General features: G+C 73.8%; 45 protein-coding genes (2 of these 45 only partly in view). 23 read left to right on the plus strand and 22 right to left on the minus strand.

Annotated elements, in window-relative coordinates; all coding sequences use genetic code 11:
• On the plus strand, positions 1–6 hold the end of the coding sequence (locus ACGF15_RS05080; protein ID WP_345613182.1) for a HAMP domain-containing sensor histidine kinase. The gene continues 1,425 nt to the left of window position 1, outside the view; 6 of the gene's 1,431 nt are visible here — the last part of the coding sequence; its start codon lies off the left edge, out of view; the stop codon is at positions 4–6.
• Between the two features lie 70 nt (positions 7–76).
• Here ACGF15_RS05080 and ACGF15_RS05085 read toward each other — a convergent pair whose 3' ends face one another.
• From ACGF15_RS05085 to ACGF15_RS05100, 4 genes are all read right to left on the minus strand, one after another.
• Positions 77–553, minus strand: coding sequence for a MarR family winged helix-turn-helix transcriptional regulator (locus ACGF15_RS05085; protein WP_256522949.1), 477 nt, complete (start codon positions 551–553; stop codon positions 77–79).
• A 124-nt stretch (positions 554–677) separates the two neighbouring features.
• The gene (locus tag ACGF15_RS05090) at positions 678–1,460 is read right to left on the minus strand and encodes an AIM24 family protein (RefSeq protein ID WP_345613185.1); all 783 of its coding nucleotides are present in this window, start codon (positions 1,458–1,460) and stop codon (positions 678–680) included.
• A complete protein-coding gene (locus tag ACGF15_RS05095; protein WP_345613187.1) occupies positions 1,457–2,107 on the minus strand; it encodes an AIM24 family protein in 651 nt (216 codons plus the stop codon). The genes ACGF15_RS05090 and ACGF15_RS05095 overlap by 4 nt, the downstream gene beginning before the upstream one ends.
• On the minus strand, positions 2,107–2,745 hold the full coding sequence (locus tag ACGF15_RS05100) for an AIM24 family protein (RefSeq protein ID WP_392796939.1): 639 nt from the start codon (positions 2,743–2,745) through the stop codon (positions 2,107–2,109). The genes ACGF15_RS05095 and ACGF15_RS05100 overlap by 1 nt, the downstream gene beginning before the upstream one ends.
• A 170-nt stretch (positions 2,746–2,915) precedes the next feature.
• Between ACGF15_RS05100 and ACGF15_RS05105 the strand changes: the two genes are divergently transcribed.
• Positions 2,916–3,263, plus strand: a complete 348-nt coding sequence (locus ACGF15_RS05105; protein WP_392796940.1) for a DUF3817 domain-containing protein — start codon at positions 2,916–2,918, stop codon at positions 3,261–3,263.
• Positions 3,260–3,553 (plus strand): MTH1187 family thiamine-binding protein, encoded by a 294-nt coding sequence (locus ACGF15_RS05110; RefSeq protein ID WP_256522945.1) that lies wholly within the window; start codon positions 3,260–3,262, stop codon positions 3,551–3,553. The genes ACGF15_RS05105 and ACGF15_RS05110 overlap by 4 nt, the downstream gene beginning before the upstream one ends.
• A gap of 222 nt (positions 3,554–3,775) precedes the next feature.
• On the opposite strand, the gene ACGF15_RS05115 is transcribed toward ACGF15_RS05110, so the two are convergent.
• The gene (locus ACGF15_RS05115) at positions 3,776–3,967 is read right to left on the minus strand and encodes a hypothetical protein (RefSeq protein WP_345613193.1); all 192 of its coding nucleotides are present in this window, start codon (positions 3,965–3,967) and stop codon (positions 3,776–3,778) included.
• Between the two features lie 137 nt (positions 3,968–4,104).
• On the opposite strand from ACGF15_RS05115, the gene ACGF15_RS05120 reads away from it, so the two are divergent.
• Positions 4,105–5,211 carry a helix-turn-helix transcriptional regulator gene (locus tag ACGF15_RS05120; RefSeq protein WP_345613195.1) on the plus strand — a complete coding sequence of 369 codons (1,107 nt, stop codon included), beginning with the start codon at positions 4,105–4,107 and terminating at the stop codon, positions 5,209–5,211.
• A gap of 10 nt (positions 5,212–5,221) precedes the next feature.
• On the opposite strand, the gene ACGF15_RS05125 is transcribed toward ACGF15_RS05120, so the two are convergent.
• Entirely contained in the window at positions 5,222–6,208 is a 987-nt protein-coding gene (locus ACGF15_RS05125; protein WP_345613197.1) for a DUF5937 family protein, read from the minus strand.
• Positions 6,209–6,287: 79 nt separating this feature from the next.
• Between ACGF15_RS05125 and ACGF15_RS05130 the strand changes: the two genes are divergently transcribed.
• The 4 genes from ACGF15_RS05130 to ACGF15_RS05145 all read left to right on the plus strand — a co-directional run bounded on the left by ACGF15_RS05130 (position 6,288) and on the right by ACGF15_RS05145 (position 10,297).
• Positions 6,288–7,589 (plus strand): MFS transporter, encoded by a 1,302-nt coding sequence (locus ACGF15_RS05130; protein WP_392796941.1) that lies wholly within the window; start codon positions 6,288–6,290, stop codon positions 7,587–7,589.
• Positions 7,590–7,599: 10 nt separating this feature from the next.
• A complete protein-coding gene (locus tag ACGF15_RS05135; RefSeq protein ID WP_345613201.1) occupies positions 7,600–8,109 on the plus strand; it encodes a MarR family transcriptional regulator in 510 nt (169 codons plus the stop codon).
• Positions 8,110–8,185: 76 nt separating this feature from the next.
• Positions 8,186–8,518, plus strand: a complete 333-nt coding sequence (locus tag ACGF15_RS05140; RefSeq protein WP_345613203.1) for a DUF3817 domain-containing protein — start codon at positions 8,186–8,188, stop codon at positions 8,516–8,518.
• Positions 8,519–8,596: 78 nt separating this feature from the next.
• Positions 8,597–10,297, plus strand: a complete 1,701-nt coding sequence (locus ACGF15_RS05145) for a methylmalonyl-CoA mutase family protein (protein ID WP_345613205.1) — start codon at positions 8,597–8,599, stop codon at positions 10,295–10,297.
• 155 nt (positions 10,298–10,452) lie between these two features.
• On the opposite strand, the gene ACGF15_RS05150 is transcribed toward ACGF15_RS05145, so the two are convergent.
• Positions 10,453–11,115, minus strand: coding sequence for a TetR/AcrR family transcriptional regulator (locus ACGF15_RS05150; RefSeq protein ID WP_374211943.1), 663 nt, complete (start codon positions 11,113–11,115; stop codon positions 10,453–10,455).
• 229 nt (positions 11,116–11,344) lie between these two features.
• On the opposite strand from ACGF15_RS05150, the gene ACGF15_RS05155 reads away from it, so the two are divergent.
• The 4 genes from ACGF15_RS05155 to ACGF15_RS05170 all read left to right on the plus strand — a co-directional run bounded on the left by ACGF15_RS05155 (position 11,345) and on the right by ACGF15_RS05170 (position 15,651).
• Entirely contained in the window at positions 11,345–12,310 is a 966-nt protein-coding gene (locus tag ACGF15_RS05155) for a tetratricopeptide repeat protein (protein WP_345613207.1), read from the plus strand.
• A 656-nt stretch (positions 12,311–12,966) separates the two neighbouring features.
• Entirely contained in the window at positions 12,967–13,605 is a 639-nt protein-coding gene (locus ACGF15_RS05160) for a DUF6230 family protein (protein WP_345613209.1), read from the plus strand.
• A gap of 89 nt (positions 13,606–13,694) precedes the next feature.
• Entirely contained in the window at positions 13,695–14,312 is a 618-nt protein-coding gene (locus tag ACGF15_RS05165) for a DUF6114 domain-containing protein (protein ID WP_392796942.1), read from the plus strand.
• A complete protein-coding gene (locus ACGF15_RS05170; RefSeq protein WP_392796943.1) occupies positions 14,302–15,651 on the plus strand; it encodes a hypothetical protein in 1,350 nt (449 codons plus the stop codon). The genes ACGF15_RS05165 and ACGF15_RS05170 overlap by 11 nt, the downstream gene beginning before the upstream one ends.
• 88 nt (positions 15,652–15,739) lie before the next feature.
• Here ACGF15_RS05170 and pyk read toward each other — a convergent pair whose 3' ends face one another.
• From pyk to pta, 3 genes are all read right to left on the minus strand, one after another.
• Positions 15,740–17,167: a pyruvate kinase gene (gene pyk, locus ACGF15_RS05175; protein ID WP_345613215.1), complete on the minus strand. Its 1,428-nt coding sequence runs from the start codon at positions 17,165–17,167 to the stop codon at positions 15,740–15,742.
• A 74-nt stretch (positions 17,168–17,241) separates the two neighbouring features.
• Entirely contained in the window at positions 17,242–18,465 is a 1,224-nt protein-coding gene (locus tag ACGF15_RS05180; RefSeq protein ID WP_345613217.1) for an acetate kinase, read from the minus strand.
• Positions 18,462–20,591, minus strand: coding sequence for a phosphate acetyltransferase (gene pta / locus ACGF15_RS05185; protein WP_345613219.1), 2,130 nt, complete (start codon positions 20,589–20,591; stop codon positions 18,462–18,464). The genes ACGF15_RS05180 and pta overlap by 4 nt, the downstream gene beginning before the upstream one ends.
• A 301-nt stretch (positions 20,592–20,892) precedes the next feature.
• Here pta and ACGF15_RS05190 point away from each other — a divergent pair, with 301 nt between their 5' ends.
• Positions 20,893–21,918, plus strand: coding sequence for an ATP-dependent 6-phosphofructokinase (locus ACGF15_RS05190; protein ID WP_345613221.1), 1,026 nt, complete (start codon positions 20,893–20,895; stop codon positions 21,916–21,918).
• A gap of 82 nt (positions 21,919–22,000) precedes the next feature.
• Here the strand turns inward: ACGF15_RS05190 and ACGF15_RS05195 are convergent, their stop codons facing one another.
• From ACGF15_RS05195 to ACGF15_RS05205, 3 genes are all read right to left on the minus strand, one after another.
• Positions 22,001–22,693, minus strand: a complete 693-nt coding sequence (locus ACGF15_RS05195; protein ID WP_392796944.1) for a helix-turn-helix domain-containing protein — start codon at positions 22,691–22,693, stop codon at positions 22,001–22,003.
• Between the two features lie 181 nt (positions 22,694–22,874).
• Entirely contained in the window at positions 22,875–23,555 is a 681-nt protein-coding gene (locus tag ACGF15_RS05200) for a response regulator (RefSeq protein ID WP_345613225.1), read from the minus strand.
• Complete coding sequence (locus ACGF15_RS05205) at positions 23,552–25,297, minus strand: ATP-binding protein (protein WP_392796945.1); 1,746 nt, start codon at positions 25,295–25,297, stop codon at positions 23,552–23,554. The genes ACGF15_RS05200 and ACGF15_RS05205 overlap by 4 nt, the downstream gene beginning before the upstream one ends.
• 229 nt (positions 25,298–25,526) lie before the next feature.
• Between ACGF15_RS05205 and ACGF15_RS05210 the strand changes: the two genes are divergently transcribed.
• From ACGF15_RS05210 to ACGF15_RS05220, 3 genes are all read left to right on the plus strand, one after another.
• A complete protein-coding gene (locus tag ACGF15_RS05210; RefSeq protein ID WP_180329038.1) occupies positions 25,527–25,721 on the plus strand; it encodes a ribbon-helix-helix protein, CopG family in 195 nt (64 codons plus the stop codon).
• Complete coding sequence (locus ACGF15_RS05215; RefSeq protein WP_392796946.1) at positions 25,718–26,110, plus strand: type II toxin-antitoxin system death-on-curing family toxin; 393 nt, start codon at positions 25,718–25,720, stop codon at positions 26,108–26,110. The genes ACGF15_RS05210 and ACGF15_RS05215 overlap by 4 nt, the downstream gene beginning before the upstream one ends.
• Before the next feature lie 139 nt (positions 26,111–26,249).
• The gene (locus ACGF15_RS05220) at positions 26,250–27,662 is read left to right on the plus strand and encodes a cation:dicarboxylate symporter family transporter (protein WP_345613233.1); all 1,413 of its coding nucleotides are present in this window, start codon (positions 26,250–26,252) and stop codon (positions 27,660–27,662) included.
• A gap of 202 nt (positions 27,663–27,864) precedes the next feature.
• Here the strand turns inward: ACGF15_RS05220 and ACGF15_RS05225 are convergent, their stop codons facing one another.
• The gene (locus ACGF15_RS05225) at positions 27,865–29,304 is read right to left on the minus strand and encodes a WGR domain-containing protein (RefSeq protein WP_392796947.1); all 1,440 of its coding nucleotides are present in this window, start codon (positions 29,302–29,304) and stop codon (positions 27,865–27,867) included.
• Between the two features lie 297 nt (positions 29,305–29,601).
• Here ACGF15_RS05225 and ACGF15_RS05230 point away from each other — a divergent pair, with 297 nt between their 5' ends.
• Positions 29,602–31,884: a HelD family protein gene (locus tag ACGF15_RS05230; protein WP_392797052.1), complete on the plus strand. Its 2,283-nt coding sequence runs from the start codon at positions 29,602–29,604 to the stop codon at positions 31,882–31,884.
• A gap of 53 nt (positions 31,885–31,937) precedes the next feature.
• Here ACGF15_RS05230 and glgB read toward each other — a convergent pair whose 3' ends face one another.
• From glgB to ACGF15_RS05255, 5 genes are all read right to left on the minus strand, one after another.
• On the minus strand, positions 31,938–34,124 hold the full coding sequence (glgB, locus tag ACGF15_RS05235; RefSeq protein ID WP_392797053.1) for a 1,4-alpha-glucan branching enzyme: 2,187 nt from the start codon (positions 34,122–34,124) through the stop codon (positions 31,938–31,940).
• 742 nt (positions 34,125–34,866) lie between these two features.
• Positions 34,867–36,252 (minus strand): maltokinase, encoded by a 1,386-nt coding sequence (locus ACGF15_RS05240; RefSeq protein WP_392796948.1) that lies wholly within the window; start codon positions 36,250–36,252, stop codon positions 34,867–34,869.
• Positions 36,253–36,424: 172 nt separating this feature from the next.
• Positions 36,425–38,245 carry a maltose alpha-D-glucosyltransferase gene (treS, locus tag ACGF15_RS05245; RefSeq protein WP_345616510.1) on the minus strand — a complete coding sequence of 607 codons (1,821 nt, stop codon included), beginning with the start codon at positions 38,243–38,245 and terminating at the stop codon, positions 36,425–36,427.
• On the minus strand, positions 38,242–40,230 hold the full coding sequence (locus tag ACGF15_RS05250) for an alpha-1,4-glucan--maltose-1-phosphate maltosyltransferase (RefSeq protein ID WP_392797054.1): 1,989 nt from the start codon (positions 40,228–40,230) through the stop codon (positions 38,242–38,244). Before ACGF15_RS05250 ends, treS begins: the two co-directional genes overlap by 4 nt.
• Before the next feature lie 348 nt (positions 40,231–40,578).
• Positions 40,579–41,526, minus strand: coding sequence for an NmrA family NAD(P)-binding protein (locus ACGF15_RS05255; RefSeq protein WP_362606761.1), 948 nt, complete (start codon positions 41,524–41,526; stop codon positions 40,579–40,581).
• Positions 41,527–41,643: 117 nt separating this feature from the next.
• On the opposite strand from ACGF15_RS05255, the gene ACGF15_RS05260 reads away from it, so the two are divergent.
• From ACGF15_RS05260 to glgP, 6 genes are all read left to right on the plus strand, one after another.
• Positions 41,644–42,639, plus strand: a complete 996-nt coding sequence (locus ACGF15_RS05260) for an AraC family transcriptional regulator (protein ID WP_362606758.1) — start codon at positions 41,644–41,646, stop codon at positions 42,637–42,639.
• A 124-nt stretch (positions 42,640–42,763) separates the two neighbouring features.
• Positions 42,764–44,227: a 4-hydroxyphenylacetate 3-hydroxylase family protein gene (locus ACGF15_RS05265; RefSeq protein ID WP_392796949.1), complete on the plus strand. Its 1,464-nt coding sequence runs from the start codon at positions 42,764–42,766 to the stop codon at positions 44,225–44,227.
• Positions 44,224–45,780 carry an MFS transporter gene (locus ACGF15_RS05270; RefSeq protein WP_392796950.1) on the plus strand — a complete coding sequence of 519 codons (1,557 nt, stop codon included), beginning with the start codon at positions 44,224–44,226 and terminating at the stop codon, positions 45,778–45,780. The genes ACGF15_RS05265 and ACGF15_RS05270 overlap by 4 nt, the downstream gene beginning before the upstream one ends.
• Before the next feature lie 79 nt (positions 45,781–45,859).
• On the plus strand, positions 45,860–46,990 hold the full coding sequence (locus ACGF15_RS05275) for a monodechloroaminopyrrolnitrin synthase PrnB family protein (protein WP_345614222.1): 1,131 nt from the start codon (positions 45,860–45,862) through the stop codon (positions 46,988–46,990).
• Between the two features lie 48 nt (positions 46,991–47,038).
• Positions 47,039–48,334 carry an FAD-dependent monooxygenase gene (locus tag ACGF15_RS05280; protein WP_392796951.1) on the plus strand — a complete coding sequence of 432 codons (1,296 nt, stop codon included), beginning with the start codon at positions 47,039–47,041 and terminating at the stop codon, positions 48,332–48,334.
• 187 nt (positions 48,335–48,521) lie between these two features.
• Positions 48,522–51,185: an alpha-glucan family phosphorylase gene (gene glgP, locus ACGF15_RS05285; protein WP_392796952.1), complete on the plus strand. Its 2,664-nt coding sequence runs from the start codon at positions 48,522–48,524 to the stop codon at positions 51,183–51,185.
• A gap of 109 nt (positions 51,186–51,294) precedes the next feature.
• Here glgP and ACGF15_RS05290 read toward each other — a convergent pair whose 3' ends face one another.
• The 3 genes from ACGF15_RS05290 to ACGF15_RS05300 all read right to left on the minus strand — a co-directional run.
• Entirely contained in the window at positions 51,295–53,307 is a 2,013-nt protein-coding gene (locus ACGF15_RS05290; RefSeq protein ID WP_392796953.1) for a M4 family metallopeptidase, read from the minus strand.
• 490 nt (positions 53,308–53,797) lie between these two features.
• A complete protein-coding gene (locus ACGF15_RS05295; RefSeq protein ID WP_392797055.1) occupies positions 53,798–55,621 on the minus strand; it encodes an ABC transporter ATP-binding protein in 1,824 nt (607 codons plus the stop codon).
• Between the two features lie 134 nt (positions 55,622–55,755).
• Positions 55,756–57,671, minus strand: the 3' portion of a protein-coding gene (locus tag ACGF15_RS05300) for an ABC transporter ATP-binding protein (RefSeq protein ID WP_392796954.1). It continues 4 nt past the right edge of the window; only the last 1,916 of its 1,920 coding nucleotides appear in the window; its start codon lies off the right edge, out of view — the gene reads right to left on this strand; its stop codon occupies positions 55,756–55,758.

The following is a 57,671-nucleotide window of genomic DNA, read 5'->3' on the forward strand; positions in this document are numbered from 1 at the left end:
GGCTGAGGGCGGGTCCGGGGCCCCGCCGTGGAGGCGAGGGCGGGCGGCCCGCTGACGGGCGGGCCGCCGACGACCGTCAGAGCCTGCCGCGGCTGCCGCGCAGGTGCTCGGCGACGGGCGTGAGCGCGGCGCGCAGCTCGTCGAGGGAGCCGGGCCCCAGCAGGTCGATGAAGTGCTGCCGCACGGAGGCCACATGGTGCGGTGCGACCTTCTGCATGGTGGCGACGCCGTCGTCGGTGAGGACGGCGTACAGGCCCCGGCGGTCGGACTCGCAGTGCTCGCGGCGGACCAGGCCGGAGTTCTCCATGCGGGTGATCTGGTGCGAGAGCCGGCTCTTGGACTGGAGCGTCGCCGCGGCGAGGTCGCTCATGCGCATCCGGCGGCCCTCGGACTCCGAGAGGTTGACCAGGATCTCGTAGTCGTTGTTGGTCAGGCCGAACGGCTGGAGGTCCTTTTCGAGCTGGTGCATCAACAGCTTGTTGACTTCCAGGTGGGTGCGCCAGGCGCACTGCTCGTCGTCGGTCAGCCAGGGGGTGGCCGTCTCGGTCTCCATAGAGCGATACTATCCTAAGAAGTTGAAAAATGGACGAAGTCCCTGAGTGTGGCGCCCGGCACCCTCTCACCGGCCGCGTCGCCAGGGGTGCAGACGTTCGACGTCACACTCCGCAGACTACCGCTCACAGGCCGAAGCGGCGCTGGAGGTCCCCGAGCTGGCCGGGAAGGCGCGGTACGGACCCCTGCTGACCAGCCCCTCCCGGGACCCCGTGGCCACCCGGAACGCCCGGTTCTCCCCCTATGGCGCCCGTCGGCTGCTCCGCCATCAGCAGCTCCGTCGACTGGAGCAGGACGGTGCCGGCGCCCACGAACTCGAACTGGTGCTCCTCGCCGGAGGTCCCGCCGACACCGGTGAGCGACCGCAGGCCGCCCAGGACGCCGGACAGGTAGCCGTGGTCGTAGTGGTGGCACGGCGACGGGCAGTCCGCCCAGCCCACCAGCGCCTGCGGGTCCACCCGCAGCGGCGGCTCCATGAACACCACCGGGCCGTTGGAGGCCGCGACGAACTTGCCGGTCCCGATCAGGGTCAGGAACCCCGGCACGATCGACTGCTTCAGCGACAGGGAGGGCTGGTAGGCGAGCAGGTTGCCCGCCCGGATCGTCAGGTTGCCCTCGTCCAGGTCGAAGGAGTTCACATCGAAGGCCCGGTCCGCCAGCAGCATCTTCCCGCTGCCCTCGGCCACCACCCAGTCGCCCGCGTGCAGCGGGGAGTGGAAGGAGGTCCGCAGCAGCCGGTCCAGGCGGCCGTGGCCGATCCCGTTGAACTCGATGCTCCCGTAGTAGGCGATCATCTTGCCCTTCTGCAGGAACCAGGGGCTCCCCTTGAGCTCGACGCAGAAGGTGTAGGAGTCCACGTTGTCGTCGCTCGGCAGCGTGGTGGGGTCGTGGACGACGGGCGTGCTCACAGCTTCTCCTCCGATGCCTGGACGTACACGGCACCGCTCCCGCTGAGCTCCAGCTGGAACGCCTCGCCGGAACCGCGCCCCACCATGTCGCGCCAGCCGAGCGCGGTGGAGAGCTTGTTGCGCACGTCCCCGTGATGGGCCACATAGGCCTGCGGGTCGACGTGCACCGGCCTGCCCGGGGTGATCGGCAGCTCGATCACCCCGCCGTGGGCCATCACCGCGACCGCGCCGTGGCCCTTCAGGGTGGTGGTGAACAGCCCCTGCCCGGTGACCTGGCCCCGGACCATGCCCATGACCCCGCCCTGGGCGCCCAGGAACAGGGTCCCCTGGGTGAGGGTCCCGTCGAAGGCCAGCAGGCGGTCCGCCTCCACGCAGAGCGTGTCCCCGCTCAGCTGGATCACCTGGATGTGGTGGCCGCCGTGGCCGAACATCACCGTGCCGCTGCCCTCGACCGTCATCAGCGGCGCGGCCTCGCCCGCCACCCGCCGGCCGATCATCGACATCACGCCGCCCTGGCCGCCCTGGATGTTGGGCGTGAAGGAGACGTCCCCCCGGTAGGCGAGCATCGCGCCGCGCTGGGAGAACAGTTTCTGGCCGGGGCTGATCGCCGCCTCGACCATCTTGGAGTTGACCTCGCGGAACGGCATCAGAGGTCCCCTCCCGCGGTGGTGCGCTCGCTGGGCTGGACGTACACCAGGCCGTCGCCCTCGAAGCGGATCTGGAAGGCCTCGCCGCCGCCCTCGCCGAGGAACGTGCGGAAGGTCACGCCCGACTGGAGGTCCTGGCGCAGGTTCCCCTGGTGCGCGATGTAGGCGCCGGGGTCCACCGACAGCGGGTACTGGGGCGTGACCCGCAGCACCACCGCCGGCCCGTCGGACATGATCGCGGCCTGGCCGGTGCCCTCCACCGTGGTGGTGAACAGGCCGGTGCCCTGGGAGGCGCCGCGCAACCCGGTGAAGGTGGTGCCCGTGCGCAGACCGCCGTCGGTGCACAGCAGGTTGCCCGCCTCCACATGGAGGGTGTCACCGGCCAGCCGCACCAGGTTGATCTCGCTCGCGCGGTCGGCGAAGTAGCAGGTGCCCTGCCCCCTCACCTCCATCACCGTCATCTGCTCGCCGGTGAGCCGCCGGGTGACCATGCCGCGCAGGCCCTCGCCCCCGCCGGTCATCTTCTTGAAGTCCATCCGGCCCTCGTAGGCCACCATCGAGCCGTTCTTCGCCTTGACGCTGTCGCCGCTCATGTCGACGGCCAGCACCTTGCTGCCTTGCAGTCGGAACATTGCCACGGAAGGACGGTAGCGGCAGAGACGGGGCCGGAACAGGGTCCTCAGGGAGGATCCGGACCCTGACAAAGGCTTGGCAAAGTGGACTGCCACAATGGTCCGGGCGCTTGTGCATCGATTCACAAGATCGCGCGGCCCCGCCATGCCCACCCCCGACGTCGAAGGTGCCTCACGTGGACATCAAGACCGCCTCGTCCCTCCACCGCCTCCGCCTGGTCTCGGCCCCCGAGGCCGTCTCCTTCCTCCTGCTCCTGGTCTGCTCGGTCCTCAAGCGCACCACGGAGTTCAACGCGGTCCCGGTCATGGGTGCGATCCACGGCATCCTCTTCGTCCTGTACGTCCTGTTCTGGCTGGACGCCTGGAACCGCACCAAGTGGGACCTGAAGACGGCCGCGCTCTACTTCGCCGCCTCCGTCCTCCCGTTCGGCGGCTTCTACGCCGACCGCAGGCTCAAGCGCGAGGCGGACGCCGCGGTCATCGCCTCCCGCGCCCGCCGCGAGGGCACGGTGAACGCCGCGTGATCGTCGCCTTCTCCGTCACGCCCCTCGGGGTGGGCGAGGACGTCGGCGCCTACGTGGCCGACGCCGTGCGGGTCGTCCGCGCCTCCGGCCTGCCGCACCGCACGGACGCGATGTTCACCTCCGTGGAGGGCGAGTGGGACGAGGTGATGGACGTCGTCCGGCGCGCCGTCGCCGCCGTCGAGGCCCGCGCCCCGCGCGTCTCCCTGGTGCTGAAGGCCGACATCCGCCCGGGTGTCACCGACGGGCTCACCTCCAAGGTGGAGACCGTGGAGCGTCACCTTTCCGGGTGACGTCGCATCCCGGGCCCGCACGGCGGGCCCGGGTCCGGCGCACCCGTCAGGGCCGCCGCCCTCCGCGGCGGCAGCGGGGGCACCGGCAGGGTGGCCAGGTGGCCGTGAGGAGCGGGGGCAGGGTGTCGGCGCCGGTCACCGTGCGCGGGGGGCCGTAGGTCCGGCCGCCGTCGCGGGAGACGCGCAGGGTGAGGAGGGTCCTTCCTTCCGCCGCCCGGGAGTTCACCCGTGCTCCGCCGGGCAGGCGGTGTGGCGGTAGACGGCCGCGGCCGGGCCCGGAGGCCCGGGCGTCGCGGCCCGGTGCACTCGCTCCAGCGACCGGATCGGCCGCAGGCACGCGGAGCACCGCTCACCCTTCGGTGCGTAGGTCGTGTACTCCCACCGGCGTGCGTCGGTGGTGTCTCCGGTCGCCATGTCTCGCCGTCCTCTCTGTCGGTACGGCGATCCTTCCCCTGGCACGATCCGTGGCCCAGTGCGATCCCTAGTGGCAATGCCCGGCGATCGGGCCGAAGGGTCTCCGCCGCACGGCATGGCGGTGGCAGGCTGATCCCATGGAACTCGGGGAGCTGATCAGGGATCTCCGCAGGGCTCGCGGATGGAGCCAGGGGCGGTTGGCGTCAGCGGTCAACGCGGCGTACGGCACGACGCTGACACGGGAGTACGTGAGCAACTGGGAGCGTTCCAGGGTGAGGCCCGGGCCGTTCTACCTCGCCGCACTGTCCGCCACGCTCGACGTTCCCCTAGCCGTCCTGGAGGGTCAAGTGGACCGACGCGCGTTCCTCACCGATGTCGCCGGGGCGGCCATAGCCCCGGTCGTCGCCTCCGACCTCCTCAGCGCGGGTTTCGCCGCCCGGCTGTCCGGGGGGCCCACGGCCGACGCCTGGGAAGCCAAACTGGCCACCTACGGAACCGAGTACATGAGCCTCGGCGCCGCCGACATCCAGCGACGCGTCAGCGCGGAGCTGGTCGCCGTCCAACAGCAGCTCGACAACCCCCGGTTGTGGTCCGTCGCGGCGAGGCTGATGACTCTCTACGCGAAGACATTCCCGGGGTCCGACGGAGCCAGGGCCGTCCACTGGTACCGGATGGCGGCGCAGGCGGCCGACGAGTCCGGCGACGACGACACACGTGTCTGGGTCCGGGGGCGGGCCGCCATCGCACTCGGGTACGAGGGTGCAGCGCTCGGCGTGGCGGACGTGCTGGCCGATCAGGCCATGGCCATCAGCGACCGGCCGTCGCTCGGACTCCTCAACGCCGTCTTCGGGAAGGCCCACGCGGCGGCGGTCCGGGGCGACCGCGCCACGGCTCGGAGGCTGCTCACCGAGGGGTGGCACGTCTTCGACAGGGCCGGATCGCACGAGCAGACGTCGGACTACGCCGTCCCGTGGTGGCGGGTGAACGTCTTCGTCTCCCTGCTCGCCGCCAGACTGGGGGACGAGGCGACGGCCGTCGCGGCGCAGGACGCGGCCCGGGCCGAACTGCCGTCCTCGCTGCCCCGCTTCGCCACCCATCTGGAGATGCACCGGGGTCTCATGCTGACGCGCTCCGGTGACCCGTCCGGCGGGTCCGCCCATGCGCGCACGGCCCTGGACGCCCTGCCACCGGAGAAGCACTCCCTGACCCTCCGCCTGCTCATGGCGGAGGTCGAGCGCACCTGACCCCTGCCCCTCACGCCTCGGCGCCCGCCAGCGCCGTCCCCAGCGGCGTGCGGGCGTAGAGGACGCGGTGGCCGTAGCGGCGCGAGGTCAGCAGGCCCGCGGAGCGCAGCACGGACAGATGCGCGGAGACCGACGAGGGGGCCAGCGACAGGACGCGGGCCAGGTCCGTGGTGGTCGAGGGCTCGTCCAGCGCGCACAGCACCCCGGCCCGGGCCCGCCCCAGCAGTGCTGCCAGGGCCTCCGGGGCCGCCGCGGAGGGGCGCGTCCACAGGCCGCCGATGCCGCGCACCGGGTAGACGACCGCGGGCTGCCAGGGTGGCTCGTAGCCGCTGATGACGTCCGGCCAGCAGAAGACGCTCGGGACGAGCACCAGCCCCTGCCCGCCCAGGACCCGCGTGTGGTCGCCGCGCATCCCGCGGATGCGCAGGGTGGCGTCCTCGAAGGCCAGGCGGGGGCTCAACTCGCCCACCAGCCGGGCGAAGCCGACCTCCGCGAGCCGCCGAGAGTGGTGGGCCACGTCCGCCTCCAGCAGGGCCCGCAGCCGGGGCCACTCGGGCTCCACCAGCGCGTGCCAGGCGGCCTGAAGCAGGTCGGCCAGGTGCTGCACGGTGCGCGCCGGGTCGGCCAGCAGGGCCTGCCCCGTCCGCCCGCCGGTGCCCTCCGGCGTGCACGCCAGGGCTGCGGCCATGTCCGCACGGGCCACGTCCGCGGGGGTGGAGCGGACCCGGGCGACCTCCTCCTCGAAGCAGGTCCCGGGCCCCGAGGGCATGGGGCAGACGAAGTCGGGGTTGTGCCCGCCGGGCGGCATCAGCGCCCACAGCGGCCGCAGGTCGAGGGAGGCCGCCGCCTCACGCGTGCGCCGCAGCCAGGGCAGGTGGTAGCCGTGGCGCTCGGGCCGGGCGAGGGTCCGCACCGCCTCCTGCGTCTCCCACAGCGGGGAGATCGCGAAGCGGCAGTTCAGCAGGTCGCGCTCGGCGAGATGCAGACGGAACGGCACGCGGTCCCCCCGGGCCGGGATGATTCGGACGGAGCCGAAAGTCTAGGGGCGCCGCTCCGCGCCGGAGCAGGCTGCCGCCATGCCCCAGAACACCCGAGCCGCCTCCCGCGGCTACCGCGCCGTGCTGCGCGTGCCCGAGTTCCGCGCCGTCCTCGCCGCCCACCTGCTCTCCCTGCTCGGCATCGTCGTCGCGGAGGTCGCCCTCACCGTCCTGGTGTACCAGCTGACCCGCTCTCCCCTGCTCAGCGCGCTCACCTTCGCCCTGGGCTTCCTGCCGCACCTGCTCGGTGGCACCCTCGGCGCCTCCGTCGCCGACCGCTTCCCCGCCCGCCGGGTCCTGGTCGGGTGCGACCTGCTCTGCGCGGCCTGCGCGGCCGTGATGGTGCTCCCCGGGTCGCCCGTGGCCCTGCTGCTCGCACTGCGGTGCGTGATGGCGGCCGTGGCACCGGTCTTCCACGGCACCCGCACCGCGGCCCTCGCCGACATCCTGGGCGGGGGTAGTGCCTACGTCCTCGGCCGGTCGCTGCTGCGGATCGTCTCGCAGAGCACCCTGATCGCCGGCTTCGGCGTGGGCGGGGCGGTGCTCGCCGCCGTCTCCCCGCGCCGGGCGCTGTGCCTGACGGCCGGCGCCTTCCTGGTCTCGGCGCTGCTGCTGCGCCTGGGGACCCGCGCCCGCCCGGCCCGTGCCGCCGCCGCGGGGGCGGTGCTCGCCGGGTCGCTGGCGGGTGCGCGGCTGCTGCTGGGGGACCGCCGGGTCCGCGCGCTGATGCTGATGTTCTGGGTCCCCCCGCTGTTCGTGGTCGCCCCCGAGGCGCTGGCCGCCCCCTACGCGGACGCGCGGGGCTTCGGCCCGGAAGCGCTGGGGCTCCTGCTGGGGGGCATGGCGGCCGGGCATGTGGGCGCCGAGCTGTGGGCCGGGTCCCGGCTCGGCCCGCGGGCCCGGTCGCGGATCGTGCTCCCCTGCGCCGTGGCGGGCCTGGTGCCCCTCGTCGGCTACGCGGCCCGGCCCGGTCTCGCGGCGTGCCTGGTGCTCCTCGTGCTGGCCGGGGCGGGCGGCGCGTACCTCGTGGGCCTCGACGCCTGGTTCGTGGCGGCCGTCCCCGAGGAGCTGCGCGGCCGGGCGATGACGCTGGTGGCCTCCGGCACGATGACCGTCCAGGGCGTGGGCATGGCCCTCGCGGGCCTGGCCGCGGAGTTCGCGGACGCGCACCTCGTGGTGGCGGGGGCCGGGGTGCTCGGCATCGTGTGCACGGCACTCCTCGCCCGGGAGGTGCGCCGCAGCGGTGCCGGTGGCGGCCGGGGCGCCGCCGGAGCGGCAGCCTCACCGGCAGCTCCGACCGAAGGGCGAGACGGGGCTGACCACGATATGACCAATCGGTAAGGTCATGGCCGTGCCGAAGCCGCTCAGCCTCCCCTTCGATCCCATCGCACGCGCCGACGAACTGTGGCAGCAGCGCTGGGGACCCGTGCCGTCGATGGCGGCCATCACCTCGATCATGCGCGCGCACCAGATCCTGCTCGCCGAGGTGGACGCCGTCGTCAAGCCGTACGGGCTCACCTTCGCCCGCTACGAGGCGCTGGTCCTGCTGACCTTCTCCAAGGCGGGGGAGCTGCCGATGTCGAAGATCGGGGAGCGCCTGATGGTGCACCCGACCTCGGTGACCAACACCGTGGACCGCCTGGTGAAGGCCGGTCTGGTCGCCAAGCGCCCCAACCCCAACGACGGGCGCGGCACCCTGGCCACCATCACGGACAAGGGCCGGGAGGTGGTCGAGTCGGCCACCGAGGACCTGATGGCGATGGACTTCGGGCTCGGCGCGTACGACTCCGAGGAGTGTGCCGAGATCTTCGCGATGCTGAGGCCGCTGCGGGTCGCGGCGCACGACTTCGACGAGCGGTAGCCCGGCCTCCCGGAGGGCCGCCCCCGGTCTCCGCCCCCGCGTAGATCGCGCCGGGGGGCCGGTTAGGCTCGGGGCCATGAAAGAGACTGTGCTGACCCGCTACCGGGTGATGGCGTACATCACCGCCGTGTGGCTGCTCGTGTTCACCGGCGCCATCGTCCTGAAGTACGGGTTCACGATCGGCGACACCATGCTGATCTCGCAGATCCACGGTGTGCTCTTCATCGTCTATGTGATCTTCGCCTTCGACCTGGGCTCCAAGGCGAAGTGGCCCTTCGGCAGGCTGCTGTGGGTGCTGGCCGCGGGCTGCATCCCCTTCGCCTCGTTCTTCGTGGAGCCGAAGGTCAGCCGCGAGGCCCGCGCCCTGATCGCGGACGGCGGCGCCGGGCCGGTCAAGGCCGGGGCGTAAGCGGTCCCGCACCGCCGCGGAGGTTTCCGCGGCGGTGTCCCATCGACATTTACTAGGACGTCCTAGTAAATTTGAAGCATGGACGCTGACGCCATCGAGGAAGGCCGCCGTCGCTGGCAGGCCCGCTACGACACGGCCCGCAAGCGGGACGCCGACTTCACCACGCTCTCCGGGGACGAGGTGCAGCCGGTCTACGGCCCGCGCCCCGGGGACAGCTACGAGGGCTTCGAGCGCATCGGATGGCCGGGCGAGTACCCGTTCACCCGGGGCCTCCACGCCACCGGATACCGCGGCCGGACCTGGACGATCCGCCAGTTCGCCGGCTTCGGCAACGCCGAGCAGACCAACGAGCGCTACAAGATGATCCTCGCCGCCGGCGGCGGCGGGCTCTCGGTCGCCTTCGACATGCCGACCCTCATGGGCCGGGACTCGGACGACCCGCGCTCGCTGGGCGAGGTCGGCCACTGCGGCGTGGCCATCGACTCCGCCGCCGACATGGAGATCCTGTTCAGGGACATCCCGCTGGGCGACGTCACCACCTCCATGACCATCTCCGGGCCCGCCGTCCCCGCCTTCTGCATGTACCTGGTCGCCGCCGAGCGCCAGGGCGTCGACCCGGGCGTGCTCAACGGCACCCTGCAGACGGACATCTTCAAGGAGTACATCGCGCAGAAGGAGTGGCTCTTCCAGCCGGAGCCGCACCTGCGCCTGATCGGCGACCTGATGGAGCACTGCGCGGCGAACATCCCCGCGTACAAGCCCCTGTCGGTCTCCGGCTACCACATCCGCGAGGCCGGTGCCACGGCCGCCCAGGAGCTCGCCTACACGCTGGCCGACGGCTTCGGCTACGTGGAACTCGGCCTCTCCCGGGGCCTGGACGTCGACGTCTTCGCCCCCGGCCTCTCCTTCTTCTTCGACGCCCACCTCGACTTCTTCGAGGAGATCGCCAAGTTCCGCGCCGCCCGCCGCATCTGGGCCCGCTGGATGAAGGAGGTCTACGGGGCGAAGACGGACAAGGCCCAGTGGCTGCGGTTCCACACCCAGACCGCCGGGGTCTCGCTGACCGCGCAGCAGCCGTACAACAACGTGGTGCGCACCGCGGTGGAGGCGCTCTCCGCGGTCCTCGGCGGCACCAACTCCCTGCACACCAACGCCCTCGACGAGACCCTCGCGCTGCCGAGCGAGCAGGCCGCCGAGATCGCCCTGCGCACCCAGCAGGTGCTGATGGAGGAGACCGGCGTCGCCAACGTGGCGGACCCGCTGGGCGGCTCCTGGTACGTCGAGCAGCTCACCGACCGCATCGAGGCCGACGCCGAGAAGATCTTCGAGCAGATCAGGGAGCGCGGTCTGCGGGCGCACCCCGACGGCCGGCACCCGATCGGCCCGATCACCTCGGGCATCCTGCGCGGCATCGAGGACGGCTGGTTCACCGGCGAGATCGCCGAGTCCGCCTTCCGCTACCAGCAGGCGCTGGAGAAGAGCGAGAAGAAGGTCGTCGGCGTCAACACCGCGACCGGCTCGGTCAGCGGCGACCTGGAGATCCTCCGGGTCAGCCACGAGGTCGAGTGGGAGCAGGTGCGCATCCTCGGCGAGCGCAAGGGCCGCCGGGACGACGCCGCCGTCCGCACGGCCCTGGACGCCATGCTCGCGGCCGCCCGCGACGGCTCGAACATGATCGCCCCGATGCTGGACGCCGTCCGCGCCGAGGCGACCCTGGGCGAGATCTGCGGTGTGCTGCGCGAGGAGTGGGGCGTGTACGTGGAGCCCCCGGGCTTCTGAGCCGGTCCCGCGCCGGCGGGCCGGGGAAGCCGCCGTCCGGCGGCTTCCCCGGCCCGTGCGTGCACCCGGAGCGGGGCCTTCGACGGCCCGTACCGGTTGTCGGCCTCCCCGGCCGGTGCGTGCGCCCGGAGGCCCTGCGGGCTCCGCCCGCGCCGTCAGGAGGAGATCGCGCCCAGCCCGCAGAGCAGCAGCACCGTGAACCGGCGCGCCCAGTCCTCGTCCACCGGCTCCGCGCTCACCAGGGTGCGGTGCACCACCGCACCCGCCACCACGTCGAAGACCAGGTCCGTGTTGCGCGCGGCGGCTTCCGGGTCCTCCTCCAGCGGCAGTTCGCCCCGGGCCTGCGCCCGCCGCCGCCCGTCCACCACCAGGCGCTTCTGGCGCTCCACGATCGCCGCCCGGATCCGGGTGCGCAGGGCGTCGTCCCCCGTGGACTCCGCCACGACGCCCATCAGCGCCGTCTTGGTCTCCGGTTGGGCGAGCAGCTCCGCGAACTGGAGCACCACGCCCTCCACGTCCGCCGCCAGGCTGCCCCGGTCGGGCAGTTCCAGCGCGTCGAAGAGCACCGCGACGGCGTCCACGACCAGCTCGTTCTTGTTCGCCCACCGCCGGTAGAGGGTCGTCTTGGCGACCCCCGCCCGGTGGGCCACGTCCCCCATCGTGAGCTTGGACCAGCCCAGCTCCACCAGCGAGGCACGGGTGGCGGCGAGGATCGCCGCGTCGGCCTCGGCGCTGCGCGGCCGGCCCGTACGGCCGCCGGTGCGGGCCCTCAGCGCGCCCCGCGCGCGGCACGGCCCCGGGGGAGTGCTGCTGGACATGCCCGAGACCATACCGGCCAGTAGCCAAAGCGCTGTGAGCCAGTTCACCGGGGAAATCTCACACGGTGCGCGGGTGATCCAGATACGCTACGACCCGTAGCGAAAGCCCGGCCCCGGCCGGGCCCGAGCGACGGCCACACAAGGCGCCGAGGTGGGGACCAGGCGCCGACCCTGCCGGATCGTGCGTCCGGCTTTTCACTTGTGCGCGCGGAAGGGGGAGGATGTACGCATGCAGCCTAGGAACATGTCCATGAGCGGCGTCGTCGACCTCGCCGCGGTGAAGGCGGCCGGGGAGGCCAAGGCCAAGGCCGAGCAGGCCCGTGCCGAGGCGGCCCGGCAGGGCGGCACCGCCGCCGTCCCGCCCGCGAGCCTGGTGATCGACACCGACGAGGCGCGCTTCGAGCGCGACGTCCTCCAGCAGTCCGCCGAGGTCCCGGTCGTCATCGACTTCTGGGCCGAGTGGTGCGAGCCGTGCAAGCAGCTGAGCCCGCTGCTGGAGCGGCTGGCCACCGAGTACAACGGGCGGTTCGTCCTCGCCAAGATCGACGTGGACGCCAACCAGATGCTGATGCAGCAGTTCGGTGTACAGGGCATTCCGGCCGTTTTCGCGGTCGTCGCCGGGCAGGCGCTGCCGCTCTTCCAGGGCGCGGCCCCCGAGGCCCAGATCCGCCAGACGCTGGACCAGCTGGTGCAGGTCGCCGAGGAGCGCTTCGGCCTGACCGGTCTCACCGTCGACACGGAGGCGGGCGAGGCGCAGCCGGCCCCCGCTCCGGCCGGCCCCTACGACGCCCTGCTCGGTGCGGCCGTGGACGCCCTGGACGCGGGCGACTTCGCGGGCGCCGTCCAGGCGTACAAGAACGTCCTCGCCGACGACCCGGGCAACACCGAGGCCAAGCTGGGCCTGGCCCAGGCCGAACTGCTCGGCCGGGTGAAGGGCATGGACCCGCAGAAGGTCCGCAAGGACGCCGCGGACGCCCCCGCCGACGTGCCCGCGCAGATCGCCGCGGCCGATCTCGACCTGGTCGGCGGCCATGTCGAGGATGCCTTCGGGCGCCTGGTGGACACCGTGCGCCGTACGGCGGGCGAGGAGCGCGACACCGCCCGGAAGCGGCTGCTGGAGCTCTTCGAGGTCGTCGGCGCGGAGGACCCGAGAGTGACCGCCGCCCGCCAGGCCCTGGCACGGGTGCTCTTCTGAGGCCCCGGGCGCCGCATTGACAGGAAATCTGACAACGGCGCCCACTGTGCACCGTTCTGACGGTTTTGCGGCGGCGGTGACCGACTCGGTTCCGCCGCCGTTTTGGCGACAGAGTGACAATTGCCGACCCCGCTTTACCAAAACTTGGTGAAGCGCGGCGGGGTTACTGCGAGTACTTCACCCCCGTGGGGTCGGCCGCTTTTTCCCGGGTTCGCCCCACTCTGGACGCCCCTCTGGTGACACACTGTGTGCGCGGTCGGCGCCATGCGACGAGGCCGCGGTTATCGAGGCGTTACTAGCGAGTAACGAACCCCCTTGTGCAGCGACCGGGAATGGACCACGATCGGCGACGCTCGGTCCGATACCGCACCAGCCCGGCTACCCGCCGTGCCGCGGTCCGTTGGGTCCCCACCGGGCCGGTCGGCGGCAGTGGCGCCGGCCGCGGACAGGGGGGTACCCGCTGAACGGCGGGGCCTGTCCGACCGGTTGCGCGAGAGTGCGGCCAGTGGTTGTCGCTCGGGGGTGATCGCCGGTGTTTCGGACGCAGCCCGCGCCGAGAGCGGGCGCTCTCCTTCCCGAGGACGTAGCACTTCTCCCATCCCAGGACGGACCCGAGGGTCCGGACCGGAGATGTACGTCCGAGAAGGAGGAAAGTCATGGAGTCTGTGGCTCGCGGTGGAACCAGATGGAAGCGGTTCGCCCTTGTCATGGTGCCGAGTGTGGCCGCCACGGCCGCGATAGGCATCGGCCTGGCCCAGGGCGCGCTCGCCGCGTCCTTCAGCATTTCCGGCCAGGAGTTCAAGGTCAAGGCGGAGAGCCTGACCGGTACCAACTTCGTGCAGTACGGCAGCGTCGCCACCGGCAAGACGCTGGACGGCAAGGACTTCGCCGCTCCGGTGGCGGTGTCCGGCTTCAAGACCGCGACCATCGTGGACATGTGCCAGTCGGTCGTGACGCCGAACGTCCCGTTCCTCGGCAGCGTCAGCCTTGAGCTGCGCGCGGGACAGGACGCCAAGAAGCCGGTCGAGGCCACGAACATCTACCTGGATGTCTCGGAGCTCAAGGCCGACGCCGAGTTCGGCAACATCGACATCGGTGTGGCCGCCGGCCAGCTGAAGGACCCGGGCATCCAGCCCGGTACCCAGGCCAACCCGCACGGCTTCGCCCAGCGTGCCGAGACGGCCAAGCTGACGGGCGTCGAGCAGAAGGCGTGGGCGACCACCGCCGGCACCTTCAAGCTCAGCGGCCTGTCGCTGAAGCTGCACAAGGGCGTCAAGGAGTGCTTCACGGGCTGACGCCCCCTCGGCCGGGCGGGCGGGACCCGTGTGTGGTCCCGCCCGCCCGTCCCCCTCAACAGCAACACCAGCATCAGGGAGCGTCATCCATGAGCGCCGAGACTCAAGCAGCACAGGGGCAGGACGAGCACGTCCTCCGCGTCTTTCGGCGGGCCTTCCGGACCTGGCGGGGTCAGAGGCCGTTCTGGGCGGGCCTGTTCACCATGATCGGCGGCCTGCCGATCGCCTACCTGCCGTACGCGGACCTCCGTCTCGGCAACATCACCATCGCCATGGCCACCACGGCCGGCGCCGGCTCTCTGATCATCGGCGTCCTGCTGGTCACCCTGGGGCTGACCATGTGGTTCCAGTCGGCGGTGCGGGTGTTCGCCGGAATCGCCGCGATCGTGCTCGCCCTGATCTCCATCCCGGTGGCCAATATCGGCGGATTCCTGCTGGGCTTCCTCTGCGCGCTGCTGGGTGGAGCCCTCTCCGTCTCCTGGGCCCCCGGCACGGCGCAGGCAGCGGCCGGCCAGGACGCCGAAGCGGAGCCGGTGCCCCGTGCCGCGACCGCTCCGGACCCGGCCCTTCAGGAGCAGTACGGGAAGGCGGCACCCGCACCGGTGCCGACCGAGGCCGCCGTGCCCGCCCCGCGCGCCGACGAGCACCACCCGAACGTGACCGAGACGACTGCCCACGCCGACGGCGGGAGGAACAGTGCGGGGTGACGAGATAGAGGCGGGCGGCGAGCTCCGCGAGCGCAGAGGACCGCGCCACGCCGCTCCCCGGAAGTCGCTGCTGAGCAAGTTGCAGCGGCCCGCCGGCAAGGCCATGGCCCTGGCCGCGATGCCCACCGCCGTGTTCGTCGGCATGAGCCTCACCCCCCGGGCGGCCCTGGCGGACGACAAGGACATCCCCTTCGCGCCCGGCCCCTGCGTGACCCGCTCGGACGAACCGGTGGCGGAGGAGACCCCGACGCCCTCCACCGAGCCCGAGCCCGAGCCCGAGCCCGCGCCGACCGCGACCCGGGAGGCCGAGCCGGAGCCGGAGCCGTCGCCGAGCGGCAGCGCCGACCCGGGCGGGGACACCGCCCGGGAGCCGGTGCCGAGCCCCTCCGCCGAGGCCGACGAGGCTTCCGAGACGGGCGCCCGGGAGGCCGCGGAGGCCGCGGAGGCCGAGGAGGAGCCCGCCCCCGAGCCGAGCAGGACCAGGAACCCGCTGGATCCGCTGGGCATCGGCGACGCGCTCAGGGACCTGTTCGACGGCCCGGGCGAGGAGTCCGGGGCGGTGGCGCCGGAGGACGTCACCGAGCCCGCCGCCGACGCCTCCCCTGCGCAGGGGCCGACCGGCGAATCGACCGGCGAACCGGCCTCGGAGCCCGTCGTGGAGCAGCCCGCGGAGGAGACCTCCCGGGAACCCTCTCCGAAGCAGGGCGACGGCACCGGCCCCGACGCCGCCGAGGAGGCGATCAGGGAGGCGGCCGACGCGGTCGGCGCCGAGGTGGAGGAGCTGGACGAGGACGCCAAGGGGCTGGAGCCCAGGGCGGACGAGGACATCCCCGACGGTGCCAAGCCCCGCTTCCCCTGCCCGACCGCGGACCCCGAGGCGCTGGCCGCCGCCCAGCTGGAGCCCGGCATCCCGCTGCTCCCGGACGACCCCTGGATCCTGGAGAGCTCCATGCTCACGCTCTCGGGCCTCGACTACCACGGCATCGTCGAGGTCACGACGAGCAGCGGCAAGGTCAAGAAGGCGCTGAAGTTCACTGCCAGCAGCGTGGACATCAGGGACCTCCACCAGCTCACCGTCGGCCCCGCCGGCAGCACGGCCCACGTCAAGGCCCGTTCCGGTTCCACCTCGACGATCCGGAACGGCACGGTGACGATGTACACGGAGGAGCTGAAGGGCAACCTCTTCGGCATCATCCCCATCACGTTCAGCCCGGAGACCCCGCCGCCGCTGAACGTCCCCTTCGCGATGTTCACCAGCGTCAAGGTCAAGCAGGCGGGCCAGTTCGGCGGCACCCTGAAGATCCCGGGTCTGCAGAACTACTTCACCGGCGGCGCCTGAGCCGTCCGGACCGCCGTGGGCAGCAGGGAGGCCGCGGGCCGCACCCGTTCAGGGGGGTGCGTCCCGCGGCCTCCGCGTGCGCGGCGGGTCAGGGCTTCTGGCCGCCCAGGTGGTGGACGCGCACCATGTTGGTGCTGCCGGGCACGCCGGGCGGGGAGCCCGCCGTGATGATCATGGTGTCGCCCTCGTTGTGGCGCTGCAGCTTCAGCAGCTCCGCGTCCACGAGGTCGACCATCGCGTCGGTGTTGCCGACGTGGGGGACCACGAAGGACTCGACGCCCCAGCTCAGCGTGAGCTGGTTGCGGGTGGAGACCTCGGTGGTGAAGGCCAGGATCGGCTGCTGCACCCGGTAGCGGGACAGGCGGCGGGCCGTGTCCCCGGACTTGGTGAAGGCGACCAGGGCCTTGCCGTCCAGGAAGTCCGCGATCTCGCAGGCGGCGCGGGCCACCGAACCGCCCTGGGTGCGGGGCTTCTTGCCGGGCACCAGCGGCTGGAGGCCGGTGGACAGCAGCTCCTCCTCGGCCGCCGAGACGATCTTCGACATGGTCTTGACGGTCTCGATCGGGTAGGCGCCGACCGAGGACTCCGCGGAGAGCATGACGGCGTCGGCGCCGTCCAGGATGGCGTTGGCGACGTCGGAGGCCTCGGCGCGGGTGGGGCGCGAGTTGGTGATCATCGACTCCATCATCTGGGTCGCCACGATCACCGGCTTGGCGTTGCGGCGGCACATCTCGATGAGCCGCTTCTGGACCATCGGCACCCGCTCCAGCGGGTACTCGACGGCGAGGTCGCCGCGGGCCACCATCACACCGTCGAAGGCCATCACGACGGCGTGCATGTTCTCCACGGCCTGCGGCTTCTCGACCTTGGCGATGACGGGGACCCGGATGCCCACCTCGTCCATGACCTTGTGGACGTCCTTGACGTCGTCGGCGTCGCGGACGAAGGACAGGGCGACCATGTCGCAGCCCATCCGCAGCGCGAAGCGCAGGTCCTCGACGTCCTTCTCGGACAGTGCCGGGACGTTGACCGCCGCGCCGGGCAGGTTGATGCCCTTGTGGTCGGAGATGACGCCGCCCTCGACGACGATGGTCTTGACCCGGGGGCCGTCGACCTCGACCACCCGCAGCTCGACGTTGCCGTCGTTGATCAGGACCTGGTCGCCCTTGGAGACGTCGCCGGGCAGGCCCTTGTACGTGGTGCCGCAGACGGACTTGTCGCCGGGCACGTCCTCGGTGGTGATGGTGAACTCGTCACCGCGGACCAGCTCCACCGGACCCTCGGCGAAGGTCTCCAGGCGGATCTTGGGTCCCTGGAGGTCGGCGAGGACGCCCACGGCGTGACCGGTGTCCTCCGACGCCCGGCGCACGCGGTGGTACCGCTCCTCGTGCTCAGCGTGGGTCCCGTGGCTCATGTTGAAGCGGGCCACGTTCATGCCGGCCTCGATGAGCGCTTTCAGCTGCTCGTAGGAGTCGACGGCGGGGCCCAGTGTGCAAACGATTTTGGAACGGCGCATAAGGCGGATCCTATCGGTTTGTTTCCTTGCGGAATATTCCGTCTGGTGGAATGTACAAATGGGCGCTCGCCCGCTCAGGCGTTCACTTCTCCGCCCGCCAATGCGAAGGTCTGGCGTGCGATCTCCCGCTCCTCGTCCGTCGGTACCACGGCCACCGCCACCCGTGCGTACCCGGGCGAGATCAGCCGGGCCCCTTCGGAGCGCTCCGCGTTCAGTCCGGCGTCCACCGCCAGTCCCAGCTCCTCCAGTCCGGCCACGGCGGCCGCCCGTACCGGTGCCGCGTTCTCGCCGACGCCCGCCGTGAAGGCCACCGCGTCCACCCGGCCGAGCACGGCGTAGTACGCCCCGATGTACTTCTTCAGCCGGTGGACGTAGATGTCGAAGGCGAGGCGTGCCGCGGGATCGCCCTCGCCGATGCGGCGGTGGATCTCCCGCATGTCGTTGTCGCCGCAGAGGCCCACCAGCCCGCTCCTCTTGTTCAGCAGCGTGTCGATCTCGTCGGCCGACATCCCCGCCACCCGCTGGAGGTGGAAGATCACGGCCGGGTCGATGTCGCCGGAGCGGGTGCCCATCACCAGCCCCTCCAGCGGGGTCAGCCCCATGGAGGTCTCCACGCACCGCCCCCCGGAGACCGCGGAGGCCGAGGCGCCGTTGCCGAGGTGCAGCACGATCACGTTCACCTCGGAGGGGTCGCGGCCGAGGAGTTCCGCCGTGGCCCGGGAGACGTAGGCGTGCGAGGTGCCGTGGAAGCCGTAGCGCCGGATCCGGTGGGCGTCCGCGGTCTCCACGTCGATCGCGTAGCGGGACGCGGCCTCCGGCATGGTCGTGTGGAAGGCCGTGTCGAAGACCGCCACCTGCGGGAGGTCGGGCCGCAGGGCCTGCGCGGTGCGGATGCCGGTCAGGTTGGCCGGGTTGTGCAGCGGAGCGACGGGGACCAGGCGCTCTATCTCGGCCAGCACCTCCTCGGTGACCACCGTCGGCTCCGTGAAGCGCAGCCCCCCGTGGACCACCCGGTGGCCGATCGCGGCCAGTTCGGGGGAGTCCAGCCCCAGGCCGTCGCGGGCCAGCTCCTCGGCGACGGCCTTCAGCGCCGCCGCGTGGTCGGCGATCGGGGCGGTCCGCTCGCGGCGCTCGGCCCCGCCGCCCTCCAGCGGTGTGTGCGCCACCCGGGAGGAGCTCTCGCCGATCCGCTCGACCAGGCCGACCGCCAGACGTGAGGCGTCGCGCATGTCCAGCAGCTGGTACTTCACCGACGAGGAGCCGGAGTTGAGGACGAGGACGCGGGTGGGGGTGGTCATACGGCGGGCTCCTGGGGCGTCGGCGGCTGCGGGGCGGTCGCGGGTGCGGGCGGCCGCGACGGGCTCTGGGACTGGATGGCGGTGATGGCCACCGTGTTCACGATGTCCCCGACCAGGGCCCCGCGCGAGAGGTCGTTGACGGGCTTGCGCAGCCCCTGGAGCACGGGCCCCACGGCCACGGCGCCGGCGGAGCGCTGCACCGCCTTGTAGGTGTTGTTGCCCGTGTTGAGGTCGGGGAAGATCAGCACGGTGGCCCGGCCGGCGACCTCGGAGCCGGGCAGCTTGGTCGCGGCGACGGAGGGGTCGACGGCGGCGTCGTACTGCACCGGCCCCTCGATCAGCAGGTCCGGGCGGGCCTCGCGCACCAGCTTGGTGGCCTCGCGCACCTTGTCCACGTCCGCGCCGGAGCCCGAGGTCCCCGTCGAGTAGGACAGCATCGCGATCCGCGGTTCCACGCCGAAGCGGGCCGCGGTGGCCGCCGACTGGATCGCGATGTCCGCGAGCTGCCCGGCGTCGGGGTCGGGGTTGACGGCGCAGTCGCCGTAGACCAGCACCCGGTCGGCCAGGCACATGAAGAAGACCGAGGAGACGATCGACGCGTCGGGCTTGGTCTTGATGATCTCGAAGGACGGCCGGATGGTGGCCGCCGTGGAGTGCACCGAGCCGGACACCATGCCGTCGGCCAGCCCCTCCTCCACCATCAGCGTGCCGAAGTAGTTGACGTCCGAGACCACGTCGTAGGCCAGCTCCACCGTGGCGCCGCGGTGCGCCCTGAGCTGCGCGTACCGCTCGGCGAAGCCCTGGCGCAGCTCGGAGGCGGCCGGGTCGATCAGCTGGGCGGCCGAGAGGTCGATGCCCAGGTCGGCGGCCTTCTTGCGGATCCGCTCGGTGTCTCCGAGAAGGGTCAGGTCGCAGACGTCGCGCCGGATCAGCACGTCCGCCGCGCGCAGCACGCGCTCCTCGGTGCCCTCCGGGAGCACCACCCGGCGGCGGTCGGCGCGGGCCTGCTCCAGCAGCTCGTGCTCGAACATCATCGGCGTCACCCGCTCGCTGCGGGCCACCGCGAGCCGGTCCAGCAGGTCACCGGTGTCGGCGTACCGCTCGAAGAGGCCGAGGGCGGTCTCCGCCTTGCGGGGGGTCGCCGCGTTCAGCTTGCCCTCCAGGGAGAACAGTTCCGCCGCGGTGGGGAAGCTGTTGCCGGGCACGGAGACCACGGGGGTGCCGGGGGCGAGCCGGGCGGCCAGGGTGAGCACCTCGGGGCTGGGCCGCTCGTCCAGGGTCAGCAGCAGTCCGGCGATCGGGGGTGTGCCCGCGGCGTGCGCGGCGAGGGCCCCGATCACGAGGTCGGCGCGGTCCCCGGGGGTGACGACCATGCAGCCGGGGGTGAGCGCGGGCAGGAAGCTCGGCAGCATGGCGCCGCCGAAGACGAAGTCCAGGGCGTCCCGGGCGAGTCCCGAGTCGTCCCCCAGCAGAATCGTTCCCCCCAGTGCCTGGGTGATCTGGGAGACGGTCGGGGCGGACAGGGCCGGCTCGTCCGGCACCACGTAGCAGGGCACGGGAAGACGGGCGGCGAGGCGCCTCGCCACCTCCTCCCGGTCGCCGGGTGCGACCCGGTTGGCGATCATGGCGAGGATGTTGCAGCCCAGCCCCTCGAAGGCCCGGTAGGCGTTGCGGGTCTCGGCCCGGACGGACTCGGCGGACTGGTCCTTGCCCCCGACGACCGCGACGAGGGAGGCGCCGAACTCGTTCGCCAGACGGGCGTTGAAGGCGAGCTCGTCCGGGAGCTGGGTGCCCGCGTAGTCGGTGCCGAGGACCAGGACGACCTCGTACTCCCGCGCCACGGCCAGATAGCGCTCCACGAGCCGGGAGACCAGTTCGTCGGAGCCCTTCTCCGCCTGGAGGTCGGCGGCCTCGTGGTAGGCCAGCCCGTAGACGGTCCCCGGGTCCTGGGAGAGGCGGTAGCGCGCCCGGAGCAGCTCGAACATGCGGTCGGGCCCGTCGTGGACCAGCGGGCGGAAGACGCCGACCCGGTCCACCTGGCGGGTCAGCAGCTCCATCACCCCCAGCTCGACCACCTGCCGGCCGTCACCGCGGTCGATCCCGCTCACGTACACGCTGCGCGTCACGCGTGCCCTCCCGTCCTGCTTCCTCGTCGCCTCGCACCGTCCGCGGTCGCCCCCGGTCGCCGCGGGCCCGGACGGGCGCACGGAAGAACCGCCCGGGGCGGCACCGCCCTCTTGACAGTACCCTCGGTGATCGGTAGGGCGCCCGTCGGGGGAGTGGGGCGCGGAGCATCCGTCCCGTGCCGGTGGGCGGGGCCCGAGGCCGGGCGCCGAAGGGGCGGCGGGTGCGCCGCCCGTGGGACAATCGGGACCGAGCGTTGCGTTGTACGCGCAGTATCCGGCGACGAGCAGGAGACACGGCACGATGCGCATCGGAGTCCTCACCGCGGGCGGCGACTGCCCGGGGCTGAACGCAGTGATCCGTTCCGTCGTCCACCGCGCCCTCACCGGCCACGGCGACGAGGTCATCGGCTTCGAGGACGGCTTCCGGGGCCTGCTCGACGGCCACTTCCGCCCCCTCGACCTGAACGCGGTCGGGGGTGTCCTCGCCCGGGGCGGCACCATTTTGGGCTCCACCCGGCTGGAGCGCGGGCGGCTGCGCGAAGCCGCGGAGAACGCGGCGGAGCTGGTGGGCCGCTACGGCATCGACGCACTGATCCCCATCGGCGGCGAGGGGACCCTGACCGCCTCCCGGATGCTGGCCGACGCCGGTATGCCCGTGGTCGGCGTCCCCAAGACCATCGACAACGACATCTCCGCCACCGACCGCACCTTCGGCTTCGACACGGCCGTGACGGTCGCCACCGAGGCGATCGACCGGCTGAAGACCACCGCCGAGTCGCACCAGAGGGTGATGGTCGTCGAGGTGATGGGCCGCCACGCGGGCTGGATCGCCCTGGAGTCGGGCATGGCGGGCGGAGCCCACGGCATCTGCCTGCCGGAACGGCACTTCCAGGTCGACGACCTGGTGAAGATGGTCGAGGAGCGCTTCGCGCGCGGCAAGAAGTTCGCCGTGGTGTGCGTCGCCGAGGGAGCCCACCCGGCCGAGGGGTCGATGGAGTACGCCAAGGGGGAGATCGACCAGTTCGGCCACGAGCGCTTCCAGGGCATCGGCAACCGGCTGGCCTCGGAACTGGAGCAGCGGCTGGGCAAGGAGGCCAAGCCGGTCATCCTCGGCCATGTCCAGCGCGGCGGCACCCCGACCGCCTACGACCGGGTCCTGGCGACGCGGTTCGGGTGGCACGCGGTGGAGGCCGCTCACCGGGGGGAGTTCGGCATGATGACCGCCCTGCGCGGCACCCGGGTGGTGATGGTGCCGCTGGCCGACGCGGTGACGCGGCTGAAGACCGTGCCGGAGGACCGGATGGACGAGGCGGAGTCGGTGTTCTGACGGGGTGCGCCGGCGGGGGCGCCGCCGCGGGGGCCTTCACGGACGGCCGCCCCGCGGGGTCCCCCGCCCGGGGCCGGGGCTCTCAGCCGCCGTGGCTCCGGCCCTCCGCCACCGCCCAGAAGTGGTCGACGATCCGCTCCATGAACGCGCGCCCCGCCCCGCCCGTGTCCTCGGAGGCGTCTCCCCAGCTCAGTGTCGCCACCATGCGGGACTGGTAGTCGGCGTGCAGCCGCCGCAGGACGTCCTCCACCTGCTCCCGGCCCAGCGGCACCATCCTCGACACCGGACGCACATACGCCTGCCAGCGCGCCCCCACCGCGGAGCGCAGCAGCTCGGCGAGCTGCTCGTCGCGTCCGGTGGCCGCGAGCAGGGCCCGCGGGGTCAGCCGGAGGACGGAGGCCAGCGCCTCCGTCTGCCGCTCGCTGCCCCGCCAGCGCCCGGAGTCCTCCATGCGCAGATAGGACGAGGCGTCCATGCCGATGCTCCGCGCCAGTTCCTCCGGGGACCAGCCGCGGGAGATCCGGTGCTCGCGCAGGGTCGTCGCGGCGGCGAGCAGTTCGGCAGGGGAGCACCACAGCACCCCCGCCAGGGCGCTGAGCTCCCTCGCGTCCGGCGTGGCCGCCCCCCGCTCCCAGGCGGCGACCGTCTCGGGCGGGACATGGAGGCCGTACTGCGCGCGCAGCCCGTAGGAGACATGGACGTGGGCCATGCCGAGGGCCTCACGCAGCCGGCGGGCGGCGAGGGCGTTGAACGGTGGGGACGGGGTGGGGTGCACCGGCACACCGTACGGGCGGCCGGGCGCGGGCGACCACGGTGCGTTCGGCTCAAGTCACGGCTCGTGGGAAGCTCCGAACCGTCCCGGTGGAGGAACATGCGAGGTGATCTTCCGATCTCCGGACGCCGGTGTCCGGATGCCGCTCCTCGGGCACCGGGCGGGGCACGCCCGCCACCGCGCCTCAGCGGCGTGAGGAGAGCCAGCGGTACTGCAGCTCCGGCCTCCCCACCTGCCCGTACTGCGGAGCCCGCGCCGCGCGGCCCGATGCCACCAGGTGCTCCAGATAGCGCCGCGCCGTGATCCGGGACATGCCGAGGGCCCCGGCGGCCCCGGCAGCCGTCAGCCCCTCGGGGGTGTCCCGCAGGGCCCGGGCCACCGCCTCCAGGGTCGGGGCGCTGAGGCCCTTGGGGACCGTGGCGGCGGTGCCGGGCGACCGCAGCGCCGACAGCGCCCGGTCGACCTCCTCCTGGCCGCTGGCCTCACCCGCCGCCGCCCGGAACTCGGCATAGCGCCCGAGGCGGTCCCGCAGGGTGGCGAAGGTGAACGGCTTGAGCACGTACTGCACGACCCCGAGCGAGACGCCCTCGCGGACGACGGCCAGGTCGCGTGCCGAGGTCACCGCGATCACGTCGGCCCCGTGCCCGGCGGCGCGCAGCGAGCGCACCAGGTGCAGGCCGTGGCCGTCGGGCAGGTACAGGTCCAGCAGCAGCAGGTCCACCGGGGTGCGCTCCAGCACCCGGACGGCCTCCGCGCGCGAGCGCGCGACGCCCGCGACGCGGAAGCCCGGGACCCGGCCCACGTACTGGGCGTGGGCGTCCGCGGCGACGGCCTCGTCCTCGACGACCAGGACTCCGATGGTCACAGCAGCGCCCCTTTCACGGAGGACGGTCCGGCGGGCCCGTGCGGTGCGGGGCCGTGCGGTGCGGGCCGGTCGGGCCCGTGCGGTGCGGGCAGGGCGGGTCCGGGCAGCGGCAGCCGCACGGTGAGCACGGCGCCGCCCTCCGCGCCCCGGTCCACGTCGACGGTGCCCCGTCCCCGGTGCACGGCCTGCCGGACGAGCGCCAGCCCGATGCCCCGCCCGGGACCCCGCGTGGACCAGCCCCGCCGGAAGGCGGCCTCGACGTGCTCCGGGTCGATCCCGGGCCCGGTGTCGCGGACGCGCAGGAGCAGCTCCCCGTGCTCCGCCCGCAGCGTCACGGTCACCCGCGGCCGCGCGGCACGCCCCGTGGCGCGGCCCCCGTTCCCACCGCCGTCCCCGTTCCCGCCGTCGTCCCCGGGGGCGCCCGAGGCGGCGTCGACGGCGTTGTCGACCAGGTTCCCCAGGATCGTCACCAGGTCCCTCGGCGACATCCGGTCGGGCAGCTGCCGGTCGTCGATCCGGCTGTCCTCGGTGAGGCGCAGCTCCACACCGCGCTCGTTGGCCTGTGCCGCCTTGCCCAGCAGCAGCGCCGCGAGGACGGGCTCGGCCACCGCCTCCACCACGCGGTCGGTCAGCGCCTGCGCCAGCTCCAGCTCGGCGGTGGCGAAGCCCGCCGCCTCGTCGGCCCGGCCCAGCTCGATCAGGGAGACCACGGTGTGCAGCCGGTTCGCCGCCTCGTGCGCCTGCGACCGCAGCGCCTGGGTGAACCCGCGCTCCGAGTCCAGCTCGCCCGCCAGGCACTGGAGTTCCGTACGGTCGCGCAGGGTCACCACCGTGCCGCGCCGCTCACCGCCGACCACGGGCCGGGTGCTCACCACGACCACCCGCTCCTCCGTCAGATGCACCTCGTCGACCCGCGGTTCCGCGGACAGCAGCGCCCCGGCCAGGGGCGCGGGCAGCCCGAGCTCCGCCACCGGGCGGCCCACGGCGTCCTCCCCGAGGCCGAGCAGCTCCCGGGCGCCGTCGTTGGCGAGGGCGATCCGGCGTCCGCCGTCGAGCATCACCAGCCCCTCGCGCACGGCGTGCAGCGCGGCCTGGTGGTAGTCGTACATCCGGCCCAGCTCGGCGGCGTTCATCCCGTGGGTGTGGCGGCGCAGCCGGGCGTTGACCACGTACGTGCCCAGCCCGCCGAGCGCCAGGGCCGCCCCGGCGACCAGCAGCAGCCCCCCGACCTGCCGTCCCACCCGCTCGGTGATCTCCTCGACGGTGATGCCCGCGCTCACGATCGCGACGACCTCCCCGCTGTGCGGGTCGCGCACCGGCGCCACGGTTCGCACGGAGGGGCCCAGCGTGCCCGAGTACTGCTCGCTGAACACCTCGCCCGCCAGCGCGGGGCGTATGTGGCCCAGGTAGGTGCGCCCGATCCGGTCCGGCTCGGGGTGGGTCCAGCGCACCCCCCGCGGGTCCATGACCACCACGAAGTCCACTCCCGCGTCCCTGCGCAGCGCCTCGGCGTACGGCTGGAGCGGAGCGGAGGGGTCGGCGGACCGGACGGCCTGCGCCACCGAGGGGGACCGGGCCGCGGCCGCCGCGGTGGCGGCCGTCTGCCGCCGGGCGGACTCCTCGGCCTGTGAGCGGTCGGCGGTGTAGGTGAACAGCGCGCAGCCCGCGACGATCGCCGCCACCAGGACGGCCTGCATCGCGAACAGCTGTCCCGCGAGGCTGCGGGGGCGGGGGAGGCGCATCCGGTCAGTCTGCACGGCGGCACCGCGCGCCCGACAGGCTCACGGCACGTTGACGTCGACATCGACGTGCCGTGAGCCTGTCGGACGCGCCTTCGCCTTCGCCGGTGGTACGCGTCGGCCGGGGCGGCCCGTGCGGAACGGTCCCGGCCGCGGTTTCACGGGGCGGTGCGGGTCCCGGGGCGGCCGGTGTCGTCTCGCCACCCAGATACCACCCCGGTATCATCGCCGTATGGCGATGACACTCCGACTCCCCGAAGACCTCGACGCGAAGCTGACCGAGCGCGCTCGTCGAGAGGGCCGCAGCAAGCAGGAACTGGCCATCGAGGCCATCCGGGACGCCCAGAACCGGGCGGAACTGAAGGTCGACGACGTCCTGGCCGAACTCATGGACAGCGATGCGGAGATCCTGGACTACCTGAAGTGACCGAGGTGCGCCACGTCCAGATCGACGAGATCCTCACCATCGCCCGGACGGTCAACGGCACCGGGCACAGCGTGCGTGACATGGGACTCCTGGTGTCGGCGATCGAACGGCCCCGGACCCATGTCTTCGGGGTCGAGCTGTATCCCGCGCTGCACGAGAAGGCGGCGGCACTGCTGCACTCCGTCGTCCGCAACCACGCGCTGATCGACGGCAACAAGCGCACGGCCTGGCTTGGCATGCGCGTCTTCCTGCGGTTCAACGGCGCCGGCGCCGGCACCGCTCCGCCGCCCGTCTCCGTCGCGGGCCCCTTCGTCGAGCGCGTCGCGCAGGACGGCGTCGACCTACCGGTCATCGCCCGGCGCCTGTCGGACTGGTTCCCCGTCTCCTGAGGCCGGCCGTGTGAGGCCGGGAGCGCCACCGGGCCCGTGAACGAAACGACCACAACGGTGACCGGGGTCACAGGCCTGGTGGATAGTCGCGGGGATCCAACGGGACATGGACGCACGCGACACGACAAGGAGGCCCCCCGTGGCCGCAGCCGACACCGGACGGGACCGGACCCACTACCTCTATCTCGCGGTGATCGCCGCGGTGGTCCTGGGCATCGCCGTGGGGTTCGCCGCCCCCGCGGCGGCCGTCGGGCTGAAGCCCCTCGGCACCGGCTTCGTGGGCCTCATCAAGATGATGATCTCGCCGGTGATCTTCTGCACGATCGTGCTGGGGATCGGCTCGGTGCGCAAGGCCGCCAAGGTCGGCGCGGTCGGCGGGCTGGCCCTCGGCTACTTCCTGGTCATGTCCACTGTCGCCCTCGCCATCGGGCTGCTCGTCGGCAACCTGCTGGAGCCCGGCTCGGGCCTCCAGCTGACGGAGGCGGCCCGCGAGGCGGGGGCGGCCCAGGCCGAGGGCGGCGCCGAGAGCACGACCGACTTCCTCCTCGGGATCATCCCGACCACGCTGGTCTCCGCCTTCACCGAGGGAGAGGTCCTCGGGACGCTGCTGGTGGCCCTGCTGGCGGGCTTCGCGCTCCAGGCGATGGGCCCGGCGGGCGAACCGGTCCTGCGCGGCATCGGCCACATCCAGCGGCTGGTCTTCCGCATCCTGGCCATGATCATGTGGGTGGCCCCCGTGGGCGCCTTCGGAGCGATCGCCGCGGTGGTCGGCGAGACAGGACTCGACGCCCTGAAGTCCCTCGCCGTCATCATGATCGGCTTCTATCTCACCTGCGCCCTCTTCGTCTTCGTCGTGCTCGGGCTGCTGCTGCGGCTGTGCGCGGGCACCGGCATCCTCGCCCTCCTGAAGTACCTGGGCCGGGAGTTCCTGCTGATCCTCTCCACCTCCTCCTCCGAGTCGGCGCTGCCCCGGCTGATCGCCAAGATGGAGCACCTGGGCGTCAGCAGGCCCGTGGTGGGCATCACCGTGCCGACGGGCTACTCCTTCAACCTCGACGGGACCGCCATCTACCTCACGATGGCCTCCCTGTTCATCGCCAACGCCACCGGTACGCCCCTCGGCGCGGGCGAGCAGATCTCCCTGCTGGTCTTCATGGTGATCGCCTCCAAGGGGGCGGCCGGGGTGACCGGCGCGGGGCTCGCCACCCTGGCCGGCGGCCTCCAGTCGCACCGGCCCGAACTGGTCGACGGCGTGGGCCTGATCGTCGGGATCGACCGCTTCATGAGCGAGGCGCGGGCCCTGACGAACTTCGCCGGCAACGCGGTGGCGACCGTCCTCGTCGGCACCTGGACCAAGGAGATCGACAAGGAGCGGGCCGCGCTGGTCCTCGCGGGCAAGGTGCCCTTCGACGAGCGGACGCTCCTCGACGACCACCACGGGGCCCCGGCCCGGGCCGAGGGCGGCGACCCCGCCCCCGACCCGGCCGGACGGCCGGAGGAGGAATCCCCGACGGGCCGCCGCGACGACGAGCGCGCGCCCGCCGCCCTCTGACCCGCGGCGGCTCCCCCCGGAACGCCACCGGTCCGCCCGCCCCTCCCCCGCGCGGTCGGACCGGTGGCCGCGCGGGCCCCGGTCGCACCCGGCGTGCACCGGGGCCCCCGCATTCCCCGCCGCGGGCGGACGTCCGCCCGCGGCGGGGAGCGCGCGACCGGACTCCCCGCCGCGGCCCGTCCTCCTCCGGGGCCCGGGGGCGTCAGACCAGTCGGCGTATCTCCCCGCGCACCCGGTAGAAGCCGGAGTCCGCCGGATGCAGCGCATCCACCACGTACCGGGCCCCCGCCTCCCGGATGCCGCGCGGGAACTGGACGTTCCACGAGGGCTCGTAGCCCTCGGAGACCACATGGACGCGCAGGCGGCCGCCCGAGGGGATGCACTCCACGACCACGCCGCCCGCCGGGGCTTCGGAGACGGTGGCGACGGCGGCCGCCGAGGAGGGCGGGGTGTAGGTCGGCAGCGCGGCTGCCGACTTCACGTCCCGTGCGACCGGGACCGAGCCCCGCCGGGCGTCGGCGACGGCCGCCTCGCTCGCGTCCATGCACAGCAGCGACCCGTCCGTGGTGACCATGTACAGGCGCTCCTCCCGGTACTGCATCGACAGGGCGGAACCACCACCGGTGCGCAGCTTCCACAGCCGGGTGCCGTCGGCGTCGAAGCAGTAGACCGAGGAGGCGGAGTCCCCCGCGAACACGTGCCGGCCGTCGGCCGAGGTGGCGCAGGAGTACACCGCGGCGTCGCACCGGTAGGTCGCCTCCACCGCGCCGTCCGCCTTGGCGAGCCGCTGCACCACGTCGCGGGCGGTGCCCGCGTAGACCGCGTGCTCCTCCTGCCAGCCGAACAGCACGCCCCCGGCGGTCGGGGTGTGCCACAACTCGCCGTTGCCGTCGGGCGCGTAGGCCGTCACGCCCCGCTGGTGGCCGTGGTACACGGCGCGGCCGTCCGCGCGGACCATCCACGCCTGGCCGCCCGTGGAGCGGCGCGACCACTGGAACTCGTCCTCGTGGTCGATGACGGTCAGGCCGCCGTCGGCGTCGGAGACGTCGAGCACGCCCTCGTGGATGTCGAGCCAGAAGATGTCGACGTCCGGTGCGACGGCGTAGGCCGCGAACGGGACCTTGGAGGACAGGTCGTAGACCGTGCCGTCGTCGCAGCCCGCGTAGATCCAGAAGTCGTCGGCGACCAGGCACTTGACGCCCTCGGGCAGCGAGTAGCGGGCCAGCACCTCGCCGTCGTGCCCGAGCGTGTACACGTCCCCCGCCTGGTTGCCCACCCAGCAGCGGTCCTCGCCGATGTGGATGCCGAAGGCCGCGGAGCCGGTGCGGAAACGCCACAGGACCGGGGCGGCGGCACGGGCCGTGGACGGTGCGGAGGAGACCTGGCGCCGTGTCACCGGCCGCGCCGCGCGCCCGCCCTGCACCGCGGGGGCGTACCCCTTGCGGACCTTCTCCCCGATCTTCCGCTGCGCCGCGTCCCGGGCCTTCTGCCCGGTGGGGAACGAGGAGGTCTGGAGCTGCCCCGGGGTGCCGATGCGCCCGTAGCGCACCGAGACGTTCGTCCCCTCCACCGTCACCTCGTAGAACTTGTGCGCGCCGCCGCCCTCCTGAGACAGCTCCAGATACGTCGTCGTGCGAGACATGGCAGACCCCTCCCCAGGACCGAACCGGCAGTCCTGTGCTGCCCGTTCCCAACAGGTCCCCACGGTAGGGGCGACCACTGACACCGGTGCCGCACGGCCCCGCCCCGGGCCACCCTCGCGGCCGGCGCGGACCGGGCGATGCGCACACGAAAAAACCCCCACCGCATTGACGGTCGGGGGGTGGCAGTGCGTATATTGAATGTTTTGGCGTGTCCGTCGAAATTGCATGACGGATAAGCTGGAAATTCCAACTGGCTTCACCCTAACGCGGCAGGAGAAGAATTGTCAACCGAGGAATTGCGGGACGAACAGCAATTCGTCACCCGGCTCTACGAGCGCCTCGACACGCTCCGGGAGCAGGCCGAGGACGCCGTCGCGACCACGATGGGCCAGGTCACCACGGGCCTCCAGGCACGCGTCGAGCGGGACGTGGGTGTCGCCGAGCACACCGGCCGGCTCTCCGCACTGAACGCGGTCGACACCGGTCTGTGCTTCGGGCGGATCGACCACCTGGACGGCTCCCGGCACCACATCGGCCGCATCGGAATGCGTGCCGACGACCCGCAGCACACCCCGCTCCTCGTCGACTGGCGGGCCCCCGTCGCCCGCTCCTTCTACCTCGCCACCGGCCACGAGCCGATGGGCCTGCGCCGCCGCCGGCACATCACCTCCCGGGACCGCACCGTCACCGCCCTCCACGACGAACTCCTCGACCTCGCCGACACCACCCGCACCGGGCACGAGTCGCACGACGCCGACGAGGTGCTCCTCGCCGCGCTGGGCGCCGCGCGCACCGGCCGCATGGCCGACATCGTGCGCACCATCCAGGCCGAGCAGGACCGCATCATCCGCGCCCCCCGCCACGGGGTGCTCGTCGTCGAGGGCGGACCCGGCACCGGCAAGACCGCCGTCGCCCTGCACCGCGCCGCCTACCTGCTGTACGCCCACCGCGAGCAGCTCGCCCGGCGCGCGGTGCTGATCGTCGGCCCCAATCCCGCCTTCCTCGGGTACATCGGCGAGGTGCTCCCCTCCCTGGGTGAGACCGGGGTGCTGCTCGCCACCCCCGGCGAGCTCTTCCCCGGCGTGCACGCCACCGGGACCGACACCCCCGAGGCCGCCGAGGTCAAGGGCCGGGCGGCGATGGCGGAGGTCCTCGTGCGCGCGGTCGCCGACCGGCAGTCGCTGCCCGAGGCCCTGCCCGAGGGCGCCGGCGAGGAGGGCGGCACCCTGCCCGAGCCGGCCCTGGAGATCGACCACGAGGAGTACGGCACGCTCCTGCTGCACCGCGAGATGGCGCAGGAGGCCCGCGACCGGGCCCGCTCCACCGGGCTGCCGCACAACCTGGCCCGCCCGCACTTCGCCTTCCGCGTCGTCGACGCCCTCACCGCGCAGCTCGCCGACCGCCTCGGCGCCGACCCCTACGGCGGGGAGAACCTGCTGGGCCCGGACGACATCGCCCAGCTCGCCAAGGAGGTGGCCACCAGTGCGGCCGTCCACGCCGCCGTGGAGGAGCTGTGGCCCGAGCTGACCCCGCAGCGCCTGGTCGCCGACCTCCTCGCCGACCCCGCGCCCTATCTGGCCCCCGGGGACGCCGAGGCCGTGCGCCGCACGGACGGCCCCTGGACCCCGGCCGACGTCCCGCTGCTCGACGAGGCCGCCGAACTCCTCGGCGCCGACGACAGCGCCGCCCGCGCCGCCGCCGAGGCCGAGCGCCAGGACCGCATCGCCTACGCCCGGGGCGTGCTGGAGCTCTCGCACGGCTCCCAGACGTACGAGTTCGAGGACGAGGAGTCCGAGGTCCTGGCCGCCCACGACGTCATCGACGCCGAACGGATGGCCGACCGGCACGAGGAGGCCGACCACCGCTCCGCCGCCGCCCGCGCGGCCGCCGACCGGACCTGGGCCTTCGGGCACGTCATCGTCGACGAGGCACAGGAGCTGTCCGCGATGGCGTGGCGGCTGCTGATGCGCCGCTGCCCGACCCGCTCCATGACCCTGGTCGGCGACCCGGCGCAGACCGGGGACGCCGCCGGGTGCGGAACCTGGCAGGAGATCCTCGGCCCCTATGTCGGGGACCGCTGGCAGCACGCCCGGCTGGGCGTCAACTACCGCACACCCGCCGAGATCATGGAGTTCGCCGCGGAGCTGCGGCGCGACCGGGACCCGGGTTTCGAGCCCCCGCGCTCGGTGCGCTCCACCGGAGCGCCGCCGCGGGAGACCACCGCGGAGCCGGGCAGGCTGGCCGGGGCCGTGGCAGCCGCCGCGGCGGAGGGCCGCCGGGCCGCCCGGGACGGGCGCCCGGAGGGCGGGGAGGGACGCACGGCGGTGATCGCCCCCGCCCGCCTCCACCCGGAGCTGGCCGCCGCACTGCCGGGCGTCCGCGCGGGCGGGGAACCCGACCTGACCCGGCCCCTGGTGCTGCTCGATCCGAGGGCGGCCAAGGGCCTGGAGTTCGACAGCGTGGTCGTCGCGGAGCCCGACCTGATCCGCTCCGCCTCGGCGTACGGGGTGAACGACCTGTACGTCGCCTGCACCCGGGCCACCCGGTACCTCGCGGTGGTGTCCTCCGCCGCCGGGTGAACCCGGCGGGGGGTGGGAGCGCCACCGCTCTCCCACCCCCGCGAAGCGGCCCGTCACATCCGGGCGGGCGCCAGCCAGACCGTGGCCAGCGGCGGCAGCGCGAGGGCGATCGAGGCCCCCCGGCCGTGCGACTCCACCGGCTCCGCCTTCACCGGCTCCCCGCAGACCACCCCCGAACCGCCGAAGCGCTCCTCGTCGGTGTTGAGCACCTCCCGCCACAGCGGTACCGACTCGGGCACCCCGAGCCGGTACCCGTGGCGCACCACGGGGGAGAAGTTGGTCACGGCCAGCAGCGGTTCGCCCGAGGCGCCGAAGCGCAGGAAGGAGAAGACGTTGTCCTCGGCCGCCCCGCCGTCCACCCAGGAGAAGCCCTCCGGGGCGGTGTCGCGCTCCCACAGCGCCGGTGTCGAGCCGTACACCGCGTTCAGCTCGCGCACCAGGTCCCGTACGCCCCGGTGGTCGGGCTCCGCGGCGTAGGAGGGGTCCAGCAGCCACCAGTCGGGGCCGTGGCCCTCGGACCACTCCGCGCCCTGGGCGAACTCCTGCCCCATGAACAGCAGCTGCTTGCCCGGGTGGGCCCACATGAAGCCCAGGTAGGCGCGGTGGTTGGCCCGCTGCTGCCACCAGTCCCCGGGCATCTTGGCCACCAGCGCGCGCTTGCCGTGCACCACCTCGTCGTGCGAGATCGGCAGCACGTAGTTCTCGCTGTAGGCGTACACCATCGAGAAGGTCATCTCGTTGTGGTGGTACTTGCGGTGCACCGGCTCGTGCTCGACGTAGCCGAGGGAGTCGTGCATCCAGCCCATGTTCCACTTGAGGCCGAAGCCGAGGCCGCCGTGGTGGGTGGGGCGGGTCACGCCGTCCCAGGCCGTGGACTCCTCCGCGATGGTCACCACCCCCGGGCAGCGCCGGTAGACCGTGGCGTTCATCTCCTGGAGGAAGGAGACCGCGTCCAGGTTCTCCCGGCCGCCGAACTCGTTGGGGGACCACTGCCCGTCCTCGCGGGAGTAGTCCAGGTAGAGCATCGAGGCGACCGCGTCCACCCTCAGGCCGTCGATGTGGAACTCCTCGCACCAGTAGACGGCGTTGGCCACCAGGAAGTTGCGCACCTCCTTGCGGCCGTAGTCGAACTCCAGCGTGCCCCAGTCCGGGTGGGCCGCCCTGGCCGGGTCCCCGTGCTCGTACAGGGGCCGGCCGTCGAACTCGGCCAGGGCCCAGTCGTCGCGGGGGAAGTGCGCGGGCACCCAGTCCACCAGCACGCCGATCCCGGCGCGGTGCAGGCTGTCGACCAGGTGGCGGAAGTCGTCGGGGGTGCCCATCCGCGCGGTCGGTGCGTAGAAGCCGGTGACCTGGTAGCCCCAGGACCCGCCGAAGGGGTGTTCGGCGACGGGCATGAACTCCACATGGGTGAAGCCCAGGTCGCGCACATAGCGCGGCAGCTGCTCGGCGAGCTGACGGTAGCTCAGCCCGGGCCGCCAGGAGGGCAGGTGCACCTCGTAGACGGAGAACGGCGCCTCGTGGACGGGCCGCTCGCCCCGGCGCGCCATCCACTCCCCGTCCTGCCAGGTGTGGTGGGAGGCGGTCACGACGGAGGCGTTGGCGGGCGGGACCTCGGTCCGGCGGGCCATGGGGTCGGCCCGTACGGTGTGGCTGCCGTCGGGGCGGGCGATGTCGAACTTGTAGAGCGCCCCCTCCCCGACCCCGGGGACGAACAGCTCCCACACCCCGGTGGCCCCCAGCGAGCGCATCGGGAAACCGGTGCCGTCCCAGTAGTTGAAGTCTCCCGCCACCCGCACGCCCTGCGCGTCGGGCGCCCAGAGGGTGAACCGGGTGCCGGACACGCCCTGGTGGGTGATGGGGTGGGCGCCGAGCGCCGTCCACAGCTGCTCGTGCCGCCCCTCGCCGATGAGGTGCAGGTCGAGGTCGCCGAGTGCGGGCAGGAAGCGGTAGGGGTCCTCGGTCTCGAAGCCCTCCGGGTGGTCCGGGTAGGTGACGAGCAGGTGGTAGGCGGGGGCGGTGCGCAGCGGCAGTACCCCGGAGAAGAGGCCGTCGCCCTCGTCGTTGAGTTCCGTGCGCAGGCCCTTGGCCAGGACCGTGACGGCGGTGGCGTGCGGGCGCAGCACCCGGATCCGGATGCCGCCGCGCACCGTGTGGGCGCCGAGGACCGCGTGGGGGTCGTGGTGGCAGCCGCTCAGCAGCCGGCCCCGGTCCTCCTCGCCGAGGGGCCCGGCGGCCCGCAGGCCGCGCGGGCGGGGCGTGCCGCCGCCGGGCGTCCGTCCGGCACGGCCGCCGCCCGGGGCGGTTCCGGTGCGTCCGCCGCCCCCGGCGGAGGTCTGCCCCGCGGGGGCGGCGGTCTCCGCCGCGGCTCCGGCGGGCGCGCCCCCGAGGGCCGCGGGCTCGGCGGCGCGGGCCGGTGCCCGGCGGGAGGCGCCGCGCGCCGGGCCGGTGCCCGCCGCGACCGCCGCGGGCGCGGGGTGCGGTTCGGCGCCCTGCGTCTGCGGCGGGACGTCGGCCAGCGGGGCCGCGGCCGTCCCGTCCCCGGCCCCGGGGGCCCCTTCGGTGGCCTTCGGCCCCTGGGCGCCCGCGGCCGGGTCCGCAGTGGCGCGCTTTCTGCCGCGGCGGGCCGCGGGCGGCTTCCGGGCGCCGGCCGCCCCGCCGGAGGAGGCCCCGTGCGGCGCGCCGCCGGGGGTGCCCTCGTCGCCCGCCGCCGCCGGGGCGGTCCGCTCTCCGTCGGCGGCGGACTCCGGGGCGGACGGTGCCGTGCCCTCCGCCGGGTCGGGAGCCGTGTCCGGAGCCGTGTCCGGAGCCGGAGCCGGAGCCGCGGCGGCGGAGGCCGCCGGTGCGGCCGTCGGCCCGGCGCCGGAGGGGTCGGGGAGTCGGGGCGTACGGGGGGCGGAGGAGCGGCGGGGGGTCACGGGGTCGGCCTCCAGGGGGCGCGAGTTCGGGGTGACGGGTGACGGGGTGAGGGAGAGGGAGCGGAAGTCAGTCGCCGGCGGCGAGGCGTTCGACGGCGGCCATCGGCACGGGCAGCCAGTCCGGCCGGTGCCGGGCCTCGTACACTGCCTCGTAGACGGCCTTGTCGGTCTCGTAGGCGCGCAGCAGGGCGGGCTCCTCGCGGGGGTCGGCGCCGGCGGTGCGGGCGTAGCCCGCGCAGTAGGCGTCCCGGCACGCCTGGGCCCACGCGGGGTGCCACGGCCGGTGGGTGCGGGCCGCGTAGTCGAAGGAGCGGAGCATGCCCGCCACGTCCCGCACGGCGGGCTGGGGGCGGCAGCGCTCGGTGAGCGGCCGCGTCGGCTCCCCCTCGAAGTCGATCACCGACCAGGGGCCCCCGCCGGGGCCCCGCAGCAACTGGCCGAGGTGCAGGTCGCCGTGGACCCGCTGGGCGGCCCAGATGCGGCCCCGGCGGCCCAGCGCGGCGACCGCGTCGAAGGCGGCCCGCAGCCGCGGCGCGTAGGGGCGCAGCGCGGGTACGGTCCGTGCGGCGGCCTCCAGCCGCGCGGCCATCCCCGCGGCCAGTTCCTCGGCCTGCGCGCCGCCGAGCTTGACGACCGGGAGGGCGTCGGCGAGGGCCGTGTGCACCTCGGCGGTGACCCGGCCCAGTTCGGCCGCCTCGGCGCGGAAGGGGTCGCCCGCGGCGAGCGCCTCCAGTGCCAGCACCCAGCCGTCCCGGGAGCCGCGCAGGAACGGCTGGAGGACGCCCAGGGTGTAGGGCCCCGGCTCGGCGGACGCGTACCAGGCCACGGGGACGGGCACCCGGTCGCACCCGGCGCGGGCCAGGGCCAGCGGCAGCTCCAGGTCCGGGTTGTGCCCCGGGTGCAGGCGCCGGAAGACCTTGAGGATGTAGGCGTCGCCGTACACCAGGGAGGAGTTGGACTGCTCCGCGCCGAGCGGACGCGCGGCCAGCCCGCCCGGGGGGACGGGAGTGCCGGGCGCGCCCGCGTACCGCTCGAAGCGCAGCGGCCCCAGGGTTCCCGGGGTGCGCAGGCGTTCGAGCAGCAGGCCCGCGAGGCGGGGGTCGTGGGTCCCCTCGTAGAGGGTGAGGCCCCGCAGCGGGCCCTGCCGGGCGGGGCCGATCAGCGCGGGGGCCAGGGCCGGGGGGAGCGCCCGGCGGGTGCCGATGAGCAGTTGGTAGCAGTCGCCCTCGTCGGACCGGGGCCGGTCGGCCTGCCGTACCCGGACGAGGAGGTGCAGCAGCCCGGGGCCCGGGCCGCGCACCGGCAGGAGTTCGGTGGCGGACACCAGGGTGAATCCGGTGACGGCCGATCCCTTTCCGGCGAACCATCTCTGGCGGGGCAGCCATGGGTGCAGCAGTGGCGCGAGGGAGGGAAGCAGGGCGAGCGGTGTCCGGATGGATGCAGCCTCCGACATGGGCATCGCGTCCTTTCCCCGGGTACACCACGAATGCGCAAAGTGTCCCGGATTGCAGCGGTTGCTGTCCGGCGGCGCGCGGGGATGAGGAGGAGAGTGCCCGGAGCGGGGCGGGGGAAACCGCCCCGCTGGAGCAGGGGGCGCCGTTTCGGACGCCCCCGTCCCCGGGGTGTCAGGCCCGTGGGCCGCCCTCGGCCGCCGGGCTGCCGCCCGGCGTGCGCGGCGACGGGGAGCCACCGGCCTTCCCGGACGCCGCGCCGGGGGTGAGGGCGGCGGTCGCGACGTCCTTGCGGAGGCGGAACCAGTAGAAGCCGTGTCCGGCGAGGGTGAGCAGGTAGGGCCACTCGCCGATCGCGGGGAACCGCACCCCGCCGATGAGTTCCACCGGGTGGCGCCCGTTGAACGCGCGCAGGTCCAGCTCGGTGGGCTGCGCGAACCGGGAGAAGTTGTGCACGCACAGCACCACGTCGTCCCCGCCGCCGTCCTGGGAGGGCGCCTCCCGCAGGAAGGCGAGCACCGCCGGGTTCGACGAGGGCAGTTCCGTGTAGGAGCCCAGGCCGAAGGCGGGGTTCTGCTTGCGGATCTCGATCATCCGCCGCGTCCAGTGCAGCAGCGAGGACGGCGAGGACATCGAGGCCTCGACGTTGGTCACCTGGTAGCCGTAGACCGGGTCCATGATCGTGGGCAGGTACAGCCGGCCCGGGTCGCAGGAGGAGAACCCGGCGTTGCGGTCGGGCGTCCACTGCATCGGGGTGCGCACGGCGTCCCGGTCGCCGAGCCAGATGTTGTCGCCCATGCCGATCTCGTCCCCGTAGTAGAGGATCGGGGAGCCGGGCAGCGACAGCAGCAGCGCGGTGAACAGTTCGATCTGGTTGCGGTCGTTGTCCAGCAGCGGGGCCAGGCGGCGGCGGATGCCGATGTTGGCCCGCATCCGCGGGTCCTTGGCGTACTCCGCGTACATGTAGTCGCGTTCCTCGTCGGTGACCATCTCCAGCGTCAACTCGTCGTGGTTGCGCAGGAAGATGCCCCACTGGCAGTTCTTCGGGATCGACGGCGTCTTGGCCAGGATCTCGGAGACCGGGTAGCGCGACTCCCGGCGCACCGCCATGAAGATGCGCGGCATGACGGGGAAGTGGAAGGCCATGTGGCACTCGTCGCCCCCGGAGGGGTAGTCGCCGAAGTAGTCGACGACGTCCTCGGGCCACTGGTTGGCCTCGGCCAGCAGCACCGTGTCCGGGTAGTGGGCGTCGATCTCCTTGCGGACCCGCTTCAGGAAGGAGTGGGTGCGCGGCAGGTTCTCGCAGTTGGTGCCCTCCTCCTGGTAGAGGTACGGCACCGCGTCCAGCCGGAAGCCGTCGATCCCCAGGTCCAGCCAGAACCGCAGTGCGGAGATGATCTCCTCCTGCACCGTGGGGTTCTCGTAGTTCAGGTCCGGCTGGTGGGAGAAGAACCGGTGCCAGTAGTACTGCTTGCGCACCGGGTCGAAGGTCCAGTTGGAGGACTCCGTGTCGACGAAGATGATCCGGGCGTCCTCGAACTGCTTGTCGTCGTCGGCCCAGATGTAGTAGTCGCCGTAGGGGCCGTCCGGGTCGGACCGGGACTGCTGGAACCACGGGTGCTGGTCGCTCGTGTGGTTCATGACGAAGTCGATGATGACGCGCATGCCGCGCTGGTGCGCCGCGTCGACGAACTCCACGAAGTCGGCCAGGTCGCCGAACTCGGGCAGCACGGAGGTGTAGTCGGCGACGTCGTAGCCGCCGTCCCTCAGCGGGGACTTGAAGAACGGCGGAAGCCACAGGCAGTCCACCCCCAGCCACTGGAGGTAGTCCAGCTTGGCCGTGATGCCCTTGAGGTCGCCGATGCCGTCGCCGTTGCTGTCCTGGAAGGAGCGGACCAGGACCTCGTAGAAGACGGCCCGCTTGAACCAGTCGGGGTCGCGGTCGCGGGCGGGGGTGTCCTCGAACGTGTCGGGGACGGGCTCGTTGACGATCATGATGTGGGTGACCCTCCGGTCTGCGGGGACGGTCGCAGGGCGACGACGTGCGCGGGCGTGACACCCGGCTCTAGGCGCACATAGACGGCTCTGCCCCAGTGATAGGTCTCGCCGGTGAGCTCGTCGCGCACCGGTACGGTCTCGTGTTCTTCGAACCCGAGTCGCAGCATGTCCAACGAGACCGTCGCCTCCTGGGTGTGGTGGGGGTCGAGGTTCGCGACGACGAGCACGACGTCCGCTCCCGAGCGCTTCGAGTAGGCGATCACCGCGTCGTTGTCGACGTGGTGGAAGTGGAGGTCGCGCAGCTGCTGGAGCGCCGGGTGGCGGCGCCGCAGCCGGTTCAGCAGGGTGATCAGCGGGGTGATCGTACGGCCCTCGCGCTCGGCCGCCTCCCAGTCCCGCGGCCTCAGCTCGTACTTCTCCGAGCCGAGGTACTCCTCGCTCCCGGGGCGCAGCGGGGTGTTCTCGCACAGCTCGTAGCCCGCGTAGACGCCCCAGGAGGGGGAGAGCGTGGCGCCCAGCACCGCCCGTACCTCGAAGGCGGGGCGGCCGCCCTCCTGGAGGTAGCCGTGCAGGATGTCGGGCGTGTTCACGAAGAAGTTCGGCCGCATGTAGGAGGCCGCCTCGCCGGTCAGCTCCGCCATGTACTCCGTCAGCTCGTGCTTGGCGGTACGCCAGGTGAAGTACGTGTACGACTGCTGGAAGCCCACCGCCGCCAGGGCGTGCATCATCGCCGGGCGGGTGAACGCCTCCGCCAGGAACACGACGTCCGGGTCGGTGCGGCGGATCTCCCCCAGTACGCGCTCCCAGAAGACGACGGGCTTGGTGTGCGGGTTGTCCACACGGAAGATGCGCACACCGCGGTCCATCCAGAAGCGCAGCAGGCGTACGCTCTCCGCCACCAGCCCGGGCATGTCCGCGTCGAACGCGATCGGGTAGATGTCCTGGTACTTCTTCGGGGGGTTCTCGGCGTAGGCGATGGAGCCGTCGGGCCGGTGGTGGAACCACTCGGGGTGCTCCTTGACCCAGGGGTGGTCGGGCGAGCACTGGAGGGCGAAGTCGAGGGCCACCTCCAGCCGCAGGGAGCGCGCCGCCCGCACGAAGTGGTCGAAGTCGGCGAGCGTGCCCAGGTCCGGGTGGACCGCGTCGTGGCCGCCCTCGGCCGAGCCGATCGCCCAGGGCACCCCGACGTCGTGGGCGCCCGCGGCCAGCGCGTTGTCCGGGCCCTTGCGGTGCGTGGCGCCGATGGGGTGGACCGGCGGCAGGTACACCACGTCGAAGCCCATCGCCGCGACGGCGGGCAGCCGCTCGGCGGCGGTGCGGAAGGTGCCGGACACCGGGGGCTCGCCCTCCGCGAGGACCGCGCCCTCGGAGCGCGGGAACAGCTCGTACCAGGAGCCGAACAGGGCCCTCCGCCGCTCCACCCGCAGGGGCAGCCGGGCCGAGGAGCTGACCAGTTCGCGCAGCGGATGGCGCGCCAGCGCACCGCTCGCGTCGGGGCAGCGCACGGCCCCGAGCCGGGCGGCGGGCGGGCGGGAGCCGTCGCGCAGCGCGTCGGCCACGGCCAGCACGTACTCCCGGCCGTCCTTCTTCGGCACCCCGGCGGCGGCGCGCTCGTACAGCTCGGCGCCCTCCGCCAGCACGAGGTCCGTGTCGATGCCCGCCGGGACCTTGACCTCCGCGGTGTGCCGCCAGGTGGCCACCGGGTCGCTCCACGCCTCCACGGCGTAGGTCCAGTCGCCCTCGGTCCCGGGGGTGACCCAGGCGCCCCAGCGGTCGGTGCCCGGGGCCAGTTCCCGCATCGGGGTGAACGGGGCCCTGCGGCCCCGGGGGTCGCGCAGCACCACGTCGGCGGCGACGGCGTCGTGGCCCTCACGGAAGACGGTGGCGGTGATCTGGAAGGTCTCACCCGCCACCGCCTTGGCGGGACGTCTTCCGCAGTCGACGAGCGGGCGGACGTCCAGGACGGGAATGCGGCCAATCAGCGATTTCACAACATCACCTGGGGGCTGTGCGGGCAGGTCGGTTCGCGCACATGGAGAGGGATTGCGCAGTGTGTGTCTACTTTGTAACTGCTCGGCAGGTGGTCGGCCGGGTGCGTGCATGTCGGCTCCAGTCCGCGTTCACTCGGGTGGACGGAAAGGATGCGGTCTCGGGGGTGCGCGCAGGCGTACCGGATGAGGCTTCCCCGCGTCCCGCACGGGGCAATCCGGCTATGTGTTAACTACTAGGACGTAGCAGGATCGACAAGACGCACGAGAAAGGACCGGTCCGCCGTGTTGGCGGAACCGGTCCTTGTCCCGGAACTCGTATACGGGCCGCGCGCCGCGCGCTCAGGCCGGTTCCGCCGTCTGCGCGGGCCGCTCCGACCAGGTCCGCCACGGCTGGCGCGCCACCCACTCCTCCACCGGCGCCGGCGCCGTGTCCAGCGCCTTCGTCCACTCCCCGCCGTCGTCCGCCATCAGCAGCGGCTCCGTCCGCCCGGCCATGAAGTGGTAGACGCCCGCCACGCCGTGCGCCGAGGCCGGGCCCAGGATCCGTGCGAGCGTGCGCTCGAACACCTCCGGCCCGAGCGGCCGGTATTCGACGGTGCGCCCCAGCCCGCGCCCGAACGCCTCTGCGAGTTCGGCGCCCGTCAGGCTCCGCGCGCCCCCGATGTCGAACGAGCGCCCCCCGACCCCCTCGGCCGTCAGCGCGGCGGCCACGGCGCCCGCCAGGTCCGACAGCGACAGCCACGCCACCGGGGAGTCCTCGGGCAGCGGATAGGCCAGCACGCCGTCGTCGACCAGGGCCGGGCCGTTCCACGGGCTGAAGAGGTTGTCCAGGTACACCGGAGGCCGGAGCACCACCAGCTCCGCACCACCGTCCGCCAACCCCTCCCGCAGCACCGTCTCGGCCAGCCGCCGCGTCTCGAACGCGGCCAGCCGCGTGGTCCCGGACGGCATCCGGGTGTTGGCGTTGTAGACGATCCGCCGCAGCCTGCTCTCCCGCGCCGCCTTGGCCAGGTGCTGGGCGTAGCGCATCACCTTCTCCGCCTCGTAGACCAGCGGCATCGTCACCACCGCGTGGGTCGCGCCGTCGAAGAGCCGGTGCACGTCCTCCTGCCGGCCGAGGTCCCCGTCGATGACGAGCACCCCGGGCAGCGCCGGCCGGTCGGCCCCCGGACGCCGGCTCAGGGTGCGCACCGGATGCCCCCGGCCCGCGAGCAGCCGCGCCGTCGCACCGCCCTGATGGCCGGTCGCGCCCACCACCGCGACGCGCATGGGAATGTGATCGGACATGAGTGTGAAAGCCCTTCGGTAGGGTGTGCATGCTGCCGCGAACGGCTCCTCAAGGCTCGTGGCGGCGAGTTCGGCCGATCAATTAACAATCCGGGGCGGGGGTTGAAGGATCGTCCAATGGACCGACCGAAGCACCGACCTGAGGCCCGGTCGCCCGGACGGGGCGACGACGACGGCGCGGACGAGGACCTTCTCAGCGAACTGCTGAAGCCCCTCCGCCTCACCGGCGTGTTCGACAGCCGCTGGCATGTGCGAGCACCCTGGGCCATCGAAGGAGACGCCGAGCAGAGCTGCGCCGTCCTGCACTTCATCACCGAGGGCGGCTGCTGGATCACCGGCGAGGGCCGGACGCCGATCCATCTGCGCGAGGGCGATCTGGCGGTCTTCCCGACCGGTACGGCCCACCGGCTCGCCGACTCGCCCGACCGCCGGGGCGTCTCGCTCGCGGCCGTGCTGCCCGAGCGGCGGCCCGGCACCTCCGGCGAGTTACGCATCGAGGGGGAGGGGCCCGTCAGCCGGCTGCTGTGCGCGGGGCTGCACTACGACGCGAGCGTCGCGACGGGCCTGTACAAGGCGCTCCCCTGGGCGCTGGTGCTGGACGGCACCCAGGTCGAGAGGGAGCCGCTGCTCCGGGACACGCTGCGCCTGCTGGCGACCACCGACCGGCCCGTCGGCCCCGGGGACCGGCTGATCACCCTGCGCGCCTTCGAGATGGCCCTGGTCCTGGCGCTCCGGCCGCTGCTCGGCGAACTCGCCGGAACCCCCGACGCCCTGCCGGTCCTCGGGCACCCGGGCATCAGCCGGGCCATGGTCGTCATCGCCACCCGCTTCGCCGAGCCCTGGACCATCGAGTCGCTGGCCCGCGAGGTGGGCATGTCCCGCTCCGCGTTCACCGCCGCCTTCCGCGAGCTGGTCGGCGAGGCCCCGGCACGCCATCTGACGGGGCGGCGGATGCAGGAGGCTGCCCGGCTGCTGGAGGAGACCGTACTGCCGCAGTCGGCGGTCCCGGGGCGTGTCGGCTACCAGAGCGCCGTCGGCTTCCACCTGGCGTTTCGCAAGTGGTTCGGGATGACGCCGGGGGAGTACCGGGCCGGACGGGTGCCCGCCGCATGAGCGCCCGCGGCCCTGGCCGGTTCTTAAGGACCGCTGGACGGTCGTTCATTGCCCGGCCCCGCCGGCGCCGTGGAGGCTCGGCTGAAACCCGTCGTCCGCGGTTCTTTCGGTTCGAGGAGCAACGTTGACCAGGTCCGGCCAGGAGTACCTCGCCTCACTGCGGGACGGACGGGAGGTGTGGATCGACGGCGAGCGCGTCCGCGACGTCACCCGCCATCCGGCCTTCCGCAACACCGCGGCCTCCCTCGGCCGGCTCTACGACCTCGCGCACGACTCCGAGCACTCCGCGGAGCTCGCCGCCGGCGGCGTCCACCGCGCCTTCAGCGTCCCCCGCGGCCACACGGACCTCGTCGCCCGCCGCCGCGCCCACAAGATCTGGGCCGAGGCCGCCTACGGCTTCCTGGGCCGGACCCCGGACTGCATGGCCGCCGCCGCGACCGCCTTCACCGCCGCCCCGGGCGTGTTCACCACCGGGGGCTTCGACGGCGCGGACCACGCCCGGGCCCTCCACCGGCGGATGGCCGAGGGGGACCTGTACGCCGCCTTCACCCTGACCAACCCCCGCACCAGCCGCACCGCGGCGGGCGGCCCCCGCGACGGGGACGACCCCGCGGTGCGCGTCGTGGCCGAGAAGGACGGCGGGGTGGTCGTCCGCGGCGCCAAGATGATCGGCACGGCCGCCGCCTTCGCCGACGAGGTGGTGGTCGGCACGATCGAACCGCTGGCCCCGCAGGACACCGAGCAGGCCGTGTCCTTCAGCATCCCCGTGGCCACCCCCGGCCTCACCCTCCTCGCCCGCACCTCCTACGAGGGCCGGGCACGCAGCCTGTACGACAACCCCCTGTCCTCCCGCTTCGACGAGAACGACGTGCTGCTCGTCTGCGACGACGTCCTCGTCCCCTGGGAGCGCGTCCTCACCTACCGGGACGTGGACGCCGCCTTCCGGATGTGGTGGCACACGCCGGCCTATGTGAACCTCGTGCACCAGGCGGCCACCCGCTTCTGGACCAAGCTGGAGTTCCTGACCGGGCTGGCGATCCTGCTGGCCAAGGCCGGCGGCACCTACGAACTGCCGCCCGTCACCCAGGCGGTGGGCCGGATGATGGGCCGGGTCGCCCAGGCGAAGGCCTTCGTGCTCGCCGCGGAGGTCTCCTTCGAGCAGGTCGACTCCGGGCGCGGCGGGGTGATGCCGGGACGGGAGATCTCCTACGCCCAGCGCATCATGGCGGGCGAGCTGTACCCGGCGGCCCTGCGGGAGGTGCGGCAGCTCGCGGGCGGCGGGATCGTCCAGCTGCCCGCCTCGGGGGAGGACCTGCTCCACCCCGAACTCGGGCCCCTGGTGCGCCGGTTCCTCGGAGCGCCCGGGCACGGCGCCGAGGAGCGCGTCAAGCTGCTCAAGCTCGCCTGGGACGCCCTCGGCACGGAGTTCGCCGCGCGCCAGGAGCAGTACGAGACCCTCTCGCACGGGGCTCCGCACGTGTACCTGGCCCAGCAGGCGTGGGAGGGCGACACCGAGGCCTGCGAGACCCTGGTGCGGGAGTGCCTGGCGGGGTACGGGCTGCCGTCGGACGAGACAGCACCGCGGTGAGCCCCGACGCCGTACCCGACGCGGCCCGGCCCGCCCCGCCCGCCGCCTCCGGCCCCGCCGCCCCGCCCGCCGCCTCCGGCCCGGGGCGCCGCGCCCCCGCCGCCCCGCCGCCCGGCGCGGCCGCCGGGGCGGGGCCGGCGCACCGCGCGCGCGGGGCGCTGGCGGTGCTGGCCGCCACCCAGCTGCTGCTCATCATGGACACCGCCATCGTCAACGTCGCGCTGCCCTCCGTCGGCCGCGACCTCGGATCCGGCCCCGCCGGACTCTCCTGGGTGGCCAACGCCTACCTCATCGCCTTCGGGGGACTGCTGCTGCTCGGCGGCCGGGCCGCCGACCTGCTCGGCCACCGGGCCCTCCACCTGGCGGGCCTCGGCGTGCTGGCGGTCGCCTCCGCCGCCGGCGGCCTCGCCCGCACCCCGGCCGAACTCGTCGCCGCACGCGCCGCGCAGGGCACCGGCGCCGCGCTCGCCGGAGCCGCCGCCTTCGCCGCGGTGCTCGCCCTCTTCCCCGACGGGCCCGCCCGGCACCGGGCGCTCGGCGCGTTCGCCGCCATGGGCGGCCTCGGCGGAGTGGCCGGCACCGTGCTCGGAGGTGTCCTCACCGACCTGCTCGGCTGGCGGTCCACGCTGTGGCTCAACGTGCTCGCCGCGGCGGCCCTCGGCGCCGCCTCGCTGCGGGTGCTCGACCGGGGGAGGCGACGCCCGGTGACCGGCTTCGACCTCGGCGGGGCGCTCACCGCCACCGGCGGACTGGGACTGGTCGCCTTCGCCCTGGTCGGCGCCGGCAGTGCGGGCTGGACCTCGCCCCGCACCCTCGGCGCGGCCGCCGGGGGAGCGGCGCTGCTCGCGGTGTTCGCGGTCCTGGAGCGGCGCGCCCGCCATCCGCTGGTGCCCCCGGCGGTGCTGCGCCGGCCCGCCCTCGCCTCGGCCAACCTCCTCAGCGGTCTCGCCCAGACCACCCTGTTCCCGATGTTCTTCCTGGTCAGCCTCTACCTCCAGCGGGTGCTGGGGCTCTCCCCGCTGGCCGGGGGCCTCGGCCTGCTGCCGCTGTCCCTCGTGGTGGTCGCGGTCGCCCCCCGCACGGGCGCCCTCATCGCGCGCCACGGGCTGCGGCCCGTCATGACCGCGGGCTTCGCCCTGCTGGCCGCGGGGACGGGCTGGCTCGCCCTGGCCCTGGACGCCCACGGCACCTTCGCCACCACGGTGCTCGCCCCCAGCCTGGTCCTGGGCGCCGCTCTCCCGCTGGCCGTGGTCACCACCAACGCGGCCGCCACCGCCGCCGTGCCGCCCGAGGAGACCGGCCTGGCCTCCGGGCTGGTCAACACCAGCCAGCAGTTCGGCTCCGTCCTGGGGCTGGCCCTGCTCGTCGCGGTGGCCGGCGCCGCCGCCCCCGGCACCGGCGGCCCGGCGGCCGAGACCGCCGGCGTCCGCGGCGCCCTGCTCGCGGGCGCCGCGCTCGCCGCGGCCGCCGCCCTGCTGGCCGTCCGGACGCGGCCGCCCGCGCCCGCCACGGGGGCGCCGCACCGGGACGGGGCCCACCGCGCCGTGGAGTGACACCCGGCCGGGCGCGGCCGCAAGCCGCCCCGCGCCCGACGCACCGCGAATTGATCCGCTCCGTCCGAGGGGGACTTCGTTGGCCCTGCACGATCTTGTCGCGTCCGGTCCCGACACGCTGGCCGCGCCGCGGTACCGCGCCGAACCCCGCTACCGCATAGCGGAGATACGCGCGGCCGACCCGCTCGGCGCCGACCCGCTGCTCGCCGCGCTCCCCGCCATGAACGCGGTCGCGGACGTCCGCGCGCTCAGCGTGGCCCTGCGCGCGCTGCTGCCGAGCACCGAGGAGGCCGCCGCCTTCGGGGTCACCGACGCGCTCGCGGCCATGCGCGACCTCGGCGTCCTGCTCGGCTCGCTCAAGCGCCACGGCGTGCAGCCGCTCGACGCCGTGCCCGAGGCGCTCCCCGTCCTGCGGCGGCTCGCCCGGCGCACCGACATGGTGCCCCGCGACACGGTCCACCACTACACGGCGTGGAACCCCACGGGGAGGCGCCAGCGGATGTACACCGGCGACCCGATGGAGGGCCGCCTCCAGGACGCCGTCCGCATGGTCTTCCCCCGCCTGGTCGCCTGCCTCGACGCCTGCGCGGAACTGGCCCGGCTGGAGCCCTACGACAGCGGCTTCGCCACCGTGCTGGACCGCATCGGCGCCCTGGCGGGCGCCATGGTCGACTCCATCGACCTCACCGTGGCCCGGGTCTCGCCCGTCTTCTTCGCCCGCGAGCTGCGCGCCTACTTCGAGGAGATCGACGTCGGGGGCGAGGAGTACCTGGGACCCGCCGCCGCCCAGGTCCCGCTCTGGCTGGTCGATCTGACGCTCTGGCAGTGCGACCGGGGCGACGCGGACTACGACGCCTTCCTGGACGCCTCCGTCCGCTACAGCCTCCCCTCGTGGCGGGCCCACCGCGACGCCCACCGCGGCGGGATCTCGGCCGTGTCCAAGCTGTCCGCCGCCTTCAGCTGGGAGGGGCCCGCCGCCGTCCCCGCCGTGCTCGCCGCCTCCGCCGAGGCGCTGGCCCGGGTGCTGAAGGTGCTCAAGACCTTCCGCGCCCGGCACCTCACGCTCGCGCGCAAGGCGTACGCCGAGGAGGTGCGCCGCTACGAGGAGGGCAGCGGAGGGGCCCCCGTGGCCCTGCTGCGCACCGTGCTCGACCTCACCCGGGACAACGAGACCCTGGTGCGCCGCCCGCTCGGCGGGCCCACCCCCTGACCGCATGGCGACGCAGAGACCCGCAGACGTCGAGGAGACACACCTGCCATGACCCACATCCTGATCGCCGGCGGCGGAGTCGCCGGGCTCACCACGGCCCTCGCCCTGCACGCGGCCGGGTTCGAGCGGATCACCGTGACCGAGGCCGCCCGGGAGCTCCGCCCGGTCGGCGCGGGCCTGAACATCATGCCCAACGCCGTCCGCGAACTGGACGAGCTCGGAGTGCTCGACGCCCTGGAACCCCACGCCGTCCGCACCCGGGAGCTGCGCTACTACCACCGCAGCGGCTCGCTGATCTCCGTGGAGCAGCGCGGTGTCCGGGCGGGCTACCACTGGCCCCAGCTCTCCGTGCACCGCGGCGCCCTGCAGCGGGTGCTCGCCGCCGCCGTCCGCGAGCGCCTCGGCCCGTCCGCCCTGCTCACCGCCGTCCGCGTGACGGGCGCCGACCCCCTCGCCGCCGACGGCCTGCCCCGGGTCAGCCTGGACCACCGCGACGGCGGACGGCAGGGCTGCGCCTCCCTCGCACCCGATCTGCTGATCGGCGCGGACGGCATCCGCTCGGCGGTCCGCGCCGCCCTCCACCCGGGCGAGGGCGACCCGCCCTGGAACGGGCAGCTCATCCACCGCGGTGTCTCCCGGGTGCCCGCCGACCGGAGCGCGGCGTTCATGTTCATCGCGGGCGACGACCGTCGCAAGGCGGTCGTCTACCCGCTCACCCTGCCGGACGCCGAGGGCACGGTCCTGGTCAACTGGGCCTGCGTGGGCCCGGGTACGGCCGCGGACGGCACCGCGGCCCACCGCGGCGACTGGAACCGGCGCGTCCCTCCCGACGCGATAGCCCGGCACTTCGCCGACTGGGAGTTCGACGGTGTCCGCGTGGGCGAGATCCTGGCCGCGGCCGAGGCCGCCTACGTCTACCCGATGGTCGACCGCGACCCCCTGCCCCACTGGTCCCGGGGCCGCACCACCCTCGTCGGCGACGCCGCCCACGCCATGTACCCGGTCGGGTCCAACGGCGCCACCCAGTCGGTCGTCGACGGCCGCGCCCTCGCCCATGCGCTGGTCACCCACCGGGACCCGGTCGCCGCGCTGGCCGCCTACGAGGCCGACCGGCGCCCGGCGATGACCGAACTCCAGCTCGCCAACCGGCGGCTGGGCCCGGAGGTCGTCATCCGCCTCGCCCACGAGCGCGCCCCGGGCGGCTTCCCGGACATCGACGCCGTCGTCCCGCCCGCCGAGCGGGCCGGCATCGCCGCCCGCTACGCGGCGACGGGGGCCTTCGACCCCGCCAGCGTCAACGCCGGCTCCCCCTACGGCGCCCCCGCGCGGGGGCGCGCCCGCTGACCCCGCGCCCCCGCGGACGGGCCGCCCACCCCGCCGCGAGCCCCCGGCGAGCCCCCGGGGGCCGCCGCGCGCCGTGGCAGCGCCCACGGGGTGCCGCTACGGTCGTGGCCGACGAGAGAGGGGGCGTACGACACGACAGCGCCGTACGTCCGCCCGGATGCGTACCTCCCCTGCGAAGGTGGGACCCGTGAAGGCCATTCGTCGGTTCACCGTCCGCCCCGTCCTGCCCGAACCCCTGCGACCGCTCAGCGACCTGGCGCGCAATCTGCGCTGGTCCTGGCACACCGAGACCCAAGAGCTGTTCCGCTGCGTCGACCCCGGGGGGTGGCGTGCCGCCGCCGGGGACCCGGTGCGGCTGCTCGGCACCGTGTCCGCCGACCGGATGGCCGAACTGGCCCGCGACCGGCGCTTCCTGAGGCGCCTCGCCGCGGCCGCCGACGACCTGGACGACTACCTCCACGGCCGCCGCTGGTACCAGGGCGCGGCCGAGGGCCCGGGCTCCGCCCGCTTCCCGGCCGCCGTGGCCTACTTCTCGCCCGAGTTCGGCGTGACCGCGGCGCTGCCGCAGTACTCGGGCGGCCTCGGCATCCTCGCCGGGGACCACCTGAAGGCCGCCAGCGACCTGGGCGCCCCGCTGATCGGCGTCGGACTGCTCTACCGCCACGGCTACTTCCGCCAGTCGCTGTCCCGCGACGGGTGGCAGCAGGAGCACTACCCGGTGCTCGACCCCAACGAGCTGCCCGTGAGCCTGCTGCGCGAGCCGGACGGGACACCCGCCCGGGTCACCCTCGCCCTCCCGGCGGGCCGGCTGCTCCACGCGCACCTGTGGGTCGCCCGCGTCGGCCGGGTGCCGCTGCTGATGCTCGACTCCGACGTGGAGGGCAACGGACCCGGCGCCCGCGACGTCACCGACCGCCTCTACGGCGGCGGCAGCGAGCACCGCCTGCTGCAGGAGATGCTGCTCGGCATCGGCGGGGTGCGCGCCGTGCGGACCTACTGCCGGCTCACCGGGCACCCCGCCCCCGAGGTCTTCCACACCAACGAGGGCCACGCCGGCTTCCTCGGCCTGGAGCGCATCCGCGAGCTCGGGGAGGCGCCCGGACTCGGCTTCGACGCGGCCCTGGAGGCGGTGCGCGCCGGTACGGTCTTCACCACCCACACCCCGGTGCCCGCGGGGATCGACCGTTTCGACCGGGAGCTCGTCGCCCGCCACTTCGGCGACGGGGCCGAGCTGCCGGGCGTACCGCTCGACCGTGTGCTGCGCCTGGGGGCGGAGAGCTACCCCGGCGGCGATCCGGGTGTGTTCAACATGGCCGTGATGGGGCTGCGGCTCGCGCAGCGCGCCAACGGCGTCTCGGCGCTCCACGGGGCGGTCAGCCGCGAGATGTTCGCCGGGCTGTGGCCGGGCTTCGACGCCTCCGACGTGCCGATCACCTCGGTCACCAACGGCGTCCACGCCCCGACCTGGGTGGCGCCCGAGGTGTTCCGCCTGGGCGCCCGCCGGATCGGCGCGGGCCGCGCGGAGGACGCCCTGTCCGTCGGCGGCTCGCCCCGCTGGGACGCCGTCGCCGACATCCCCGACGCCGAGATCTGGGAGCTGCGCCGCTCGCTGCGCGAGCAGCTGGTCGCCGAGGTGCGCGAGCGGCTGCGCGCCTCCTGGCGGCAGCGCGGCGCGGGAGCGGCCGAACTGGGCTGGATCGACGGGGTGATGGACCCGGACGTGCTCACCATCGGCTTCGCCCGCCGCGTGCCCTCCTACAAGCGGCTCACGCTGATGCTGCGCGACCGGGAGCGGCTGACCGAGCTGCTGCTGCACCCCACCCGGCCCGTCCAGATCGTGGTGGCGGGCAAGGCGCATCCGGCCGACGACGGCGGCAAGCGCCTGGTGCGGGAGCTGGTCCGGTTCGCCGACGACCCCCGGGTGCGGCACCGGATCGTGTTCCTCCCGGACTACGGGATGGCGATGGCCAAGAAGCTCTACCCGGGCTGCGACGTGTGGCTCAACAACCCGCTCCGGCCGCTGGAGGCCTGCGGCACCAGCGGGATGAAGGCCGCGCTGAACGGCTCGCTCAACCTCTCGGTCCTGGACGGCTGGTGGGACGAGTGGTTCGAGCCGGACTTCGGCTGGGCCATCCCCACGGCGGACGGCGAGTGCACCGACGAGGACCGGCGCGACGACCTGGAGGCGGCCGCCCTGTACGCGCTGATCGAGGACCGGGTGGCCCCCCGCTTCTACGACCGGGGTGCGGGCGGCCTGCCGGACCGCTGGATCGAGATGGTCCGCCGGACCCTGGCCACCCTGGGCCCCAAGGTGCTGGCCGGGCGCATGGTCCGCGAGTACGTGGAGCGGCTGTACGTCCCGGCCGCCGAGGCGCACCGGGCGATGGAGCCCGGGGCGGCCGAGGAGCTGGCGGGCTGGAAGGCCCGGGTGCGGGCGGCCTGGCCCCAGGTGGCGGTGGGCCATGTGGAGGCCGTCGACCAGGAGGCGCCCGACGGGGCCGCGGGGACGGCCGGGCTGGGTTCCACGCTCACCCTGCGGGTGCAGGCGGCCCTCGGCGACCTCGCTCCGGAGGACGTGGAGGTCCAGGTGGTGGCCGGCCGGGTCGACCCCGACGACGCCATCCGGGACGCGAGGAGTTTCCCGTTGAAGCCCGCGGGCGGCCCCGACCTGGAGGGCCGCTGGGTCTACGAAGGGCCGCTCGCGCTCGACCGGACGGGCCCCTTCGGCTACACGGTGCGGGTGCTGCCCGCCCACCGGCTGCTCCCCGCGGGCGCGGACCTCGGCCTGGTGGCCCTCCCCGCGGAGGCCGTGGACGTCGCGGGAGGGGAGGCGGGGGTGCTGCTGCGCTGAGCGCGGGGCCCCCGGGCGGGCGCTGCGACGGGCGCTGCGACGGGCGCTGCCCGGACACCGCTGGGGTGTCCGGGCAGCGCCCTCGCTCGGGTCGGAGCGGTGCGGTGGATCAGAAGGTGAGCTTCCAGCTGTTGATGCGGCCGGTGTCCCAGCGGTAGACGTCGCGGACCTGGAGCTTCCAGGCGCCGTTGGCGGCCTCGCTGGAGGCGTTGACCGTGTACGTCTCCCGGACGTCGTCGGCCGAGTCCCCGTTGCTGTTCTTCAGGCGGTAGGAGGTGCCGTCGGGGGCGATCAGGTCGATGACCAGGTCACCGCGGTAGGTGTGGGTGATGTCCACGCTCACCTTGAGGTCCGACGGAGCGTTGCCGGTGCGGCCCGCCACGTCGATGGTGGAGGTCACGGCCGGGCCGTAGTCCGGGATGGAGACCGGGGTGGTGTTCTCGTAGACGTCGCCCGGCTCGCCCGGGTCGCCGGGGCGGCTGCCGACGTTGATGCCCGCCCAGGCGTCGGTCACGGACTTGACCTCGGCGCTGCTCGCGCCGTAGAGGTCGGTGGCCACGGCGAGGGTGCCGGCGCGGGCGCCCGCGTAGTCGGTGCGGGAGTTGAACTTCGTGGTCAGCGCCTTGTACCAGATCAGGGCGGCCTTCTCGCGGCCGATGCCGGTGACCGGCAGGCCGTCGGAGGTCGGCGAGTCGTAGTTCACGCCGTTGATGGTCTTGGCGCCGCTGCCCTCGGAGAGCAGGTAGAACCAGTGGTTCGCCGGGCCCGAGGAGTAGTGGACGTCGATGTTGCCGATGCCCGAGTACCAGTAGTCCTTGGACGAGCCGTCCTTGCTCGGCTTGTCCATGTAGCGCAGCGGGGTGCCGTTGCCGCGGATGTCGATCTTCTCGCCGACGAGGTAGTCGCCCTTGTCCTGGGTGTTGTCGGCGTAGAACTCCACGGCCGCGGCGAAGATGTCGCTGGTGGCCTCGTTGAGGCCGCCGGACTCGCCGCTGTAGATCAGTCCGGCGGTGTTGGAGGTGACGCCGTGCGTCATCTCGTGGGCGGCCACGTCGATCGAGGTGAGCGGCTTGGCGTTGCCCGAGCCGTCGCCGTACGTCATGCAGAAGCAGCTGTCCTGCCAGAAGGCGTTGACGTAGTTGTTGCCGTAGTGGACGCGCGAGTACGCGCCGACGCCGTCGCCCCGGATGCCCGAGCGGCCCAGCACGTTCTTGAAGTAGTCCCAGGTGACGCCCGCGCCGTAGTGCGCGTCCGCGCCCGCGGTCTCCGCGTTCGACGGGGTGCCGTCGCCCCAGACGTCGTCCGGGCCGGAGAACAGCGTTCCGGTGCCCGAGGTGCCGCGGTTGAGGTTGTAGGTCTTGTGGTTGCCGCGCCCGGTGTCCGTCAGGGTGTAGGACGGGGCGGTGCCCAGCGTCACGGTGCCGCTGTACTGGGTGTTGCCGGTGCCGTTGTGGACGGCCTGCCACTCGAAGAGCTTCTCGCCGGTGGCGGCGTCGGTGACCACGTGCAGCTCGTTCGGGGTCCCGTCGTGCTGGAGGCCGCCGACCACGGTCTCCCACGCCAGGGTCGGGGAGCCGGTCCCCATCCAGACCACCTTGCGCGGGGCGCGCTCGGCCTTGGTCGCCTTGGAGCCCTCGGCCTTGGCGGCGCCGAGCGCCTGCGTCTCGGCGGTCGCGGCCGGGACGTCCGCCCGGGTGTCCACGTTCGCCAGCCGCTCGGCCGACGCCAGCGCCACCGACTCGGTCGCGCCCGCGCCGGAGGCGGAGACGACCAGGTCGCCGCCGAGGACCGGGAGGCCGTCGTAGGTGCGCTCGTAGCGGGTGTGGGTGGTGCCGTCCCGGTCCTGGACGACGTCCCGGACGACCAGCTTCTCCTTGGCGCCGAGGCCGAGTTCCTCGGCGGTGGCGGCCCGGGTCGCCGTCGCCTCGCGGATCAGCTCGGCGCGCTGGGCGGGGGTGAGGTTCTTCGGCAGGGAGCCCGGGTCCGCCTGGGAGGACTGGGGGGCGGGTGCCGCGGGCTGCGCGGCGGCCGAGGTGCCGGTCTGGAACCCGACCGCGAGCAGGGCGGCCGAGGCGATCAGGGCTCCGGTCGCGGTGGCGCGACGGCGATGCGTGGATCTCACGCGAACTCCTTCTGCGAGGGGGGTACCGGGCGGCTGGGTGGGCCGGCCGGGCGTGCAGTGGGGCGTGCGGAGCTGTCGTGCGTGGAATGGGGGAAGACTGGCAGCCGTGAAGTGCTCCTGTCAGGAGCGCGACAACAACTTGGCCGGAACTCGTCCGCTGGCTGATGGTCCAGGTTCGTTAAGCGGACGTTTCGTCGCCGTGCGGACACCCGTGGTCGGGCGTTCGCCGGAGTGTTTCAGGGGCGGTGGACGCGGTGTGCGGTGGTGACGCGGGAGACGGGGGAGACCCCCTGGACCCCTGCGGCGCCCGAGCCGTCCCTGGCCGGATCCGAGCGGCCGTGGCGCACCGCTGAGCGGACGTCAGAAGGTCCGGGGACGGGCCCGTCCGGGCGGCCCCGGCGGGCCGGGAGCACCGCGGGCGGACCCGCCGGGGCGGTCCCGGTGCACCGCTCCCGCCCGCCGGCGAAGCCGAGGGCCCCGGGGCCCGCCCTCAGCCCGAGAGGCTCTCCCGCCACGCGCTGTGCAGGCCCGCGAAGCGCCCCCGGCCCGCGATCAGCTCCGCTGGAGGACCGTCCTCCACGATGCGTCCGGCCTCCATGACCAGCACCCGGTCCGCGACCTCCACCGTGGAGAGCCGGTGGGCGATCACCATCGCGGTGCGGCCCCGCAGCACCGTGTCCATCGCCTGCTGCACGGCCCGTTCGCCAGGGATGTCGAGCGAGCTGGTGGCCTCGTCGAGGATCAGCACGGCCGGGTCCGCGAGCAGCGCCCGGGCGAAGGCGACCAGCTGGCGCTGCCCCGCCGAGATCCGCCCGCCCCGCTTGCGCACGTCGGTGTCGTACCCCTCGGGCAGGGCGGCGATGAAGTCGTGCGCGCCGATGGCCTTCGCGGCCTGCTCGATCTCCGCGCGCCCCGCGTCGGGGCGCCCGAGGGCGATGTTGTCCGCCACCGTCCCCGAGAACAGGAAGGCCTCCTGGGTCACCATCACCACGCCGCGGCGCAGCTCCGGTACGGCCAGGTCCCGCAGGTCCGTGCCGTCCAGCAGCACCCGGCCCGCGCTCGGGTCGTAGAAGCGGGCCAGCAGCTTGGCCAGCGTCGACTTGCCCGCGCCCGTCGAGCCGACCACCGCCACCGTCTGCCCGGCCGGGATCCTCAGGTCGAAGCGGGGAAGCACCTCGCCGCCCGTGCGGTAGCCGAAGCCCACCTGCTCGAAGACCACCTCGCGCCCCGGCCCGCCGGGGCCCCGCGCGGGCAGCGGGCGCGGCCGCACCGGGTCGGGGACGGACGGCTGCTGGGCCAGCAGCCCCGCGATCTTCCCCAGGGAGGCGGCGGCCGACTCGTAGGAGTTCAGGAACATCCCCAGCCGGTCGATCGGGTCGTACAGCCTCCGCAGGTACAGCACCGCGGCCGCCAGCACACCGAGCGCGAGCGTCCCCGAGGCGACCCGCCAGGCACCCCACAGCACGATGGCCGCCACCGCCGTGTTGGCGACCAGGCGGGAGCCGACCACATAGCGGGCCATCTCCAGCAGGGTGTCCCCGTTGCTGCGCTCATGGCGCCGGTTCAGCACCCGGAAGGCCTCGTCGTTGGCGCGCTCCCGGCGGAAGGCCTGCACCGGACGGATGCCGTTCATCGTCTCGGCGAACTTCACGATCACCGCCGCGATCGCCGTGGACCGGGCGGCGAAGACGTGCCCCGCGCGGCGCCGGTACAGCCGCACCAGCAGGTAGAGCGGCACGAACGAGGCCACCGCGACCGATCCGAGCCCGAGGTCCAGCCAGAGCAGCACGGCCGAGATGTAGACGAACGACAGCACGACGGCCATCAGCTCCTGCAGGCCCTCGCTCAGCAGCTCCTGCAGCGACTCCACGTCCGTGGTGGAGCGCGAGATCAGCCGCCCCGAGGTGTAGCGCTCGTGGAAGTCCACGCTCAGCGCCTGCGCATGGCGGAAGATCCGGCCGCGCAGGTCGAGCAGGGCGTCCTGGTTGACCCGTGCGGAGGAGCGGATGAACGCGTACTGCAGGACCCCTCCCGCCAGCGCGCACACGGCGTACCCGGCGCCCACGGCGACCAGCGGCCCCAGGTCCCCGGCGCGGTAGGCGGGGACCCCGCGGTCGATGGCGTAGGCCACCAGGAGCGGACCTGCCTGCACGGCGGCCTGCTGGAGCAGCAGGAGCAGGGCGGTGAGCGCCACCCGGGCCCGGTGCGGTGCCAGCAGCGACCGCAGCAGGGCGCCCGTCGCCCCGGCCGGGGCGGGAAGGGCGTCCCGGTCGAAGGGGTCGCCGTCCACGGGGCCGGCCGGTGCGGGCGGCACCCGGCCGCCGGGGCCGCCCGCGGGGCCCTCGGCGGACGGCGCCGGGGCCGTCCCGGCCGCGGCGGGCTCCGGGTCCGGTCGGGACGGCTCGGCCGTCCGCCCGTCACCGGCCTGCTTCGTGGGGGGCTGCGTGGTCACCGCGCCGTCCTCTCCGCGTCCTCGGCCGCCGCCGGGGCGCCCGTGAGCTGTGTTCCCCGGTCGCCGTCCGCGCCGGACATCAGCCAGGCGTACTCGGCGTGGGTGCGCAGCAGTTCCTGGTGGGTGCCCACCGCGGCGATCCGGCCGCCGGACAGCAGTGCCACCCGGTCGGCCAGCATCACCGTCGACGGGCGGTGCGCCACGACCAGCGCCGTGGTGTCCGCCAGGACCCGCCGCAGCGCCGACTCCACCAGCGCCTCGGTGTGCACGTCGAGCGCCGACAGCGGGTCGTCCAGCACCAGGAAGCGCGGCCTGCCCACCACCGCCCGGGCCAGCGCGAGCCGCTGGCGCTGGCCCCCGGACAGGCTCAGGCCCTGCTCGCCCACCTGGGTGCCGGCCCCCTGCGGCAGCGTGTCCACGAACCCGGCCTGGGCGATGTCCAGCGCCCGGCGCAGGGCGTCCTGCCGCGCCGGGTCGGCCTGCGCGTCCGGCGCCCCCTGCCCCGGGCCCGTCTCCTGCGTGTCCGCGCCGCGGTGCGCCCCCGGGCCTCCCGGCGCCTCGGCGGCTCCCATCAGCACGTTCTCGCCGACGCTGGCGGAGAAGAGCGTGGGTTCCTCGAAGGCCATGGCCACCTCCGCCCGGAGCCGCTCCCGAGGCAGCGAGGCGATGTCCCGGCCGTCGAGCGTGATGCGCCCGGCGGTGGCCTCGTACAGCCGCGGCACCAGCGCGGTGAGCGTGGTCTTGCCGCTGCCGGTGCCGCCGACGAGCGCCATCGTCTCGCCCGGGCGCACATGGAGGTCCACGCCGTCGAGCACCGGGGCGGACCCCTCGGGCGCGTCGGGGTAGCGGAAGACCACGCCCGAGAAGCGCAGCCCGTCCCGGGGGCCGGGCGGCCGCTCCCCGCCGGCCCCGGGCGCGTCCTCCTCGGGGGCCTCGTCCAGCACCTCGAAGTAGCGGTCCGCCGCCGTCGCCGCCTCCTGGCTCATGGCCAGCAGGAAGCCGATCGAGTCCACCGGCCAGCGCAGCGCCAGGGCGGTGGACAGGAAGGCCACCAGCGTGCCCGCGGAGAGGTCGCCGTCGGCCACCTGCACCGCGCCGAGCACCAGGGCCGCGCCGATCGCGAGTTCGGGCACGAAGGTGATGAGCCCCCAGATCCCGCCCAGCAGCCGCGCCTTGCCCAGCTCCGTGCCGCGCAGCCGCACCGAGAGCCCGCGGAAGGCCTCGGCCTGGCTGCGGTGCCGCCCGAAGCCCTTGACGACCCGGATGCCCAGCACGCTCTCCTCGACGACCGTGGCCAGGTCGCCGACCTGGTCCTGGGACCTTCGGGCGACGACCGAGTAGCGGGTCTCGAACATCGAGCAGGCGATCACCAGCGGCACCACCGGGGCCAGCAGCACCAGCCCGAGGGTCCAGTCCTGGGCGAGGAGGATGACGAAGCCGACCAGGATGGTGGTGCCGTTGACGAGCAGGAAGGTCAGCGGGAACGCCAGGAACATCCGCAGCAGCATCAGGTCGGTGGTGCCGCGCGAGAGCAGCTGGCCCGAGGCCCACCGGTCGTGGAAGGCGACGGGCAGCCGCTGCAGATGGCGGAACAGGTCCGCCCGCATGTCCGCCTCCACGCCGGCCAGGGGCCGCGCCACCAGCCACCGCCGGAAGCCGAACAGCACCGCCTCGGCGATGCCGAGCAGCAGCAGGGCGAGCGCGCCGAGCCACACCCCGCCCGGGTCGCGGTCCGCCACGGGCCCGTCGACCATCCACTTGAGCACCAGGGGGATGACGAGGCTGAGGCAGGAGGCGACGACCGCCACGAAGGCGGCACCGAACAGCCGGACGCGCACCGGCCGTACGTAGGGCCACAGCCGCAGCAGTGAGCGCACGGCGGACCGGTCCTGGGAGGCTGGGGCAGTAGTGG

It is taken from the genome of Streptomyces sp. NPDC048001 (assembly GCF_043203115.1).
Taxonomy (GTDB): domain Bacteria; phylum Actinomycetota; class Actinomycetes; order Streptomycetales; family Streptomycetaceae; genus Streptomyces; species Streptomyces sanyensis.

Bases quoted from the DNA above. Each gene is read 5' to 3' on its own strand.
- ACGF15_RS05205 (WP_392796945.1), bottom strand. From the start codon at position 25,297: ATGCGCCTCCCCCGCCCCCGCAGCCTCGCGGGACAGCTGTTCGCGATG.
- ACGF15_RS05240 (WP_392796948.1), bottom strand. From the start codon at position 36,252: ATGTCGGAGGCTGCATCCATCCGGACACCGCTCGCCCTGCTTCCCTCC.
- ACGF15_RS05085 (WP_256522949.1), bottom strand. From the start codon at position 553: ATGGAGACCGAGACGGCCACCCCCTGGCTGACCGACGACGAGCAGTGC.
- ACGF15_RS05150 (WP_374211943.1), bottom strand. From the start codon at position 11,115: ATGTCCAGCAGCACTCCCCCGGGGCCGTGCCGCGCGCGGGGCGCGCTG.
- ACGF15_RS05115 (WP_345613193.1), bottom strand. From the start codon at position 3,967: ATGGCGACCGGAGACACCACCGACGCACGCCGGTGGGAGTACACGACC.
- ACGF15_RS05130 (WP_392796941.1), top strand. From the start codon at position 6,288: ATGCCCCAGAACACCCGAGCCGCCTCCCGCGGCTACCGCGCCGTGCTG.
- ACGF15_RS05140 (WP_345613203.1), top strand. From the start codon at position 8,186: ATGAAAGAGACTGTGCTGACCCGCTACCGGGTGATGGCGTACATCACC.
- ACGF15_RS05190 (WP_345613221.1), top strand. From the start codon at position 20,893: ATGCGCATCGGAGTCCTCACCGCGGGCGGCGACTGCCCGGGGCTGAAC.
- ACGF15_RS05210 (WP_180329038.1), top strand. From the start codon at position 25,527: ATGGCGATGACACTCCGACTCCCCGAAGACCTCGACGCGAAGCTGACC.
- ACGF15_RS05260 (WP_362606758.1), top strand. From the start codon at position 41,644: ATGGACCGACCGAAGCACCGACCTGAGGCCCGGTCGCCCGGACGGGGC.
- ACGF15_RS05165 (WP_392796942.1), top strand. From the start codon at position 13,695: ATGAGCGCCGAGACTCAAGCAGCACAGGGGCAGGACGAGCACGTCCTC.
- ACGF15_RS05155 (WP_345613207.1), top strand. From the start codon at position 11,345: ATGCAGCCTAGGAACATGTCCATGAGCGGCGTCGTCGACCTCGCCGCG.
- ACGF15_RS05120 (WP_345613195.1), top strand. From the start codon at position 4,105: ATGGAACTCGGGGAGCTGATCAGGGATCTCCGCAGGGCTCGCGGATGG.
- ACGF15_RS05095 (WP_345613187.1), bottom strand. From the start codon at position 2,107: ATGCCGTTCCGCGAGGTCAACTCCAAGATGGTCGAGGCGGCGATCAGC.
- ACGF15_RS05145 (WP_345613205.1), top strand. From the start codon at position 8,597: ATGGACGCTGACGCCATCGAGGAAGGCCGCCGTCGCTGGCAGGCCCGC.
- treS (WP_345616510.1), bottom strand. From the start codon at position 38,245: ATGATCGTCAACGAGCCCGTCCCCGACACGTTCGAGGACACCCCCGCC.
- ACGF15_RS05225 (WP_392796947.1), bottom strand. From the start codon at position 29,304: ATGTCTCGCACGACGACGTATCTGGAGCTGTCTCAGGAGGGCGGCGGC.
- pyk (WP_345613215.1), bottom strand. From the start codon at position 17,167: ATGCGCCGTTCCAAAATCGTTTGCACACTGGGCCCCGCCGTCGACTCC.
- ACGF15_RS05160 (WP_345613209.1), top strand. From the start codon at position 12,967: ATGGAGTCTGTGGCTCGCGGTGGAACCAGATGGAAGCGGTTCGCCCTT.
- ACGF15_RS05255 (WP_362606761.1), bottom strand. From the start codon at position 41,526: ATGTCCGATCACATTCCCATGCGCGTCGCGGTGGTGGGCGCGACCGGC.
- ACGF15_RS05180 (WP_345613217.1), bottom strand. From the start codon at position 18,465: ATGACCACCCCCACCCGCGTCCTCGTCCTCAACTCCGGCTCCTCGTCG.
- ACGF15_RS05280 (WP_392796951.1), top strand. From the start codon at position 47,039: ATGACCCACATCCTGATCGCCGGCGGCGGAGTCGCCGGGCTCACCACG.